Annotated in this window: 56 protein-coding genes and 2 pseudogenes (1 of these 58 running past the window's edge); 34 read left to right on the top strand and 24 right to left on the bottom strand. The window is 70.8% G+C overall.

Translation table 11 applies throughout. The features are described from left to right. A protein-coding gene (locus ACFHWU_RS06490; RefSeq protein WP_416590070.1) for a hypothetical protein crosses the window boundary here: on the top strand, positions 1–12 show its end. It extends 123 nt beyond the left edge of the window; only the last 12 of its 135 coding nucleotides appear in the window; the start codon falls outside the window, past its left edge; its stop codon occupies positions 10–12. 85 nt (positions 13–97) lie between these two features. On the opposite strand, the pseudogene ACFHWU_RS06485 reads toward ACFHWU_RS06490, so the two are convergent. Both ACFHWU_RS06485 and ACFHWU_RS06480 read right to left on the bottom strand, forming a co-directional pair. Then, a pseudogene (locus ACFHWU_RS06485) lies at positions 98–262 on the bottom strand (DUF397 domain-containing protein); the annotation flags it as partial. A gap of 4 nt (positions 263–266) precedes the next feature. Next, a complete protein-coding gene (locus tag ACFHWU_RS06480) occupies positions 267–962 on the bottom strand; it encodes a DUF5753 domain-containing protein (RefSeq protein WP_416590069.1) in 696 nt (231 codons plus the stop codon). Between the two features lie 368 nt (positions 963–1,330). Between ACFHWU_RS06480 and ACFHWU_RS06475 the strand changes: the two genes are divergently transcribed. From ACFHWU_RS06475 to ACFHWU_RS06425, 11 genes are all read left to right on the top strand, one after another. After that, the gene (locus ACFHWU_RS06475) at positions 1,331–1,615 is read left to right on the top strand and encodes a hypothetical protein (protein WP_416569176.1); all 285 of its coding nucleotides are present in this window, start codon (positions 1,331–1,333) and stop codon (positions 1,613–1,615) included. Further along, a complete protein-coding gene (locus ACFHWU_RS06470) occupies positions 1,608–1,880 on the top strand; it encodes a hypothetical protein (RefSeq protein WP_416569177.1) in 273 nt (90 codons plus the stop codon). The genes ACFHWU_RS06475 and ACFHWU_RS06470 overlap by 8 nt, the downstream gene beginning before the upstream one ends. A 249-nt stretch (positions 1,881–2,129) precedes the next feature. Beyond that, positions 2,130–2,702 (top strand): DUF4352 domain-containing protein, encoded by a 573-nt coding sequence (locus ACFHWU_RS06465; protein WP_416556797.1) that lies wholly within the window; start codon positions 2,130–2,132, stop codon positions 2,700–2,702. 115 nt (positions 2,703–2,817) lie between these two features. Further along, positions 2,818–3,345 (top strand): crossover junction endodeoxyribonuclease RuvC, encoded by a 528-nt coding sequence (ruvC, locus tag ACFHWU_RS06460; RefSeq protein ID WP_416556796.1) that lies wholly within the window; start codon positions 2,818–2,820, stop codon positions 3,343–3,345. After that, a complete protein-coding gene (ruvA, locus tag ACFHWU_RS06455) occupies positions 3,342–3,944 on the top strand; it encodes a Holliday junction branch migration protein RuvA (RefSeq protein ID WP_416590068.1) in 603 nt (200 codons plus the stop codon). The genes ruvC and ruvA overlap by 4 nt, the downstream gene beginning before the upstream one ends. Further along, positions 3,941–5,047: a Holliday junction branch migration DNA helicase RuvB gene (ruvB, locus tag ACFHWU_RS06450; RefSeq protein ID WP_416590067.1), complete on the top strand. Its 1,107-nt coding sequence runs from the start codon at positions 3,941–3,943 to the stop codon at positions 5,045–5,047. Before ruvA ends, ruvB begins: the two co-directional genes overlap by 4 nt. 145 nt (positions 5,048–5,192) lie before the next feature. Further along, entirely contained in the window at positions 5,193–5,537 is a 345-nt protein-coding gene (gene yajC, locus ACFHWU_RS06445) for a preprotein translocase subunit YajC (protein WP_416556794.1), read from the top strand. A 184-nt stretch (positions 5,538–5,721) separates the two neighbouring features. Beyond that, positions 5,722–7,635 (top strand): protein translocase subunit SecD, encoded by a 1,914-nt coding sequence (gene secD, locus ACFHWU_RS06440; RefSeq protein WP_416556793.1) that lies wholly within the window; start codon positions 5,722–5,724, stop codon positions 7,633–7,635. Position 7,636: 1 nt separating this feature from the next. Then, positions 7,637–8,845: a protein translocase subunit SecF gene (gene secF, locus ACFHWU_RS06435; RefSeq protein WP_416556792.1), complete on the top strand. Its 1,209-nt coding sequence runs from the start codon at positions 7,637–7,639 to the stop codon at positions 8,843–8,845. A 79-nt stretch (positions 8,846–8,924) separates the two neighbouring features. Next, positions 8,925–9,488, top strand: a complete 564-nt coding sequence (locus ACFHWU_RS06430) for an adenine phosphoribosyltransferase (RefSeq protein ID WP_416556791.1) — start codon at positions 8,925–8,927, stop codon at positions 9,486–9,488. A 181-nt stretch (positions 9,489–9,669) separates the two neighbouring features. Beyond that, a complete protein-coding gene (locus ACFHWU_RS06425; RefSeq protein WP_416556814.1) occupies positions 9,670–12,141 on the top strand; it encodes a RelA/SpoT family protein in 2,472 nt (823 codons plus the stop codon). An 82-nt stretch (positions 12,142–12,223) separates the two neighbouring features. Here ACFHWU_RS06425 and ACFHWU_RS06420 read toward each other — a convergent pair whose 3' ends face one another. Continuing rightward, positions 12,224–13,054, bottom strand: a complete 831-nt coding sequence (locus ACFHWU_RS06420; protein ID WP_416556790.1) for a peptidylprolyl isomerase — start codon at positions 13,052–13,054, stop codon at positions 12,224–12,226. Between the two features lie 35 nt (positions 13,055–13,089). After that, entirely contained in the window at positions 13,090–14,043 is a 954-nt protein-coding gene (locus ACFHWU_RS06415) for a peptidylprolyl isomerase (protein WP_416556789.1), read from the bottom strand. A gap of 305 nt (positions 14,044–14,348) precedes the next feature. Here ACFHWU_RS06415 and ACFHWU_RS06410 point away from each other — a divergent pair, with 305 nt between their 5' ends. The 8 genes from ACFHWU_RS06410 (at position 14,349) to urtE (ending at position 22,576) form a co-directional block, all read left to right on the top strand. Further along, complete coding sequence (locus ACFHWU_RS06410; protein WP_416556788.1) at positions 14,349–15,098, top strand: MBL fold metallo-hydrolase; 750 nt, start codon at positions 14,349–14,351, stop codon at positions 15,096–15,098. A 13-nt stretch (positions 15,099–15,111) separates the two neighbouring features. After that, the gene (gene hisS, locus ACFHWU_RS06405) at positions 15,112–16,452 is read left to right on the top strand and encodes a histidine--tRNA ligase (RefSeq protein WP_416556787.1); all 1,341 of its coding nucleotides are present in this window, start codon (positions 15,112–15,114) and stop codon (positions 16,450–16,452) included. A gap of 140 nt (positions 16,453–16,592) precedes the next feature. Then, entirely contained in the window at positions 16,593–17,510 is a 918-nt protein-coding gene (locus tag ACFHWU_RS06400) for an acyl-ACP desaturase (protein ID WP_416556812.1), read from the top strand. Between the two features lie 230 nt (positions 17,511–17,740). After that, positions 17,741–18,967: an urea ABC transporter substrate-binding protein gene (gene urtA / locus ACFHWU_RS06395; protein ID WP_123601119.1), complete on the top strand. Its 1,227-nt coding sequence runs from the start codon at positions 17,741–17,743 to the stop codon at positions 18,965–18,967. A 33-nt stretch (positions 18,968–19,000) separates the two neighbouring features. After that, the gene (gene urtB / locus ACFHWU_RS06390; protein ID WP_416590066.1) at positions 19,001–19,876 is read left to right on the top strand and encodes an urea ABC transporter permease subunit UrtB; all 876 of its coding nucleotides are present in this window, start codon (positions 19,001–19,003) and stop codon (positions 19,874–19,876) included. Beyond that, entirely contained in the window at positions 19,873–21,075 is a 1,203-nt protein-coding gene (gene urtC, locus ACFHWU_RS06385) for an urea ABC transporter permease subunit UrtC (protein WP_416590065.1), read from the top strand. The genes urtB and urtC overlap by 4 nt, the downstream gene beginning before the upstream one ends. After that, on the top strand, positions 21,072–21,878 hold the full coding sequence (urtD, locus tag ACFHWU_RS06380; protein WP_416590064.1) for an urea ABC transporter ATP-binding protein UrtD: 807 nt from the start codon (positions 21,072–21,074) through the stop codon (positions 21,876–21,878). Before urtC ends, urtD begins: the two co-directional genes overlap by 4 nt. A gap of 5 nt (positions 21,879–21,883) precedes the next feature. After that, positions 21,884–22,576 carry an urea ABC transporter ATP-binding subunit UrtE gene (gene urtE, locus ACFHWU_RS06375; RefSeq protein WP_416590095.1) on the top strand — a complete coding sequence of 231 codons (693 nt, stop codon included), beginning with the start codon at positions 21,884–21,886 and terminating at the stop codon, positions 22,574–22,576. Positions 22,577–22,585: 9 nt separating this feature from the next. Here urtE and ACFHWU_RS06370 read toward each other — a convergent pair whose 3' ends face one another. Both ACFHWU_RS06370 and ACFHWU_RS06365 read right to left on the bottom strand, forming a co-directional pair. Beyond that, on the bottom strand, positions 22,586–23,845 hold the full coding sequence (locus ACFHWU_RS06370) for an MFS transporter (RefSeq protein WP_416590063.1): 1,260 nt from the start codon (positions 23,843–23,845) through the stop codon (positions 22,586–22,588). Between the two features lie 22 nt (positions 23,846–23,867). After that, on the bottom strand, positions 23,868–24,401 hold the full coding sequence (locus ACFHWU_RS06365; RefSeq protein ID WP_416590062.1) for a PaaI family thioesterase: 534 nt from the start codon (positions 24,399–24,401) through the stop codon (positions 23,868–23,870). A gap of 56 nt (positions 24,402–24,457) precedes the next feature. On the opposite strand from ACFHWU_RS06365, the gene ACFHWU_RS06360 reads away from it, so the two are divergent. Together ACFHWU_RS06360 and ACFHWU_RS06355 are read left to right on the top strand one after the other, a co-directional pair. Beyond that, positions 24,458–24,940, top strand: coding sequence for a winged helix-turn-helix transcriptional regulator (locus ACFHWU_RS06360; RefSeq protein ID WP_416590061.1), 483 nt, complete (start codon positions 24,458–24,460; stop codon positions 24,938–24,940). Between the two features lie 17 nt (positions 24,941–24,957). Continuing rightward, a complete protein-coding gene (locus tag ACFHWU_RS06355; RefSeq protein ID WP_416590060.1) occupies positions 24,958–25,350 on the top strand; it encodes a VOC family protein in 393 nt (130 codons plus the stop codon). Positions 25,351–25,393: 43 nt separating this feature from the next. On the opposite strand, the gene ACFHWU_RS06350 is transcribed toward ACFHWU_RS06355, so the two are convergent. From ACFHWU_RS06350 to ACFHWU_RS06335, 4 genes are all read right to left on the bottom strand, one after another. After that, the gene (locus ACFHWU_RS06350) at positions 25,394–27,022 is read right to left on the bottom strand and encodes an ATP-binding cassette domain-containing protein (RefSeq protein WP_416590059.1); all 1,629 of its coding nucleotides are present in this window, start codon (positions 27,020–27,022) and stop codon (positions 25,394–25,396) included. After that, complete coding sequence (locus ACFHWU_RS06345) at positions 27,019–27,735, bottom strand: aliphatic sulfonate ABC transporter substrate-binding protein (RefSeq protein ID WP_416590094.1); 717 nt, start codon at positions 27,733–27,735, stop codon at positions 27,019–27,021. Before ACFHWU_RS06345 ends, ACFHWU_RS06350 begins: the two co-directional genes overlap by 4 nt. A 16-nt stretch (positions 27,736–27,751) precedes the next feature. Further along, positions 27,752–28,918 carry an agmatinase family protein gene (locus ACFHWU_RS06340; protein ID WP_416590058.1) on the bottom strand — a complete coding sequence of 389 codons (1,167 nt, stop codon included), beginning with the start codon at positions 28,916–28,918 and terminating at the stop codon, positions 27,752–27,754. Positions 28,919–29,148: 230 nt separating this feature from the next. After that, positions 29,149–30,096, bottom strand: a complete 948-nt coding sequence (locus ACFHWU_RS06335; protein ID WP_416590057.1) for a helix-turn-helix domain-containing protein — start codon at positions 30,094–30,096, stop codon at positions 29,149–29,151. Between the two features lie 67 nt (positions 30,097–30,163). Between ACFHWU_RS06335 and ACFHWU_RS06330 the strand changes: the two genes are divergently transcribed. From ACFHWU_RS06330 to ACFHWU_RS06315, 4 genes are all read left to right on the top strand, one after another. Beyond that, positions 30,164–30,361, top strand: coding sequence for a hypothetical protein (locus ACFHWU_RS06330; RefSeq protein WP_289212711.1), 198 nt, complete (start codon positions 30,164–30,166; stop codon positions 30,359–30,361). 83 nt (positions 30,362–30,444) lie between these two features. Next, complete coding sequence (locus tag ACFHWU_RS06325) at positions 30,445–31,245, top strand: class I SAM-dependent methyltransferase (protein WP_416590056.1); 801 nt, start codon at positions 30,445–30,447, stop codon at positions 31,243–31,245. Positions 31,246–31,304: 59 nt separating this feature from the next. Beyond that, complete coding sequence (locus tag ACFHWU_RS06320) at positions 31,305–32,390, top strand: mandelate racemase/muconate lactonizing enzyme family protein (RefSeq protein ID WP_416590055.1); 1,086 nt, start codon at positions 31,305–31,307, stop codon at positions 32,388–32,390. Continuing rightward, the gene (locus ACFHWU_RS06315; protein ID WP_416556775.1) at positions 32,390–33,619 is read left to right on the top strand and encodes an MFS transporter; all 1,230 of its coding nucleotides are present in this window, start codon (positions 32,390–32,392) and stop codon (positions 33,617–33,619) included. The genes ACFHWU_RS06320 and ACFHWU_RS06315 overlap by 1 nt, the downstream gene beginning before the upstream one ends. A gap of 6 nt (positions 33,620–33,625) precedes the next feature. Here the strand turns inward: ACFHWU_RS06315 and ACFHWU_RS06310 are convergent, their stop codons facing one another. Then, positions 33,626–34,747: a pyridoxal-phosphate dependent enzyme gene (locus tag ACFHWU_RS06310; RefSeq protein ID WP_416556774.1), complete on the bottom strand. Its 1,122-nt coding sequence runs from the start codon at positions 34,745–34,747 to the stop codon at positions 33,626–33,628. Between the two features lie 254 nt (positions 34,748–35,001). On the opposite strand from ACFHWU_RS06310, the gene ACFHWU_RS06305 reads away from it, so the two are divergent. Genes ACFHWU_RS06305 through ACFHWU_RS06295 form a run of 3 tightly spaced genes read left to right on the top strand, consistent with a single transcriptional unit; the run spans position 35,002 to position 37,779 of the window. After that, on the top strand, positions 35,002–35,781 hold the full coding sequence (locus ACFHWU_RS06305; RefSeq protein WP_416556773.1) for a class I SAM-dependent methyltransferase: 780 nt from the start codon (positions 35,002–35,004) through the stop codon (positions 35,779–35,781). Next, positions 35,778–37,001: an ATP-grasp domain-containing protein gene (locus ACFHWU_RS06300; RefSeq protein ID WP_416567717.1), complete on the top strand. Its 1,224-nt coding sequence runs from the start codon at positions 35,778–35,780 to the stop codon at positions 36,999–37,001. The genes ACFHWU_RS06305 and ACFHWU_RS06300 overlap by 4 nt, the downstream gene beginning before the upstream one ends. Positions 37,002–37,020: 19 nt before the next feature. After that, positions 37,021–37,779, top strand: coding sequence for a class I SAM-dependent DNA methyltransferase (locus ACFHWU_RS06295; RefSeq protein WP_416556771.1), 759 nt, complete (start codon positions 37,021–37,023; stop codon positions 37,777–37,779). Between the two features lie 2 nt (positions 37,780–37,781). Here the strand turns inward: ACFHWU_RS06295 and ACFHWU_RS06290 are convergent, their stop codons facing one another. From ACFHWU_RS06290 to ACFHWU_RS06270, 5 genes and pseudogenes are all read right to left on the bottom strand, one after another. Then, positions 37,782–38,567 (bottom strand): ATP-binding cassette domain-containing protein, encoded by a 786-nt coding sequence (locus tag ACFHWU_RS06290; protein ID WP_416567718.1) that lies wholly within the window; start codon positions 38,565–38,567, stop codon positions 37,782–37,784. 3 nt (positions 38,568–38,570) lie between these two features. Next, positions 38,571–40,550: a dipeptide/oligopeptide/nickel ABC transporter permease/ATP-binding protein gene (locus ACFHWU_RS06285; protein ID WP_416590054.1), complete on the bottom strand. Its 1,980-nt coding sequence runs from the start codon at positions 40,548–40,550 to the stop codon at positions 38,571–38,573. Continuing rightward, entirely contained in the window at positions 40,547–41,587 is a 1,041-nt protein-coding gene (locus tag ACFHWU_RS06280) for an ABC transporter permease (protein ID WP_416556811.1), read from the bottom strand. Before ACFHWU_RS06280 ends, ACFHWU_RS06285 begins: the two co-directional genes overlap by 4 nt. Beyond that, positions 41,584–43,140, bottom strand: coding sequence for an ABC transporter substrate-binding protein (locus ACFHWU_RS06275; protein WP_416556768.1), 1,557 nt, complete (start codon positions 43,138–43,140; stop codon positions 41,584–41,586). Before ACFHWU_RS06275 ends, ACFHWU_RS06280 begins: the two co-directional genes overlap by 4 nt. 163 nt (positions 43,141–43,303) lie before the next feature. Continuing rightward, positions 43,304–43,516 (bottom strand): annotated as a pseudogene (locus ACFHWU_RS06270) (hypothetical protein); the annotation flags it as partial. Positions 43,517–43,880: 364 nt separating this feature from the next. On the opposite strand from ACFHWU_RS06270, the gene ACFHWU_RS06265 reads away from it, so the two are divergent. The 4 genes from ACFHWU_RS06265 (at position 43,881) to ACFHWU_RS06250 (ending at position 48,077) form a co-directional block, all read left to right on the top strand. Next, positions 43,881–44,759 carry a maleylpyruvate isomerase N-terminal domain-containing protein gene (locus ACFHWU_RS06265; protein WP_416590053.1) on the top strand — a complete coding sequence of 293 codons (879 nt, stop codon included), beginning with the start codon at positions 43,881–43,883 and terminating at the stop codon, positions 44,757–44,759. Positions 44,760–44,823: 64 nt separating this feature from the next. Further along, positions 44,824–45,261 carry a helix-turn-helix transcriptional regulator gene (locus ACFHWU_RS06260; RefSeq protein ID WP_416556810.1) on the top strand — a complete coding sequence of 146 codons (438 nt, stop codon included), beginning with the start codon at positions 44,824–44,826 and terminating at the stop codon, positions 45,259–45,261. A 5-nt stretch (positions 45,262–45,266) separates the two neighbouring features. Beyond that, positions 45,267–45,677, top strand: a complete 411-nt coding sequence (locus ACFHWU_RS06255; RefSeq protein ID WP_416556766.1) for a VOC family protein — start codon at positions 45,267–45,269, stop codon at positions 45,675–45,677. Between the two features lie 12 nt (positions 45,678–45,689). Continuing rightward, positions 45,690–48,077 (top strand): ATP-binding cassette domain-containing protein, encoded by a 2,388-nt coding sequence (locus ACFHWU_RS06250; RefSeq protein ID WP_416590052.1) that lies wholly within the window; start codon positions 45,690–45,692, stop codon positions 48,075–48,077. Here the strand turns inward: ACFHWU_RS06250 and ACFHWU_RS06245 are convergent. The 7 genes from ACFHWU_RS06245 to ACFHWU_RS06215 form a co-directional block, all read right to left on the bottom strand. Beyond that, the gene (locus ACFHWU_RS06245) at positions 48,062–48,841 is read right to left on the bottom strand and encodes an urease accessory protein UreD (protein ID WP_416590051.1); all 780 of its coding nucleotides are present in this window, start codon (positions 48,839–48,841) and stop codon (positions 48,062–48,064) included. The genes ACFHWU_RS06250 and ACFHWU_RS06245 overlap by 16 nt on opposite strands. Beyond that, positions 48,841–49,599: an urease accessory protein UreG gene (ureG, locus tag ACFHWU_RS06240; RefSeq protein ID WP_416590050.1), complete on the bottom strand. Its 759-nt coding sequence runs from the start codon at positions 49,597–49,599 to the stop codon at positions 48,841–48,843. The genes ACFHWU_RS06245 and ureG overlap by 1 nt, the downstream gene beginning before the upstream one ends. Beyond that, positions 49,589–50,275, bottom strand: coding sequence for an urease accessory protein UreF (locus tag ACFHWU_RS06235; protein WP_416590049.1), 687 nt, complete (start codon positions 50,273–50,275; stop codon positions 49,589–49,591). The genes ureG and ACFHWU_RS06235 overlap by 11 nt, the downstream gene beginning before the upstream one ends. Positions 50,276–50,314: 39 nt before the next feature. After that, on the bottom strand, positions 50,315–52,051 hold the full coding sequence (locus tag ACFHWU_RS06230; protein ID WP_416590048.1) for an urease subunit alpha: 1,737 nt from the start codon (positions 52,049–52,051) through the stop codon (positions 50,315–50,317). Beyond that, a complete protein-coding gene (locus ACFHWU_RS06225) occupies positions 52,048–52,479 on the bottom strand; it encodes an urease subunit beta (RefSeq protein WP_416556760.1) in 432 nt (143 codons plus the stop codon). The genes ACFHWU_RS06230 and ACFHWU_RS06225 overlap by 4 nt, the downstream gene beginning before the upstream one ends. An 8-nt stretch (positions 52,480–52,487) precedes the next feature. Then, positions 52,488–52,790, bottom strand: a complete 303-nt coding sequence (locus ACFHWU_RS06220) for an urease subunit gamma (RefSeq protein WP_123601150.1) — start codon at positions 52,788–52,790, stop codon at positions 52,488–52,490. 130 nt (positions 52,791–52,920) lie between these two features. Further along, a complete protein-coding gene (locus ACFHWU_RS06215; RefSeq protein ID WP_416590047.1) occupies positions 52,921–53,604 on the bottom strand; it encodes a hypothetical protein in 684 nt (227 codons plus the stop codon). A 254-nt stretch (positions 53,605–53,858) separates the two neighbouring features. On the opposite strand from ACFHWU_RS06215, the gene ACFHWU_RS06210 reads away from it, so the two are divergent. Beyond that, the gene (locus tag ACFHWU_RS06210; protein ID WP_416590046.1) at positions 53,859–54,554 is read left to right on the top strand and encodes a hypothetical protein; all 696 of its coding nucleotides are present in this window, start codon (positions 53,859–53,861) and stop codon (positions 54,552–54,554) included. A 31-nt stretch (positions 54,555–54,585) separates the two neighbouring features. On the opposite strand, the gene ACFHWU_RS06205 is transcribed toward ACFHWU_RS06210, so the two are convergent. Further along, positions 54,586–55,839 (bottom strand): cation:proton antiporter, encoded by a 1,254-nt coding sequence (locus ACFHWU_RS06205; RefSeq protein WP_416590045.1) that lies wholly within the window; start codon positions 55,837–55,839, stop codon positions 54,586–54,588. Positions 55,840–55,961 lie beyond the last annotated feature (122 nt).

The following is a 55,961-nucleotide window of genomic DNA, read 5'->3' as shown; positions in this document are numbered from 1 at the left end:
TTGCTCCGCTGAGAGACGCCGGGAAAGACGGAGCCCTGATCCCGCCTCACGGTAAGGATCAGGGCTCCGGGCCGGCCTGCGGCCTTCGAGTGCAGGCTCAGCCGCGCACCTTCGTCACGAACGCCGACCAAGCGGCCGGGTGGAAGGTCAGGGTGCCGCCGTCACGGTCCTTGGTGTCCCGGACGTGGACGCGGCCGGGAAGCTTGTCGGCGACCTCGACGCATTCGTCGGTGCCGGTGCTGCGGGTGCTCGTCCGCCAGCGCGGCTCACTTGTGCTCGTGAAGCATCCTCAGGATCACGTCTCGGGTCTGGACCACGGGTAGGGCCAGCGCGTCAATCTCCTCCCAGGCTAGTTCCAGGTGCCTGAGGTCGCCACGCGCGGCCGCCACGTGGCCGCTCAGCTGATCGTCCATGTAGGCCGACCGGCGGCCGTCCGGCATGCTGGCGATGACGAACGCCTTGGACAGCCCGACGTGTATTCCCTCCGACTCGGCGGGGATCATCCGGATCCGCACGTGTGGTCGGTGACCTACCTCCACGAGGTGACCGAGCTGCTCCTTCAGGACGTCACGCGGCCCAGGCCGCAGGGTCACCTCGCCGATGATCGCGGAGAGCGCGACCGGGTCGTCCCGGTCGATCGTGGCCGCCTGGCGCTCGCGCCGCTTGGCGACCAGTCCGTCGACCTTCCCGGCGTTCGCCGGCACGGCGGAGAAGACCTCGCGCATGTACGACTCGCACTGCAACAGCCCCGGCACCAACATCGGCCCCCACGAGCGCAGTAGGGCCGCACGCCGCTCCAGGTCGAACCATGACCGTAGCCACGGCTGCCGGTCCTCCCGTTCCTCCTTGGCCGCTCGTTGGATCTCATCGCCGGTGCCGAAGAACTCGTCCATGCGCCCCGCTGTGCCCTCCTGCGGCACCAGCTTTCCCGACTCGAAGGACTGCACCAGGGACTTCGACACGCCGTCGCCGCCGCGAGCCGGTCCTGAGCCATCTTGCGGCTGGTCCGCAGCTCGCGCAGACGAGCTGGAAGGGAAGGTAGATCATTCACGATTATCACCCCGAATGGTCGGTCGACAGGTGTGCCATCGTCGCGTAGTGGCCGAAACCATCTTCCGCTTACTGCCGGGAACAGTCCAGGGTGGAAATCGACGGAAGTGCAACCCGGTTGACTCCACCCGAGGGGGTACGGATTATCAGGAACGACGGATTCGGTGGTGAACCACGCCTCGCGCGATATCGATCTTTCCAACACGACCCGAACGACACGTCGAGCGCGGAGCGCGCGGATGCTTGCCCGCCTGCTCCGCCCAGGTCTGCAGAGTCCTCGGTGGCCGCCCGGTCCCCGGAGCTGTCCCGGGCGGTCCACGACGCGAACTCGACCGCCCGCACCCACATCCCGAACCGGACCACCGGAGAATGCCACCGGTGCGGCGGCGTACCCGGACCCTGCCGGCCGTTCCTGCGGGCGATCGCCATCCTGGACCGCTGGGACCCCAGTAGTGCCCGGCGGATCCGCGCCGTACTGCATCTTTCCGGGTTGATGCCCGCCGGCTACCCGCACGACGGCCGTGACGAGTCCGCCGAGTCGTACGGAGCGTCGGAGGATGCCTGACGACGAAGCTCTGGTGTGCCCGGGGGATCTCGTGGCGCTGCGGCAGTGTGACCACGTCGCGGCCGACCGGCCGGTGCGACTCCGGGTGATCGAGGTCTGGCCGACGCCGGCGCTCTGCTCGTGGGTGATGATCACCGGCCACGAGATCAACGGCGACGACCCTGACCGCGACGGCATGGCGGTCACGGTCCGGCCGTACCGGGACGCGCTCACCCGGCCGGGCACGGCCATCCGGAGCGACCGGCCATCGGTCGACCCACAGTAGGCCTCGGGTCAGGCTAGGGGGACCTGGTGGTGCTGCCAGGGAGGGCCGCCAGCAGGTCCCCCGTCCATCCCTCGGCGCCCCGGCCAGGCCGCGAGGGTCGCCGCTCACCTCGCAAGGACGTGACGCCCAGGTTTGACAACCACCTCTAGCGTCACGGGAGCGCCGAAGATCACCTGAACCGGCGGTCTTTCCGCTGGCGTGATGCGGGTGCGCAGACCCAGTCGAAACGTAGCCGCGAATGAGGACACGATGGCCAACAGGAAACTCGCTGCCGCAGTTGCCCAGATCGCCGTGCTCGGCGTTCTCGGGCTCCTCGCCACAGGCTGTTCATCGACGGAGGGGACGCCGTCGTCGAGCGTCGACGAGACAGCGGCGCCGTCGCAGGCCGACGAACCGGCCGACGGCGCCGATGCCGGCGGTGACACCAGCACCGCGGCGGAGCCACTCCCGTACACCGAGGAACTCAACGGGCGCAGGCTCACCGTCGAATCGTTCGGCACCTCCGCCGCAGGCTCCCCACTGTGGGAGGTCGGCGAGGGCAACGAAGTGCTGTACCTCCAGGTGAAGATCGAGAACGTCGACGCCGAACCCTGGGAGTCGAACGTCGTGCAGTTCTTCCTCCTCGACGAGTCGGACGAAACCTACGCACCGTCCTTCTACGACGCCGAGGTCGGGGAAGCCCCGGAGGCGGTCACCCTCGCCCCCGGTGACTCGGTCGAGGGGTACGTCCCGTTCGAGGTCCCGGCCGGCACCACCGGCCTGCGTCTGGAGTACGCGGTCGATCTGAGCCAGGACGCGGTCATCGTCGTGCAGCTGAACTGACGTACCGGCCGGCTGGCTCCGGTACGCGTGTCGGCTGTCCCGGCCCGCTGCCGGTTGGCTAGGGTGTCGAACACACGTACGTGTGGCGGTGGTGTCGGCTGGGGGAGGATCGGCGGTGCGGGTGCTCGGTGTCGACCCCGGCCTGACGAGGTGCGGGGTCGGCGTGGTGGAGGGTGTGCCGGGTCGGCCGTGCCGGCTGGTCGCGTACCACGTGGTGCAGACCGACCCGGCTGACGACCTGCCGGACCGACTGCTGTACCTCGACGAGCGGCTGACCGCCCTGGTCGCCGAACACCAGCCGCGCAGCGTGGCGGTCGAGCGGGTGTTCAGCCAGCACAACGTGCGTACCGTGATGGGCACCGCGCAGGCCAGCGCGGTGGCCGTGCTGACCGGCGCGCGGGCCGGGCTGCCGGTGCGGACCTACACCCCGAGCGAGGTGAAGGCGGCGGTGACCGGTTCCGGCCAGGCCGACAAGGCCCAGGTGACGGCGATGGTGACCCGGCTGCTGCGGCTGGACCGCCCGCCCCGCCCGGCGGACGCCGCCGACGCGCTCGCCCTGGCGATCTGCCACATCTGGCGAGGTGGTACGCATGACCGGCTGGCCGCCGCACAGCGGGCGGCCCGGAGCGGAGGGGCCCGATGATCGCGAGTCTGCGCGGGGTGGTGCTGGCGGTCGCGCCGGACAGTGCGGTGATCGAGATCGGCGGGGTCGGCCTGGCGGTGCACTGCGCCCCGGGCACCCTGGCCAACCTGCGGCCCGGCAGCCCGGCCCGGCTGGCCACCAGCCTGGTGGTCCGCGAGGACTCGCTCACCCTGTACGGCTTCGCCGACGACGACGAGAAGCAGCTGTTCGAGCTGCTGCAGACGGCCAGCGGGGTCGGGCCCCGGTTGGCCCAGGCGGTGCTGTCGGTGCTCACCCCGGACGCGGTGCGTAAGGCGATCGCGAACGCCGACACGGCGGCGCTGACCCGGGTGCCGGGGATCGGCAAGAAGGGCGCCGAGCGGCTGGTGCTGGAGTTGCGGGACCGGGTCGGGCCGGTGCCGGTGGGTGCCGACGGCGCGGCCGGGGTGACCGCCGGGGCCTGGCCGGAGCAGGTCCGGCAGGCGTTGGTCGGGCTCGGCTGGACCGCCGGGCAGGCCGACCAGGCGGTGGCCGCCGTGGCGGAGAGCCTGGACGGTCCGCCGCCGCCGGTCCCGGTGCTGCTCAAGCAGGCGATCAGATTGTTGGGTAAGAGCCGGTGAGTGACGACGTCGAGGGCCTGGTGTCGGCGTACGCCAGCGACGCCGAACGCGACGCGGAGGTCAGCGTCCGGCCGCGTCGGCTGGCCGAGTTCATCGCCCAGCACCGGGTCCGGGACCAGCTGGACCTGCTGCTGCGGGGTGCGATGGGCCGGGGGGCGCCGCCGGACCACATTCTGCTCAGCGGCCCGCCGGGGCTGGGCAAGACGACGTTGGCCAACATCGTCGCCGCCGAGTTGGGTTCGGGTATCCGGGTGACCAGCGGGCCGGCCATCGAACGCTCCGGTGACCTGGCGGCGATCCTGACCAGCCTGGCCGAGGGCGACGTGCTGTTCATCGACGAGATCCACCGGATCGCCCGGCCGGCCGAGGAGCTGCTCTACAGCGCGATGGAGGACTTCCGGGTCGACGTGGTGGTCGGCAAGGGGCCGGGGGCGACGGCGATTCCGCTGGACGTGGAGCCGTTCACCCTGGTCGGTGCGACCACCCGGGCCGGTCTGCTGACCGGGCCGATGCGGGACCGGTTCGGCTTCGTCGCACATCTGGACTTCTACGAGTCGACCGAGCTTGAGGTGCTGCTGACCCGGTCGGCGGGGATTCTCACGGTGCCGATCACGCCGGACGGGGCGGCGGAGATCGCCGGCCGGTCCCGGGGGACTCCGCGGATCGCCAACCGGCTGCTGCGCCGGGTCCGTGACTACGCCGAGGTGCGGGCGGCCGGGGTGGTCGACCGGGAGACCGCCCGGGCGGCGTTGGCCGTGTACGACGTCGACGAGCTGGGTCTGGACCGGCTGGACCGGGCGGTGCTGACCGCGTTGATCGGTTCGTTCGGTGGCGGCCCGGTCGGGTTGTCCACCCTGGCGGTGGCGGTGGGGGAGCAGCCGGACACGGTCGAGGAGGTCTGTGAGCCGTTCCTGGTGCGGGCGGGGCTGTTGGCCCGTACCCCCCGGGGGCGGGTGGCGACCGAGGCGACCTGGCGGCATTTCGGCCGGGTGCCGCCGCCGGGGACGCTCGGCGGTCCGGCCGTGCCGGGTGTTCAGTCCCGGGCTGGTACGGCAGGCGGCATGGCGTCCAATATGCCAGATTTATTCTCAGATGAGGCTTAGATTATCTCGTGATCTGAACGTGATCCGTGCCGATCCCAGAGTTCACAGTCACAGCGACTAGACTCGCCGCGGTCTGTACGGCACGTGAGATCTCGCCTCCGCAGAGCGCAACGGCGTCGCGAGTGGCTGACGAAAGGTTGTTGTTGTGTTCTTGGCGCAAGAGGGCGCGGGCGGCGCCAGCTTCATGCCCATCCTGATGATCGGCCTGCTCTTCGTCGTCATGTACTTCATGATGATCCGGCCGCAGCAGAAGCGGCGCCGCGAAGCCGAGCAGATGCAGTCGTCGATCAGCGCCGGCGACGAGGTCGTCACCATCGGCGGCCTGTACGGCACCGTGTCCAGCATGGACGACGAGACGGTGATGCTGGAGGTCTCGCCCGGCGTGCACGAGCGCTACGCCCGACCGGCGATCGCCCGGGTGGTGCCGAAGACCGACGCCAGCGCGACGACCGAGTCCGCCCCGGCGGACGAGGTGCCGACCAAGGACTGAGCCACCCCGGGTCGCCAGACCCGAGTTACATCGACGATACTGATCGTTGTGTTGCCGGTCACGACCGCTCGACCTGACGGTCGCGGCTGGTACGACGACCACCCCACCGCCGCTCGCACCAGTGGCACCAACCGCTGCCGCCCGGGGCACCAGCGGCCGAACCGCGCAGGGAGACAGGACCGCCGTGGCACCACCTCAGGGACAGATGCGCCCCGGGCGGCAACTCGCCGCACTCGGGCTCATCTTCGCCGTCCTCTACCTCATGGTGTTCTTCGCCGGAGCCAGCGGCAGCTGGCAGGACCGGCTGGAGCCCAAACTCGGCCTGGACCTGATCGGTGGCACCCGGGTCACCCTGGAGGCGACCACCGAGGACGGCAGCGCGCCGCCGGCCGCTTCGCTGGAGCGGGCCCGCGACATCATCGAGAACCGGGTGAACAGCCTCGGCGTCTCCGAGGCCGAGGTGGTCACCGAGGGCGACCGCAACATCGTCGTCTCGCTGCCCGGCCAGAACCGCGACCTGACCGAGATCGGTAACGCGGCCGAGCTGCGGTTCCGCAAGGTGCTCAAGGCCACCGACGGCGGTGAGCCGATCCAGCCGCAGCCGTCCCCGACGCCGAGCGAGGGCGCCGGCGAGGAGGGCGCCGACGCGTCGCCGTCGCCCGGTGCCTCGCCCGACGCGGAGGCGTCGCCGGAGGCGGAGGCGGAGCAGAGCCCAGCCGCCGGCGGCGAGGGCGGCATGGCCCAGCCGGATCCGACCGGCTCTGCCAGTCCTGAGGCCAGCCCCAGCCCCGAAGCGAGCCCGAGCGCGTCCCCGACGCCCGCCGCCGGCGCGGACGCCGACGGGCCGGCCGACCTCGCCGAGGTCCAGGCGAAGGTCGGCGAGGCGGCCTGGGCGGCGGCGACCGGCCTGCAGGCGCCGGCCGACTTCAGCGCCGACCCGACGCTGGCCGAGACCCTGGCCCCGTTCGGCGAGTTGACCCCGGCGGAGATCCGGGTGCTGCCGGCCGGCGTGCAGTTCAACGTGCCGTACGTGACCTGCGACAAGCTCCTGCTGCGCCAGGCCGGCTCGATCCGCGACGAGTCCCAGCAGGTCGTCGCCTGCGAGGGCCTGGTCAAGTACCTGCTGGACGAGGCGAAGGTGGTCGGCACCGACGTCAGCGACGCCAGCGGCGTACTCGACCAGACCACCAGCCAGTGGGTGGTCAGCCTCAACTTCACCGGCTCCGGCCAGCGCGCCTGGACCGAGCTGACCCGTGAGGCGTTCAACAACACCGACCAGGAGTGCGACGCGAGCGCGCTCGGCCAGGACGGCAAGTGCCGGGTCGCGGTGGTCCTCGACAACGAGGTGATCTCCTCACCGGAGATCCAGGGCGTACTCACCGGCGACTCGCAGATCACCGGCGACTTCACCAGCGCCACCGCCAACGAGCTGGCCAGCAACCTGCGATACGGTGCCCTGCCGCTGACCTTCGAGCCGCAGGAGGCGCAGAGCATCTCCGCGACGCTCGGCACCGAGCACCTGCGCGCCGGCCTGCTCGCCGCCGGCATCGGCATGCTGCTGGTTGCGGTCTACTCGTTCTTCTACTACCGGCTGCTCGGCATCGTGATCTTCCTCAGCCTGATCCTTTCGGCGCTGCTGGTCTTCGGCGCGATGGTGGTGCTCGGCCGGCAGATCGGTTTCACCCTCACCCTCGCCGGGATCGCCGGTCTGATCGTCTCGCTGGGTGTGGCGGCCGACTCGTTCGTGCTCTACTTCGAACGCCTCAAGGACGAGATACGTGAGGGTCGAAGTCCGCGCAGCGCGGTACCCCGGGCCTGGCTGCGGGCCCGGCGGACGATCATCTCGGCGAACGCCATCACCCTGATGGCGGCGGTCGTGCTCTACATCGTCTCGGTGGGCACGGTGAAGGGCTTCGCCTTCGCCCTCGGCCTGGCGACCGTGCTTGACCTGGTCGTGGTGTTCCTGTTCCGGCACCCGATCATGTCGATGCTGGCCCGGACCAAGGCGTTCCTGTCTCCCCGGGTCAGCGGCCTCGGCCGTGCGGTGAAGACCGAGGACGAGACCCCGATCCGCAACCCGCGCGTCAAGGAGGCCTGACATGAGCGGTTTCGCCGGACGCCTCTACCGGGGTGAGGCCAACCTTCCGATCGTCAGACGGCGCAACACCTGGTTCGTGATCGCCGCGGTGGTCGTGGTCCTCGCGATCGCGAGCGTCGCGATCCGCGGCTTCAACCTCGGCATCGACTTCCGCGGTGGCAACGAGTTCCAGGTGCCGGCGAGCGTCGGCACCCTGCTGCAGGCCGAGGACGCCCTCGACGCCGAGCTCGCCGAGCTGGACACCGAGGAGCCGCTCGAGGTGGTCTCCGGCCAGGAGGTCGGCGGTACCACCTACCTGTTCCGGACCGCAGAGCTCACCTCGGAGCAGACCGAAGCGTTCAAGCAGGGTCTCGCCGAGCGGCTCGGGATCGAGCAGGCGGCGATCAGCGACAGTCGGGTCAGCGGTGCCTGGGGTAGCCAGGTCACCCAGCGGGCGTTGCTCGGTCTGCTGGTCTTCATGGTGCTGGTCACCATCTACCTGGTGCTGCGGTTCGAGTACCGGATGGCGATCGCGGCCGTCGCCGGCCTGGTGCTCGACCTGCTGCTGACCGCCGGCATCTACTCGGCCTCCGGCTTCGAGGTCACCCCGTCGACGATCATCGGCTTCCTGACCATCCTCGGCTTCGCCCTCTACGACGTCGTGGTGGTCTTCGACAAGATCCAGGAGAACACCCGGGGCGTCACCGGCGGCAGCAGCCAGACGTACGGTGAGGCCGCCAACCTCGCGGTCAACCAGACCCTGATGCGGTCGATCAACACGTCGATCGTCGCGTTGCTGCCGGTCGGCGGGCTGCTGTTCATCGGCGCCGGGCTGCTCGGCGCCGGCACGCTCAAGGACCTCGGCCTGGTGCTGTTCGTCGGCATGGGCGCGGCCTTCTTCGTGTCGATCTTCGTTTCCTCGCCGCTGGTGACGGTGCTCAAGGAGCAGGAGCCGAAGTACAAGCTGCACACCCAGCGGGTGCAGGCCAAGCGGTCCTCGCTGGCGGAGCGGGACAGGGCGCCGAAGCGGTCGCGTACCAGCGCCGGTGCCTCGACCACGACGGCGGGCGACGAGCCGGCCGAGGTCGAGCCCGCCGCCGACGCCGCCCTGGCCGGCACCGCGCCGAAGGCCGGTGCCCGGCCGGCCGGCAAGCGCCAGTCCGGCGGCGGTCGCGGCGGCCGACCCGGCGGCGGGGGCCGTAAGCGCCCCAGCGGCGCGAAGCGTCGCTGACGATTCCCTCGGTGGTGTTCCGGAGGCACTGTCGCCGCCGGAACACCACCGGTCCCATCCGGCACGGAAAGGGCGCAAGGTGACGGAGACCGAGGCAGTGATCGTCGGGGACAGTGGGGCCGAGACGGCCGCGCTGGTGGCCAGTCGGGTGATCGACGTACCGGACTTCCCCAAACCTGGCATCGTCTTCAAGGACCTGATGCCGCTGTTCGCCGACGGGCCGGCGTTCCGGGAGATCACCGACCGGATCATCGCCCACCACGGAGCGGACTCCTTCGACGTGGTCGCCGGCATCGAGGCGCGGGGTTTCGTGCTGGCAGCGGCGATCGCGTACGCCACCGGCACCGGGGTGGTTCCGGTCCGCAAGGCCGGCAAGCTGCCCCGGGCATCGTTCTCCGCCTCGTACGCGTTGGAGTACGGCGAGGCGGTCCTGGAGGTGCATCAGGACGCCTTCACCGCCGGTCAGCGGGTCCTGGTGGTCGACGACGTGCTGGCCACCGGCGGAACCGCCGCCGCTACCCTGGACTTGGTCGACCGGGCCGGTGGCACGGTGGTGGGCTTCACCGTCCTGCTGGAGCTGGGTTTCCTCGCCGGGCGGGACCGGCTCTCGCCCCGGTCGGTGCACGCCGTGTGGCGGGTGTGAGCCGGCCGACCGAGCCGCTCGGCCGCCGGGCACAGCACCGTCTGGACGGGTAGTATTGCGGTCCCTGTCAGTCAGGGGCGCTGTCTCCTGGCTAGCGCGGTAGCAGCTCAGCCCGATACGGTCGGCTGAGTTCCGGCAGAGGTGAGGGAGGCCGGTGTCCCCCGACGTCGTCGCTCCTTCCATGGAGGGCACTGTGCATCCGACTGGCGAGGTCAACCCCACTGCGGGCGTGACCAACGACGAGGCGCCCAGCTCTGCCGTCAATTCGGGCGGCCCCGACGTCGCTGGCGAGCGCGGCGCCGCACCTGCGGCGGCGAACGGCGCGGGGTCTCCGGCGGCGAATGGTGCGGTCGACCACCCCGGCGCGGCAGCGGCCGGCAACGGTTTCGGCTTCAACGGTGCGCCGACCGGGCGTCGGGTACGGGCCCGGCTGGCCCGGTTCAACTCCCCCTGGCAGGCGCCGCACATCCCCGAGGTGCTGGAACCGCTGATCGCCACCCATCAGCAGAGCCATCCGAAGGCCGATCCGCGGGTGCTGCAGCGTGCCTTCGAGATGGCCTCCAAGTGGCACTCCGGGCAGTACCGCAAATCCGGCGATCCGTACATCACGCATCCGTTGGCGGTCGCCACCATCCTCGCCAATCTCGGCATGGACACCACGACGCTGGTCGCCGCGCTGCTGCACGACACGATCGAGGACACCGACTACACCCTCGACGAGATGCGCGCCGACTTCGGCGGTGAGGTGGCACTGCTGGTCGACGGGGTCACCAAGCTCGACCGGGTCAAGCTGGGCGACGCGGCCAAGGCCGAGACCATCCGCAAGATGGTGGTGGCGATGGCAAAGGACCCCCGGGTCTTGGTGATCAAACTCGCCGACCGGCTGCACAACATGCGGACGCTGACCTTCCTGCCCAAGGCGAAGCAGGAGCAGAAGGCCAAGGAGACCCTGGAGATCCTGGCGCCGCTGGCCCACCGGCTCGGTATGAACACCGTGAAGTGGGAGTTGGAGGATCTGGCCTTCGGCACGCTGTTCCCGAAACGGTACGAGGAGATCAACCGGCTGATCGGGGAGCACCAGCCGCAGCGCGACACCCAGCTGCGCAAGGTGACCCAGAAGGTGCAGGTCGACCTGCGCGCCGCGAAGATCAGGGCGGAGGTCACCGGCCGGCCGAAGCACCTCTACTCGATCTACCAGAAGATGATCGTCCGGGGGCGGGACTTCAACGACATCTACGACCTGGTCGGCGTACGCATCCTGGTCGACACGGTCCGCGACTGCTATGCGGCGCTCGGCGTGATCCACGCGAACTGGCAGCCGGTCCCCGGCCGGTTCAAGGACTACATCGCGATGCCGAAGTTCAACATGTACCAGTCGCTGCACACCACGGTGATCGGGCCCACCGGCAAGCCGGTGGAGATGCAGATCCGCACGTACGCGATGCACCGCACCGCCGAGTTCGGCATCGCCGCGCACTGGAAGTACAAGGAGCAGAAGGGCGCCACTGTCGTCGGCCCGCCGGCGCACATCGACGAGATGACCTGGCTGCGGCAACTGCTCGACTGGCAGCGGGAGGCGAGCGACCCGAGCGAGTTCCTCGACGCGCTGCGATTCGACCTGTCCAGCCAGGAGGTTTACGTCTTCACCCCCAAGGGCGACGTGATCCCGCTGCCCACCAGTTCCACGCCGGTCGACTTCGCCTACGCCGTGCACACCGAGGTGGGGCACAAGTGCATCGGGGCGCGGGTCAACGGCAAGCTGGTGCCGTTGGAGTCGACGCTGTCCAACGGCGACGTCATCGAGATTTTCACCTCCAAGTCGGCGACCGCCGGCCCGACCCAGGACTGGCTGGGCTTCGTCAAGAGCCCACGGGCCCGCACCAAGATTCGGCAGTACTTCAACAAGGAACGCCGCGAGGAGGCGATCGAGACCGGCAAGGACGCGATCGCCAAGGCGATGCGCAAGCAGGGCATGCCGTTGCAGCGGATGCTCACTACCGACTCGTTGATGGCGATCGCCCGTGACCTGCACCTGGCCGACGTCGCCGCGCTGTACGCGGCGGTTGGCGACAGCCAGGTGTCCGCGCAGTCGGTGGTGCAGCGGCTGATGGTCAGCCTCGGTGGTGAGGAAGGGGCCGCCGAGGACCTGGCCGAGTCGGCCGTCGCGACCCGCCCGCCCCGGGCGCGGCACAACGGCGCCGACCCCGGCGTGGTGGTACGCGGTGTCACCGACGTCTGGATCAAACTAGCCCGCTGCTGCACCCCGGTCCCGCCGGATACGGTGTTCGGCTTCGTCACCCGGTCCGGCGGCGTCAGTGTGCACCGCGACGACTGCTTCAACGCGGCCGAACTCAAGGCGCAGCAGGAGCGACTGGTCGAGGTCACCTGGAAGTTGACTTCGGCGTCGACGTTCCTCGTCGCCATTCAGGTCGAGGCGCTCGACCGACACAAGCTGCTGGCCGACGTGACCAGGATGCTCTCTGAGGAACGAGTGAACATCCTGTCGGCCACTGTGACCACCACCCGGGACCGGGTGGCGGTCAGCCGTTTCTCGTTCGAGATGGCCGACCCGAAGCACCTCGGTCATCTGCTCAACGCGGTCCGCAAGGTCGACGGCGTCTTCGACGCCTACCGGGTCACCTCCGGCACCTGACAGCAATGCGCCAGGGCATCGGGTGATGCCCTGGCGCACTGGTACCGGCTCGGCGGCGCTGCCGGTCGCCGAACCCGGTGGACTACTGCGGCTCGCTCACCGTCAACGAGTTGATCAGGATGTCGTTGTTGGGGTGGCCGCCGCCGGGCGACGGCTCGAACGCGCCGTCGTGACCGGCCTCGGTGGCCTCCTGGATGACGTCGAGGCCCTCGGTGACCCGGCCGAGCACGGTGTAGTCCGGGCTGAGCTCGACGTCCTGATAGATGAAGAAGAACTGGCTGCCATTGGTGTCCGGGCCGCTGTTGGCCATCGCCACCACCCCGGCCGGGTAGGCGGGCCGGTCGTCGACCGGCAGGTTCTCGTTGGCGAACTGGTAGCCGGGCCCGCCGGTGCCGTCGGTGTCCCGGTAGCCTTCGCCGCTGGCACTCGGGTCACCGCACTGCAGCATGCCGGGGAACATCCGGTGGCACTTGGTGTTGTCCCAGAACCCCTGGCTGGCCAGGTGGCTGAAGCTGGCCGCCGTGCACGGCACCTCGGCCAGGTCCATCTCCACCTGGATCTCACCGAAGTTGGTGTCCAGGGTCATCACCTGGGTGCCGGTGTCCGGCGGCGTGGTGGTCGGCGGCACGCCGACGTCCACGGTCGTCTCACGGCGCTGCTCGGTGGGGATCTCGTTCCACACGCAGGTCACGCCGGCGTCGCCGCCGTCGGCCTGGGGCGTGGTTTCGGTCTCGTCGTCCCCGAGGCTGGCGACCAGCCACACCGTGCCCGCGGCCACGAGCAGCAGGGCGACGCCGGCACCGATGCCGGCCTGCAACTGGCGGCGCTTGCGGGCCGCCTCGGCGCGCTGGGCCATCTCCTTTTCGAGGCGGGCCCGAGCCGCGGCACGCTGCCGCTCCCTGGTCGACGTCACGGTGGATCCTCCTGGATTCGGGTTGTCTGGTCTGGTCAGGACTGGCCGGCGGTGCCGTCGGCGCCCTCCGCGTCCGGCTCGGTGGCCGACGGGTCGGTGGTGGTCGCCGGTGCCGACGCGCTCGGGTCGGTCGACGGGGTCGCCTCGGTCTCGTCGGCCCCGATCGGCTCGCCGACGGTCAGGCTCTGGATGACCACGTCGGTCTCCGGCTTCACCTGGGCGCCGGCGGCGTTGTTGACCAGTGGGAGCGCACCGATCGCCTCGACCGTGTCCATCCCCGAGGTCACCTTGCCGATGATCGGGTACGAGGGGAACTCGGTGGTGTAGTCCTCAAAAAAGATCTTGAACTGGCTGCCGTTGGTGCCCTGCGGCACACCGACCGCGACGACCGTGCCGGCCGGGTAGAGCGGCGGATGGTCGGCCAGCTCCTCCGTCGGGTCGGCCGACGGGTCCAGCTGCGGCGAGACTGGCACGTTCTCGCTGTAGTACGAGTACGTCGGCCCGCCCTGCCCGGTGCCGCTCGGGTCGCCGCACAGGATCGCGCCCTCGTCGGTGATCTCGTGGCAGGTCGTGTCGTCAAAGAAGTTGCGGCTGGCCAGGTGGGTGAAGTTGGCGGCGGCGCACGGTGCGGCGGCCAGGTCGAGCTCGACGGTGATCGGCTCACCCTGGTTGGTGGTGATCGTCATCGGCTGGACCCCGCGGTGCGGCGGGTCGGTGGTCTCCGGCGTGCCGACGTCGGTGAGGTTGCTGTTGGCGGCCGTGTCCTGCGGGGTCCAGGTGCAGATGCCGGCGGCCTCCGGAGTTTCCGGCTCGCCCTCGAAGGCACCGAGCGCCCAGGCCGAGCCGCCGGCGATGAGCAGCAGCGCGAGGCCGGCGCCCACGCCGGCGCGGATCCGCCGCTTGCGCCGGGCCGCGGCGGCACGCCGGGCCATCTGCCGGTCGAGCTTCGCCCGCGCCAATTTGCGCTGCCGGTCCCTGCTGGAGGCCACCCGCGCTCCCCTTTCCTGATCAATCCCTGCGCCGTGCGGCGGGTCGGTACGTGTCCTGCGGAGGGCGTGCCGGACCCGGGCGCCATTGCGGTGCGCCACGCCACACGCCCGCAAGAGTGTACGGGTATCGGCTGGGAAATTGTTGTACGAGGTCCGCTCTGTATCCAATCGGAGATCATCGCTGCCGTCACGGCCTGGGCAGGGCCGGCGGGTGTGCCCTGGCGGCCCGGCGTGTCCTGGCGGCTAGGCTCGACGAGGAGACGATTCCGGCGGCCCGCGCGGGCCGGCCTACCGAGAGGAGAGGCGTGCTCATCACCGGCTTCCCGGCGCAGGCGTTCGGCACCAACTGCTACGTGGTGGCCGCCGGGCCGGGCGAGCAGTGCGTCGTCGTCGATCCCGGCATCGGGGTGCTCGACCAGCTGGACCAGGTGCTGGCCGAGCACCGGCTGCATCCGGCGGCGGTGCTGCTCACCCACGGCCATGTTGACCACACCTTCTCGGTCGCGCCGGTCTGTGGGGCGCGTGGCATCACCGCGTACGTGCATCCGGGCGACCGGGAGTTGCTGGCCGACCCGGCCAAGGGCCTGTCGGCGGACCTGGCGGCGATGTTCGGCGGCCGGCTGCCGTACAGCGAACCGGACGACGTGGCCGAGTTGACCGACGGTGCCACGCTGGTGCTCGCCGGGTTGGAGATCACTGTCGACCACGCCCCCGGCCACACCGGAGGCTCGGTGCTGCTCCGGCTGCCCGGCGCCGGCTCGGCCTGGGAGGCCGAGCAGGTCTGCCTCTCCGGTGACGTGCTGTTCGCCGGCTCGATCGGCCGTACCGATCTGCCCGGCGGCAGTATGCCGACGATGTTGACCAGCTTGCGCGACAAGGTTCTGCCGTTGGCCGACGACACCGTGGTGCTGCCCGGCCACGGCCCGGCCACCACCATCGGCCGGGAGCGCATGAGCAACCCGTATCTCCAGGAGGTCGCCCGCGCGGCCGCGCCCCACCCGCACGAGGCTGCCGGCGGCTGCACCGCCGCCTCGGCCCGACGTACCGGACTGTGACAAGGACACCTTGATGAGCAAGCCCAGGCCGATCTCCGGCTTCCCGGAGTGGTCGCCCCCGCAGCGGATGATCGAGCAGTACGTCATCGACCGGCTGCGGCACACCTTCGAGCTGTACGGGTTCGCGCCGCTGGAGACCCGCGCGGTGGAGCCGCTGGACCAGCTGCTGCGCAAGGGGGAAACCTCGAAGGAGGTCTACCTGCTGCGCCGGCTGCAGGCCGATCCGGGTGCCGAGGCCGGTGACGACGCCCTCGGGCTGCACTTTGACCTGACCGTGCCGTTCGCCCGCTACGTGCTGGAGAACGCCGGCAAACTGCAGTTCCCGTTCCGCCGCTACCAGATTCAGAAGGTGTGGCGCGGCGAACGGCCGCAGGAGGGCCGCTACCGCGAGTTCCTGCAGGCCGACATCGACATCGTCGACCGCGACGAGCTGGCCCCGCACCACGAGGCCGAGCTGCCGCTGGTCATCGGCGACGCGCTGGCCAGCCTGCCGATCCCGCCGGTGCGGATCCAGGTGAACAACCGCAAGGTCTGCGAGGGCTTCTACCGGGGGATCGGGCTGACCGACCCGGATGCGGCGCTGCGGGCGATCGACAAACTGGACAAGGTCGGCCCGCAGCGGGTGGCCGAGCTACTGGCCGAGACGGCCGGTGCGAACGACAGCCAGGCGAAGGCCTGCCTGTCGCTGGCGGAGATCTCCGCGCCGGACGTCTCGGTCGCCGACGCGGTACGTGGCCTCGGCGTCGAGCACCCGTTGCTCGATGAAGGGCTCACCGAGCTGGTCGCGGTGCTGGAGACGGCGGCCGCGCACGCGCCCGGCCTGTGCGTCGCCGACCTGCGCATCGCCCGGGGTCTGGACTACTACACCGGTACGGTCTACGAGACCCAGCTGCAGGGGTACGAGCGGTTCGGCTCGATCTGCTCGGGTGGCCGCTACGACGATCTCGCCTCGGCCGGGGCGGACCGCTTTCCCGGCGTCGGCATCTCGATCGGGGTGTCCCGGCTGCTGGGGCTGCTGTTCGGCGCCGACGCGTTGGCGATCTCCCGGCTGGTGCCGACCTGTGTGCTGGTGGCGTTGCCGGCCGAGTCCGACCGGCCGACCGGCAACCGGGTGGCCGACGCGCTGCGTCGGCGGGGAATCGCCACCGAGGTGTCACCGTCGGCGGCCAAGTTCGGCAAGCAGATCCGGTACGCCCAGCGCCGCGACATCCCGTACGTCTGGTTCCTCGGGGTCGACGGTGAGCCGGACAGCGTCAAGGACATCCGCTCGGGGGATCAGGTGCCGGCAGCTGCGGACGCCTGGTCACCGCCGTCGGTGGACCTCCGGCCAGCGGTGTCCGGCAAGTCGGCATAGCGGACATACGGCGGCGATAGCCGCAAGATCGTCGGGGAAAGTGGCGGCTCGGCGTGACATAACCTACGGTTGCGTAAGTTACGCTGTCGTAGGTTGCCCCGGTAGGGAGAACGTCATTGACCGTCGCCGCCACCACCCCGATGTCCCAGACCGCGCTGCTCGTCGAGCTCGAACCGGTGGTCGCCGAGAACCTCGACCGGCACCTCGGCCTGGCGAAAGAGTGGTTCCCGCACGAGTACGTGCCGTGGAGCGACGGACGGACCTTCGACGGCCCGCTCGGCGGTGAACCCTGGTCGCCGGAGGACTCGCAGATCCCAGACGTCGCCCGTACCGCGTTGATCGTCAACCTGCTCACCGAGGACAACCTGCCCTCGTACCACCACGAGATCGCCACCCTGTTCGGTCGCGACGGTGCCTGGGGCACCTGGGTGCACCGGTGGACCGCCGAGGAGGGCCGGCACGGCACCGCCATCCGGGACTACCTCACCGTCACCCGGGCGGTCGACCCGGTCGAGCTGGAGCGGGCCCGGATGGTGCACATGTCCAACGGGTACGTTAACCAGCACGACGACGAGGTGCTGCACTCGCTGGCGTACGTGTCGTTCCAGGAGCTGGCCACCCGGATCTCACACCGCAACACCGGCCGAGCCACCGGTGACCCGCTCTGCGAGCGGCTGCTGGCCCGGGTCGCCGCCGACGAGAACCTGCACATGATGTTCTACCGCAACCTGCTCGGCGCGGCGTTCGAGCTGGCGCCGAGCCAGGCGATGCGGGCGGTGGCGGACGTGGTCGCCAACTTCCAGATGCCGGGCGTGGGCATCGAGGGCTTCGCCCGAAAGTCGGTGGCGATCGCCATGGCCGGCATCTACGACCTGCGTCAGCACCGCGACGAGGTGCTCGCGCCGGTGCTGCGCCAGTGGGACATCTGGAACGTCACCGGGCTGGACGCCGACGGCGAGGCGGCCCGGGACCAGATCGCCGCGCAGATGACCCAACTGGACACCGCCGCGTCCCGGTTCGAGACCCGGCGGGAGGAACGGCGCGCCCGCGGCCGGTAAGTGCCGTCGCGGCGCTTCAGGAACGGTGAGTACGGGTCCCGTGGCTGGTCGGCCACGGGACCTTCGTCGTGTGTAGCCCGTCCACCGTGTCTGTCCTAGTTGCTGACCGCACAGCCGTTCAGGTTCGTTGTGAGACGGGCTTAACGCGTTGGAAATCGATGGGTCGAGATTCATGAAACCCAGCGTCCCTACGTTTCGTGGCACCACGATTTCGGCTGAAGGGGAGTTGGATGCCACGACGCTTCCGGGGCGGCCTCGCCGCACTCTGTATATTGTCGACATTGGTTGCCGCGACCGCCTGTGCGGAGGACCCCACGTCCTCGGCCGGTGGCGGCGGTGACTCCGACACCATCAAGGTCGGTATCCTGCACTCGCTGAGCGGCACCATGGCGATCAGCGAGGTCACCGTACGCGACGCAGAGTTGCTCGCGATCGAGGAGATCAACGCCGCCGGTGGCGTGCTGGGCAAGCAGATCGAACCCGTCGTCGAGGACGGCGCGTCGGACTGGCCCACCTTCGCCGAGAAGGCGCAGAAGCTCATATCCCAGGACAAGGTCGCCACCGTCTTCGGTGGCTGGACGTCGGCCAGCCGCAAGGCGATGCTGCCGGTCTTCGAACGCAACAAGGCGCTGCTGTGGTACCCGGTGCAGTACGAAGGGCTGGAGAGCTCCGAGTACATCTTCTACACCGGGGCCACCACCAACCAGCAGATCGTCCCGGCCCTGGACTACCTCGCCGAGCAGGGCCATCAGACGATCTTCCTGGTCGGCAGCGACTACGTCTTCCCACGTACCGCCAACAAGATCATCACCGCGTACGCCGAGGCCAACGGCATGCAGATCGTCGGCGAGGAGTACACCCCGCTGGGCCACACCGAGTACAGCACCGTGGTCAACAAGCTGCAGCAGGCCCAGCCCGACGCGGTGTTCAACACCCTCAACGGCGACAGCAACGTCGCCTTCTTCAAGCAACTGACCAGCGTCGGCGTCACCGCCGAGACGATGCCGACCGTGTCGGTCAGCGTCGCCGAGGAGGAGGTCGTCGGCATCGGCCCGGACAACGTCGCCGGCCATTTGGTGGCCTGGAACTACTACCAGACCACCGAAGGCGAGCGGAACACCGCCTTCGTCGAGGCATTCAAGGCCAAGTACGGGGCGGAGAAGGTCACCTCCGACCCGATGGAGGCCGGCTACAACGCGGTCTACCTGTGGGCGGCGGCGGTCGAGGCGGCCGGCAGCACCGACGTCGAGGCGGTCAAGGAGGCCGCCGGCGGGATCAGCATCGAGGCCCCGGAAGGCACCGTCACCATCGACGGCGACAACCAGCACGTCTACAAGACGGCCCGGATCGGCGTGGTGCAGCCCGACGGCCAGATCCAGGAGGTGTGGAACTCCGGTGAACCGATCAAGCCGGACCCGTACCTGACCGGCTACGACTGGGCCGAAGGCCTGTCCTGACCGGTCGGTAGCAAGCGGAGGGAGGTGCCCGCCATGGCGGTACTCAACCAACTGGTCATCGGCGCGAGCATCGGAGCGGTGCTGCTCCTGATCGCGCTGGGACTGACGTTCACCTTCGGACAGATGGGCGTCATCAACATGGCCCACGGGGAGTTCATCCTGGCGGGCGCCTACACCGCGTACATGATGCAGGGGCTGGTCGGGGCGCAGGCCGTCCCGGCCGCCTTGCCGGTCGCGTTCCTCATCGCCGGCACCATGGGCCTGATCCTGGAACGACTGGTGATCCGGCGGTTCTACGGTAGGCCGCTGGACACCCTGCTGCTCACCTTCGGCGTCAGCCTGATCCTGCAGCAACTGGCCCGGGACATCTTCGGTGCGCCGAACGTGCAGGTCACCGCGCCCGGCTGGCTCACCGGCGGGATCGACGTGGCCGGCGTACAGCTGCCGTACAACCGGATCTTCATCATGGCCCTCGCGGTCGGCTGCGTGGTGGCGATCTCGCTCTACCTGAGCAAACTGTCCTACGGCCGCCGGATGCGGGCGGTGATGCAGAACCGCGAACTCGCCGCGGTGACCGGGGTGGCCACCCAGCGGGTCGACCAGCTCACCTTCTTCATCGGCTCCGGCCTGGCCGGCGTCGCCGGGGTGGCGCTGACCCTGATCGGCCCGGTCGGGCCGTCGCTGGGCACCTACTACATCGTGGACGCGTTCCTCGTCGTCGTCGCCGGAGGGCTCGGACAACTGCGCGGGGCGGTGATCGCGGCGGTCGCCCTCGGCGTGATCAACAGCTTCGTCGAATTCTGGACCGATGCGAGTCTGGCCAAGGTGGTGGTCTTCGCGGTGACCGTGGCCTTCCTCCAGTTCCGTCCGCAGGGCATGTTCGTCCTCCGTTCCCGGGCGCTGACATGAGCGCCGCCCGGACGACCGACCCCGCCGCACGGCCGGCAACCCGCTTCGCCGCCCGCTGGCCCGGACCGGTCGGCTTCGTCGCCGTCGGCGTGCTGCTGCTGGTCGTGGCACCGCTGGTGCTCAGCCCGTTCCGGCTCGACCTACTGGCCAAGTACCTCTGCTACGCGATCGTCGCGGTCGGCATCTACCTCGCCTGGGGGCGCGGCGGCATGCTGACCCTCGGGCAGGGCGTGTTCTTCGGCCTCGGCGGCTACGCGATGGGCATGCACCTCAAACTCACCGACGCCGGTGAGGGCAACCTGCCCGACTTCATGGTGTGGAGCGGCGTGGAGACCCTACCGGCCATCTGGGGGCCGTTCCGCAACCCGGCGTTCGCCCTGGTCATGGTGGTCGTGCTGCCCACCGTGGTGGCGCTGATCCTGGGCACCCTGGTGTTCCGCCAGCGGGTACGCGGCGCCTACTTCGCCGTACTGTCCCAGGCCCTGGCCGCCGCCTTCGTGATCCTGCTGGTCGGGCAGCAGGGCCTGACCGGCGGCACCAACGGCCTGACCAACATGCAGTTCTTCTTCGGCCTCGACCTGTACGACCCGACGCAGAAGCGGATCGTCTACTCCCTCGCCGTCGGCGCGCTCGGCCTGGTGTTCCTCGCCGCCTGGCAGCTCACCCACTCCCGGTTCGGCAAGCTGCTGGTCGCCATCCGCGACGGCGAGGACCGGGTCCGGTTCCTCGGCTACGACCCGGCCGTGGTGAAGACCATCGTGTACGCGCTGTCGGCGGCCATGGCCGGCATCGCCGGCGCGCTGTTCGTGCCGGTGGTCGGCATCCTCGGCCCGGCCGACCTCGGCGTCGTGCCGTCGATCGAGATGCTGGTCGCGGTCGCCATCGGCGGGCGGTTCTCGCTGGTCGGTGCGGTCGGCGGGGCGATCCTGTTCAACTACGGCAGTACGGTGCTCAGCGAACAGTGGCCGTCCGGCTGGCTCTACCTGCTCGGTGGCCTGTTCATCGCGGTGATGATGTGGGCGCCGCGCGGCCTCGCCGGGCTGCTCGCCGACGGCTGGGCGGCGGTACGGCACCGCTGGCCCGGCCGTGCCGGACCAGCCGCACCGGTCTCCCCGGCGGCCGGCGCGGACGGCGCGGCCACCGACGCCGCCGGGCGACCGGCGGAGACCACCGTCGGGGTCGGAGGTGCGAAACCGTGAGCGGCAAACTGGAGGTACGCGGCCTCGACGTCGTCTTCGACGGCTTCCGGGCGATCAGCGACCTCGACCTGACCGTCGAGCCGGGGGAACTGCGCTTCCTGATCGGCCCCAACGGTGCCGGCAAGACCACCCTGATCGATGTGGTGACCGGCAGGACCAAGCCGGCGTCCGGGTCGGTGCGGTTCAACGGCCAGGAACTCGTCGGCCAGCGGGAACACCGGATCGTCCGGCTCGGCATCGGCCGGACCTTCCAGACTTCGGTGGTGTTCGAGCAGCTCACCGTGTTGGACAATCTCGATCTGGCGGCCAGCTTCCGCCGGCGGATGGTCGGCCTGCTGCGTCGCCGCCGGGGTGTCTCCGACCAGGTGTCGCGGGCGCTGGACACCACTGGCCTGTCCGACCTGGCGTACCGGCCGGCCGGGGTGCTCTCCCACGGGCAGCGCCAGTGGCTGGAGATCGGCATGCTGATCGTGCAGGAGCCAAGCCTGCTGCTGCTCGACGAGCCGGTGGCCGGGATGAGCCGCAGCGAACGCGACCGTACCGGTGAGCTGCTGCGCGAGGTCGCCAAGGACCACACGGTGATGGTCATCGAGCACGACATGGAGTTCCTGCGCCGGTTCGCCAGCACCGTCACGGTGCTGCACGAGGGCCGACTGCTCTGCGAGGGCACCGTCGCTCAGGTGCAGGCCGACCCCCGGGTGCAGCAGGTCTACCTCGGGCGCAGCCGGGACGAGACCGACGAACCCGCCGGGTCGCCGGCCGCCGCGCAGGGATCCCCGATCGTCCAGGAGGCGTCGTCGTGAGTGCCATGTTGACCGTCGAGTCACTCGACGTCGCGTACGGCCGGGCCCAGGTGCTCTTCGAGGTCGACCTGCAGGCCCCGGCCGGTGCGTTGGTCTGTGTGATGGGGCGCAACGGGGTCGGCAAGACCACGCTGCTGAAGGCGATCACCGGGGTGCTGCCGGTGCGAGCCGGCCGGGTCACCTTCGAGGGGCGCGACATCACCAAACTACGCACGCACGAGCGGGTTCGCCTCGGGCTGGGCTACGTGCCGCAGGGCCACGAGACCTTTCCACAGTTGACCGTCGCGGAGAACCTGCAGGTCGCGGTCGAGGCGGCGCGGACCGACAAGTCCAGCGTCGACGAGGCCCTCGACCTGTTCCCGGCGCTGCGGGGCCTGCTGCGACGCCGGGCCGGGTTCCTCTCCGGCGGTCAGCAGCAGCAGTTGGCGATCGCCCGCGCACTGGTCACCCGGCCGAAGATGCTGCTGCTCGACGAGCCGACCGAAGGCATCCAGCCGTCGATCATCGTCGAGATCGAGGAGGCGATCGAACGGCTGCACTCCGAGGCCGGGCTGGCGATCCTGCTGGTCGAGCAGTACCTCGAACTGGCGCTGCGGCTGGCCGACCAGTTCGTCATCCTCGACGCTGGCGAGGTGGTCCGGGCCGGCGACAAGGAGGACCTGCGCGACGAGTCGGTCCGCCAACTGCTCTCGGTCTGACCTACGTTTTCAGGTCGCCGCGTCGCGTTCGGCGGCGTCGATAGCGGCGTCGGTGACCCAGAACATGCCGACCAGCAGGCTGAGCGCCAACCCGCCCATGATCGCGAACACCGCGCGGAGACCGAACACCTCGGCCAGCAGCCCGCCGGTGCCGGCACCCAGCGGCATGCTGCCCCAGGCGAGCATCCGGTACCCGCTGTTGACCCGGCCCAGCAGCCGGTCCGGGGTGATCCGCTGGCGCAGCGACACCGTGATCACGTTCCAGGTGGCGACCAGGATGCCGCCGCCGAAGAAGACCGCGCCGAGCACGACCGCGTTGGTGCTCAGCGCCGGCGCGCCGACCAGACCGGCACACGCGACCACTGACACCCAGAGAGCCCGAGCCCGGCCGAGTCGGCGCTCGATCCGAGCGGCGACCAACGAGCCGAGCACGATACCGGCGGCGACCGTGGTCAGCAGCAAACCGTAGGTGGGCTCGGTCAGCCCCATCGCCGACCCGGGGCCGACCGCGTAGAGCACCAGCACCCCGAAGACGGCGTTGGTGGTGAAGTTGCTGACGCCGACCATCACCGCGAGGGTGCGTAGCAGCCGGTGCCTCCAGAGGAAGCCCAGCCCTTCGGCGATCTCGGCGCGCATCGTAGTGGATGCGGCCCGTTCGACCCGGAAGTGACCACCCACCAGCAGCAGCGTCGCGACGGCAGCGGCCCACAGCCCGGCCGGCCCGGCCACGGCGACGGCCGCGCTGGCGGCGACCAGGAACCCAGCCAGTGGCGGGCCGATGAACTGGTTGGCGGTCATCTCGGCGGCGTGCAGCCGCCCGTTCGCGCGGGGCAGCAGGACGCGCGGCACCAACTGCGGCAGGATCGACTGGGCCGAGGTGTCGTAGATGGTCTCGGCGACGCCGACGCTGAACGCAATGGCGTAGAGCAGCCAGATCGAGCCGAGGTCGAGCACCATGGTCAGGGCCAGCGCGCCGGCTACCCCGGCGCGGAAGGTGTTGGCGGCGAGCATCACCCGGCGCCGGTCGAGCCGGTCGACGAGCGCGCCGGCCGGCAGCGCGAAGAGCAGCCAGGGCAGGGAGAACGCCACCGCGACCCCGGCCACCAGCGCGGGCGAGCTGGTGTAGCCGATCGCGACTAGCGGCAGCCCGATCTTCACGATCCCGTCGGCGAGGTTGGAGACCACCGATGCCGACCACAGCCGCCAGAAGCGGCCGCCAAGGCGCTGCGGGTCGACACTCACCCGCGCGATGATGTCAGCGGCGGGCAAGGAACCGGCCGGCCGGGCGGTCTCAGCTGGCTGGCGGTAGCTCGAACAGTAGACAGGACGAGGTGGCGTGGGCGGCCAGCCGGCCGGCGGCGTCGGTCAGCTTCGCCTCGGCGTACGCGGTGCGCCGCCCACGCTGCACGACGGTGCCCTCGCAGCGCAGCGTGCCCGAGGCGAGCGTCACCGGGCGCAGGAACTTCACGTTCAGGTCGATCGAGGTGTAGCTCGTCCCGGCCGGCAGCACGGAGTGCACCGCGCAGCCGGCTGCGGTGTCCAGCAGGGTCGAGAGGATGCCACCGTGCACCGTGCCCAGGGCGTTGTAGTGGAACTCCTGCGGGGTCAGCACGGTGACCACCCGGCCGTGCTCGGGCTCCAACCCTTCGAGGCCCAGCATCACCATCACCGGCGGGGCGGGGATCGCACCGGAGGCCATCGCCCGCAGCTGGCCCAGCCCGTCGAGGCCGTTCAACGCCGCCAGCCGCACCGTGGCGGGGTCGGTCCACGAGAAGGTACGGCTGCGCTGCGCCGTGTCCGGCGCCGGCTGCTGAGTCTGTGTCATGGACGCAGCCTGGCAGCCAGTTGCTAGGTCTGTCAACGAGACCTAGCCTGGTCGGGGTGAGACCTACCGCACTCGACTGGTCCATCGACAACTGCACCATCGCCCGCACCATGGAGGTCATCGGCGAGCGGTGGACCGTCGTCGTGCTCCGCGAGGTCTTCAACGGCGTACGGCGCTTCGACCAGATGCGCGAGCGCACCGGTGTACCCCGCCAGGTGCTGACCAACCGGCTCACCATGCTGGTCGACCAGGGCCTGCTGCGCCGCCACCCGTACCAGGAGCCGGGGGAGCGGCACCGCTACGAGTACCGGCTCACCGGCAAAGGGCTCGACCTGTGGCCGGTGCTGGTCGCGCTGCTGCAGTGGGGCGACCGGTACTGCGCCGACCCGGACGGCCCGCCGCTGGCCGTGGCCCACCGTGACTGCGGCGCCGAGGTCGGCGTCACGATGCGCTGCGCCGCCGGCCATGACGTCGCCGACCCCCGCGACGTCCTGCCCCGCCCCGGCCCCGGCGCCCGCCGCCGTGAACCGACCGGCTGAAGCCCTAAGCTGCGGGCGTGTATGTCTCGCTCATCGCCATCGTCGTCGACGACTACGACCCGGCCATCGACTTCTTCACCACCGTCCTCGGCTTCGAGCTGGTCGAGGACTCCCCGTCGACCACCAACGACGGCCGCCCCAAGCGGTGGGTGGTGGTGCGGCCACCCGGTGCCGAGACCGGCATCCTGCTGGCCCGCGCCGACGGCGACGCCCAGCGGGCGGCAATCGGCAACCAGACGGCCGGCCGGGTCGGCTTCTTCCTGCGGGTGGACGACTTCGAGGCCGCGTACGAGCGGATGGTGGACCACGACGTGCGGTTCGTGACCGCGCCGCGCACCGAACCGTACGGCCGGGTGGCGGTCTTCGTCGACATCGCCGGCAACCGGTGGGACCTGATCGGCCCCGCCTGAGCCCGAGCCGTCGAACCCGGCCGACGTCAGCCGGCGGTCGCCGTCAGCCGCCGGACCCGGCGGCGGCGTGCCGCTGGTGGTTGGCGCGGACCTGGTCCTCCACCTCGGCGCGCAGCGTCAGGAACTCCGGCAGCCGTTTGACGGCCAGGTCCCGTGGCCCGCCGTCCCGGTCCGGCGGCAGCTCCACCGGCAGGTCGGCGGCGACCCGGCCCGGGTCGCTGGCCAGCACCACCACCCGCTGACCGAGGAAGACCGCCTCCTCGACGTCGTGGGTCACGGTCACCACCGTGGTGCCGGTGTCCGCCCACACCCGGCGGACGAACAGCTGCATGTCCTCCTTGATCTGCACGTCGAGGGCACCGAACGGCTCGTCGAGCAGCAGCACCCGCGGTTCGCAGGCCAGCGCCCGGGCGATCGCCACCCGCTGGCGCTGCCCGCCGGAGAGCTGCTTCGGCAGCGCGTGCCGTAGCCCGGTCAGCCCGGTCTCGGTCAGGTACCAGGCGACCCGCCGGGCCCGTTCGGCCCGACTGACCGGCAGCAGCTCCAGCCCGAACGCGACGTTGCGTTCCACCGTCCGCCGCGGATACACGGCACCGCTCTGCAGCACCAGCCCCCGGTCCGGACCCGGCCCGGTGACCGGCGCACCGTCGAGCAGCACGGTGCCCCGGCTCGGCGTGGACAGCCCGGCGATCAGCGACAGCAGGGTGGACTTGCCCGACCCGGATGCGCCGACCAGGCAGACGAACTCGCCCCGGCGTACCGCCAGATCCACGCCGTCGAGCGCGCGCAGCGAGCCGCCGGCGATGGTCCGGAAGTCCTTGCCGACGCCGTCGAGGCGCACCAGCGACGGGCCTGGGCCCGAAGTGGCAACCGCACCTTCGGTCACGGTCACGATGCCCACCTCCCGACCCGGTCGCGGGTCGTCCGCAGCGCCAGGTCGATCGCCACCCCGATCAGGGCGATCACGATCGACCACCACGAAGTTCCACGCCGCCGCCGCGTTGACCCGGATCGAGTCGATCATGCCGGGCAGCGAGTGCGGCACGATCACTTTGCGCAACACCTCGGATCGGCGGGCGCCGAGGGTGTACGAGACGTCGATCAGCCCGGCCGGCACGGTGCGGACCAGGTTGGCGGTCATCAGGGTGTTGAAGAAGACCGTCGCGATGAAGATCAACGCCACCTTGGACGGCTCGCCGAGCCCCAGCCAGATGATCAGCAACGGGATGAACGCGCTGGCCGGCAGGTACCGCAGCAGGCCGATCATCGGCTCCAGCGCCGCCCGACCGGCCTGGAAACTGCCCATCAGCAGGCCGAGCGGCACCGACACCGCCACCGCCAGGCCGAAGCCGCGCAGCACCCGACCGACCGTCGCGGCGGTGTCGCTCCACAGCTGACCCGTCCGGGCCATCTCCACCCCGGCCGCCACCGACTCCAGCGGCGACGGCAGGAAGTCCGGCTGCCCGTCGACCAGCATGCTGCCGATCTGCCAGGCGGCCAGTGGTACCACGACCGAGGCGACGGTCAGCGTCCACCGGCCGGTCGTCGGGATCGGCGTCCGGATGGCCAGTAGCGCCGGGACCCGGCGGGCCGGACGCCGCCGGGGCAGCGGCCCCCACGACGCCCGGTCCGCACCGTCGGTGGCCGCCGACGGTTCCCGGGTGACGGTCACGGCGACACCGCCGCGACGAACTGCCCGTCGAGCAGCCCGTCCAGCGGTGGTGCCTCGTCGACCAGGCCGGTCGCCACCAGAAACTCGGCGATCGACCGGGCCTGGAAGTCCAGGTTGGCCGGGGTGTCGCCCGGCTCGAACGCCGCCTGGTTGTCGGCCAGGTCGAAAATCGTCGTCCCGGCGTCGTACGTGCGGTAGTCCTCGACGCTGACTCCGGCCTGCGCCGCCATGATCTCCACCGCCTCGTCCGGGTGGTCGGCGATCCAGCCCAGCGTGTCGAACCAGGTGTCCACCACCGCCTGCACCTGCTCCGGATGCGCGGCCACGAACGCCGAGTCGAACACCAGATGGTCCGGGATCGCGCCGGGGAAATCGGCCGAGGTGGCTATCGCCCGGCTGCCCTCGCGGCCGAGCGCGGTCGTGGTGAACGGGGCGAACGCGCCCACCGCGTCGACCTGCCCGGCCAGGAACGCGGCGGCGGCCGCGTCGGTCAGCAGCGGGCTGATCTCGACGTCGTCGGCGCTCAGCCCGGCCTCGGCCAGCGCCAGCAGCAGCAGGTAGTGGTCGACCGTGCCCTCCTCGATCGCCACCCGCTTACCGGCCAGGTCGGCCACCGAGTCGATCCCCGGCGCGGCGATGATCTGGTCGTTGCCGGTCGAGTTGTCGTTGACCAGCACCACGGTCTGCGTCGCGCCGCCGCTGACCGACGACAGGGTGTCGTTGAGTGGCTCAGCGGCGCGGCAGATGCCCGGCGCGGACCAGACAGCCGAGGGTGTCGCAGATGACCCGGGTGGCGATCAGCGAGGTGATCTCGGCGTTGTCGTACGGCGGCGAGCATTCGACCACCTCGATGCCCGCCAACGGCCGTTCGGCGATCAGCTGGATGAACTTGAGGACCTCGCGGGGCAGGAAACCGCCCGGTTCGGGCCAGCCGGTGCCGGGCACGAACGCGGCGTCCAGACAGTCCACGTCGAACGACAGCCAGACCGCCTCGGCCCCGTCCCAGGCGACTTCGAGGGCTTTTTCGGCGGCGGCCTCGATGCCCATCTCGACGCAGTCGGTGACCGTCATGATCGTGGTGCCGCGTTCCCGGCCGACCTTGACTCCGGGGCGGGGTGCCTGCCAGCCGCCGATGCCGATCTGCACCAGGTTCTTCGGCGGCACGTTCGGGATGTCGGTGGCGTGGAACCACGGGGTGGTGTGCATCCGCTCGTCGAGGTCGGTCTCCTGGGTGTCGACGTGCCGGTCGAAGTGGATGATGCCCAGGTTGCCGTCGAGGTGTTCGGCGACCCCGCGCACCGTCGGGTAGCCGATCGAGTGGTCCCCGCCGAGCACCACCGGGAAGGCCCCGGAGGAGTAGACGTGGCTGACCGCCTTGGAGATCTGGTCGAAGGTCTTCTCGATGTTCGCCGGGATGGTGAAGACGTCACCGAGGTCGGCGATCGTGATCGACTCGCGCAGGTCGACGCCGAGTTCGAACGAGTACGGCCCGTACAGCGCGGAGATCTTGCGGATACCCTGCGGCCCGAACCGGGTTCCCGAGCGGTACGTCGTGCCACCGTCGAACGGTGCGCCGAGCACCGCCACGTCGTACTCGCCGCAGCGGCGCACGTCCTCGACGTACGGTGCCTTCAGGAAGGTGTTGATCCCGGCGAAGTGCGGCAGCTCGCCACGGGAGAACGTCGGGATCCGCTTGTCGACGATCGAATCGGCACCGGGCAGGCCGTACTCCAGGCCCCGGGCGATCTCCTCTTCCCACTTGGTGGTGGGCAGTTCGGCCTCGCGGGCGACCGCGTACGCTGCCTCCGGGCCGTAGTTGCCGTGCAGCTCGGGTTGGTCGCTGGGCTGCTGGTCGCGGTGCTGGTGATTGTGGTGATGATGGTGGTGCAAGCCCACGGGGCACCTCCGAATGAGGGCCTGGCTGAGGCACAGCCAGACATCCGGCTGCCTCCCGGGCTTTTGTCCCGCCGTGGAACGCCGCCCGCCACGCTGGCGGCCCGACGCCTGCACCTCTCGGACCTGTCCCGTCCCCGGCTGCCCGTGCCTGGCTGCCCGGCGGCGGCGGAACCCTAGGTGCGCCTCACCGTTGGTGAGTCACCCCGGAGTAGACGCCGCTGTGGTTTCGGTCACTTTGCCGACCCGTTGCCGTCGGGTATCGGCTGCGCCCGGGCGGCCAGGTCGGACCAGACCCGCTCGTACCCAACGACGTGCGCCGGCTGGTCGAGGTGCATCGTCCCGGTCAGGGTGTCGAGCCGGACCAGCCCCGACCCGGCCGGCCGCCGTCCGGGGACCGTCGTGGCGGCGGCGAAGCGCAGCAGGGTGAACGGGTTGGTCATGCCGGCGTGCGCGCCGCCGGCCAGCGGCAGCACCCGTACCGAGATCCCCGGCCTGATCGCGAGCGCCCGCAGGTGGTCGAGTTGCGCCCGCGCCGTCGCGTCGTTGCCGACGGTACGCCGCAGCGCCCCCTCGCCGACGATCGCCTGCACCGCCGGCGGATGCGGGTGGGTCAGCAGGTGCCGCTGCCGCGCCGCCAGCTGGTCGAGGCGGGCGGCGATGTCGTCGTCGCTGCGCAGACCGGCCGGGCAGCGCAGCAGCGCCTCGGCGTACCCCGGGGTCTGCAGCAGGTCCGGCAGCGTCGCCTGGCCGTAGCAGCGGATGAGCGTCGCGGACTGTTCGAACACCGGGTACGGGTCGGCGTCGATCGGCAGTCCGGCCAGCCCGTCGTGCCACCAGCGCCCGCCGCTGGGGCGGTCGATCTCCGCCGCGAGGGCGAGCAGCCGTTCCCGGGTCTCGTCGTCGGCCCGGTACAGCCGGCACATCGCTGACATGTCCGCTTCGGTCCAGCGCACCCGCGGGTCGCCGGCCTCGATTCGCCAGAGCGTGCTGTTGCCGCGTCGCAGCTTGTCGGCGGCGACGTCCTGGGACAGCCCGGCCTCGTACCGCAACGCCGCCAGGCACCGTCCCACCTGCCGCCGCAGCAGGGCCGTCCCGCCGGCCTGCGCGTTGATGCCCGCCGTCCGGGCGGCTCTCCCGTTGTACGCCCCGGCCCGCCGGCCGTCACCCGTACCAGTCATACCCGATAGCGTGAAGCATTAGTTGCTCAAAGGCAATGCCTTAGGGCAACTCCTTAGCGTCTGTTGAGTGGACCTGGTTGGCACCTCGGAGTTGCGCGCGATGCTGGGTACGCCCGAGAAGCCGGTGAGCAAGCAGCGGGCGTACGTGGTCAGCCGGTCCAAGGGATTTCCCGATCCGGTAGCGCGGCTGGCGCAAGGCCCGGTGTGGTTGAAGGCCGATGTCGAGCGGTGGATTCAGGAGAACCGGCCGCCCCGGGTCAGCTGAGCCGCGTACCGTCGTGATCCCGCAGTGGCCATAATGTGGGAAGCTGCTCCCGAATTGCGAGACGGCCGGTCTATCGTCGGAGCATGTCAGCTGTATACACGCACGGTCATCACGAGTCGGTGCTGCGCTCCCACCGCTGGCGTACCGCCGAGAACTCGGCCGCGTACCTGCTGCCGCACCTGCGGCCCGGCCAGGCGTTGCTCGACATCGGCGCCGGTCCCGGCACCATCACCATGGACCTCGCCGCGCTCGTCGCTCCCGGCCGGGTCACCGCCACCGAGGTTACCGCCGAAGCGCTCTCCCTGTCCCGCGCCGAGGCGCAGGCCCGGGGCGTCACGACTGTCGACTTCACCACGGCCGACGTACACGATCTGCCCTTCCCCGACGACGCGTTCGACGTGGTCCACGCCCACCAGGTCCTCCAGCACGTCGGCGACCCGGTCCGCGCGCTCGCCGAGATGCGCCGCGTCTGCCGGCCCGGGGGAGTGGTCGCGGCACGCGACAGTGACTACGACCGCTTCGCCTGGCACCCCGCCGTACCCGAGCTCGACGAATGGCTCGCGCTCTACCGGGCGACCGCCCGCGCCAACGGCGGCGAACCGGATGCCGGTCGCCGCCTGCTCTCCTGGGCGCGGGCCGCGGGGTTCGGTGACGTCACGCCCGGCGCCTCCGCCTGGTGCTACGCCACCGACGAGGACCGCCGCTGGTGGGGGACCATGTGGTCGGAGCGCATCGTCGCCTCCGAGATGGCCCGGCAGATCCTCGCCGCCGGCACCGCCACCCCCGCCGACCTGCAACGCCTCTCCGCTGGCTGGCTCCGCTGGGCCGACACACCCGACGGCTGGTTCGCCATCCTGCACGGCGAGATCCTCTGCCGTCCCTGACTTGGACGGCGGATCGATTAACATGGATTATCGACGTGGGGCGTGACAAGCTGATTCGCATGGAGCTCGACGTCCGTCGGATGACCCTGCGCCTGTTGACGGTGTTCCGGAGTTCACAGCACTCCTACGACTCGACGGACACCTGCCTCGTCGCCGTCGTCCACGACGGCGTCACCGGCCTGGGTGAGGGCACACCGGCCTGGGCGCACGGCGAAACCGTCGAGCAGGTCGTCGCGGCGGTCGCCGAACACGGCAGAGACGTCCTCGGCCCGGACCTGTCCGATCCGGACTGGGTCCTGGACCGGGTGGCCGACTGGGACGGACCGGTCGGCGCGCGGATGGCACTCGACGGCGCGGTGCACGACTGGGTGGGCCGGTCCGCCGGCGTGCCGACATGGCAGTTGTACGGCGTACCGCGCACCATGCCCGAGCCGACCGGGTACACGATCGGGCTCGGCAGCGTCGCGCAGACCCTGGAGCTGGTCGCGAACGCGCCGCCGGTCGGCGCGTTCAAGATCAAGGTGCGCGGCGCCGAGGACCTCGACCGGCTGGCCGCCGTCCGCGCGGTCACCGACCTGCCGGTGCGGATCGACCCCAACGAGGCGTGGGACCTGCGGACCGCGCAGGAACTGACCCCGGCCCTGCGTGCCCTCGACATCCAGCTCGTCGAGCAGCCGTTCCCGAGAGACGCGGTCGAGGCGTACCGCCGCTACCGTGAGCTGCCCGACCGGCTGCCGGTCTTCCTGGACGAGGGCTGTACCGACGTGGACAGTGCCCGGGCAGCCGCCGGCCTGGCCGACGGGGTGGTGGTCAAGCTGGCCAAGTCCGGTGGGGTCCGGGCCACCCGACGGGTGATGGAGGCCGCCCGCCAGGCGGGTCTGTCGGTGATGCTCAGCTGCAACTGCGAGTCGGAACTCGCGTTGAGTCAGGCCGCCCTGCTGGCGCCGCTGGCCGACCGCATCGACATCGACAGCCAGTTCCTGCTGCGTGATCCCCCGTTCCGGGGCCTGGGCCTCGACCAGGGGCGGATCGTCCTCGGCGACGCCCCAGGGCTGGGTGTGCTGCCGTCCGACCAGCACGCCGTCGGCGTCGTCGACCCGTCGACCGGAGTCGGCGTCCGGTCCGGCGGCGGGTCGGCCGACTGATGACAGCACCGGCCACCCCCCGCGCGGCCGCAGACACCCGTCGCTGGCCGGCACCGGGCGGGCGCGCCTTCACCCGCGCCCAGTGGGCCGTGCTGATCGGCGGATTCCTGGTCAACGTCGGCTCGTTCTCGATCTATCCGTACCTGGCTGTGCTGCTGCGGGAACGCCTGGACGTGGGCATGGCGCAGGTCGGGGTGGTGCTCGGGTCGGCGACCCTGGTGCAGTTCGCCAGTGCTCCGGCGACCGCCGCGGTGGCCGAGCGGATCGGCCTGAAACGGTCCCTGGTCGCCGCGCTGCTGCTGTACAGCCTCGGTGGGGCGGCGTTCCTCGCGGGACAGCAGGTCCCGATGCTCACTGTCGTGGGCCTGCTGCTCATCTCCGGCGGCGGATCACTGTACTCGCCGGCGTACCGCAGCTATCTGCTGCACGACGTGGGCGACGAGCACCGACCCCGGCTGGTGTCGGCGGGCAACGCTGCAGGCAACCTCGGCATCGCGGTGGGGCCGGTGGTGGGGGCGTTGTTCGTGCACCGTCCGGCCGTGATGTTCGCTGCCGTGACGACGGTGTACGCCGGTGTGGCGCTCGGTCACGTCTTTCTCCGCCGGGAGCGGCGGGTCGCCGACGCACCACCGGTGGAGCCGTTCCGGCGGATGCTGCACGGGGTGGCGGTGCTGCCGTTCGTCGTCACCGCCGTGTCGTTCTACGTGCACATGCAGTTCTACCAGTACCTCTCCAGCTACGCCCAGGGCCGGATGGCGACCCTGTTGTTCGGGGCGGCGATGATGGGCTACTCGCTCGGCCTGGTGGTGGTACAGCCCATGGTCGCCGAGCGGGTGGGGAGGATGAGCTACCCGGCGGCGATGGCTATCGGATTCGGTGCCCTGGCGACCGGGATGGCCGCGTTCGCAGGTGGAAACGGTCCGGCGGTCGTCGGCGGGGTCGCCGCGATCAGCGTCGGCAGCGCCGTGTTGTTCCTCAAAAACGACCTCGAAGCGTTGGCGGGGTCGAGAAGGTCGGCGACGGTGGCCTTCGGTCAGCAACGGCTCGCGGTCGGGGTCGGTTCGTTCCTCAGCGGCGTCGCCGGGGGCAGTGTGTACGGGGCGTTCGAACGCGGCGGGTTCCTGCCCGGCTTCTGGCTGTTCGTCGCGGCCCAGTGCGTCGTCCTTCCGGTGCTGGTGCTCACTGTCGGGCGATGGCTGGGACGCCGCGTACCGCCGCAGGGTTCCTAGCCGCGCTCATCCGGCCGACGCGGTCCGGTCGGTTGCGGTCCGGTCAGTTCCTGGGCCGGCGGTGACGGCGGCGGGGCGCAGGTCCTGGCTGGCTGACGGCGGATGGGCACGTCGCGCCCACGGCATGGTCGACCAGGGCGGGGCCAGCTCGTCGAGAGAGGCGATCTCCACCGGCTCCAACGTCTCCATGTCGAGGGCTTCGCGGTGGCGGGCGAAGACCTTGTCGACGTACCGATGGCCGGTGTCGGCTCCGATCAGCAGATGCACCCGTTCCGGGTGGCGTCGGGCCTCCCACCGCGCTGCGAGGTACGCCGCGCCGGTGGAGAGGCCGGCGAAGACCGCATGAGACCGCATCAGCGCGATGGTGCCGGCCATGGCATGGCGGAAGCCGATCCAGTGCACCTGGTCGTACAGTTCGTGGCGGATGTTGTCGAAGGGGATTGCGCTGCCGATCCCGGCGATGATCGCGTCCGGATCCGGAAACTGTTCGCTGCCGAAGCTGACGCTGCCGAACGGTTGGACCCCCACGAGTCGGGTCGACGGCTCGTGGGAGCGAATCGGCTGGATCAGCCCGGCGCTGGACGCGCCGGTGCCGACGCTGGCGACGACGGTCAGCGGGACCTGGGGTACGGCGGCCCGGACGAGGGCCGCCAGTTCGGCGTAGCCGAGTCGGTGTAGCGGGTCGTGGTACTGGCGCATCCAGTGCATGCCGGGGTTGGCACCCAGCAACTCCTTTACCAGCGCCACCCGTCGGTGCTGGTCCAGTCGCAGATCGCTCTCGACGGGCATCTGGTGCACGGTGGCGCCGAGGATCTCCAGCTGCGACCGGATGGTCGGGGTCACCGTGGTCGAGGCGACGATGTGGCAGTGCAGTCCGTACCGGTGACAGGCCATGGCCAACGCGAGGGCGTAGATGCCGCTGGAGCTGTCGACGAGAGTGTCGCCGGGGCGGACGGTCCCCGCCGCCAGCAGCGCCCGTACCGCGCCGAGGGCGGCGTAGACCTTCAGAGTTTCGAACCGGGCCAGGACCATGGTGTCCGACAGGCGGATGAGGCTCGGTGCCTTGATGGCGTCGGTGACGTGCGAGTGCACCGGTGGCGGGGTCGTCGACGGGCCCGTGGACGGCATGGGCTGATCGCTCCTCTGACGTTTGTCGCATTGTCCCTGGTGGATGTGCGTGTCTTGGTGGAAGGCTCCTGTCGCTCCGGTGTGGAGGCGTGTCGAGTTGTTCTGCTGACAGGTTGGTCGCGCCGGAAGGCGGATTGGTTCCTGTGCTCTACCCCGTTGCGTGAGTGGTCAGTTTTCTTCGATCAACGGGGAACTTCCGTACATCGTCGAGCGACCTGTAAGGCGTCAGTCGTCGCGCGAGTTCGGAGCTGCCGATGGAGTGGTTTGCAGACGACGGGTTCTGGGTGGACTTCGCTGGCGCGTTGTTCGCCCCGCACCGTCAGCAGGAGGCCCGGAGCTGGGTGGCGACCTCTCCGCTGTTGGAGGTCACGGCTGGGACCAGCGTGCTCGACCTCGGCTGCGGTCCGGGCACCTACGCCGTCCCGCTCGCCGCACGCGGTGCCCGGGTCACCGGGGTGGACCTCAGCGCGGCGATGCTGGACCGTGCCGACCGGGCCAGTGCCCAGGCCGGCGTGCCGGTACGTCTGGTCCGTGCCGACATGCGGGAGTTCGTGGAACGGGACCGCTACGACCTGATCATCAGTATGTACACCTCGTTCGGGTACTTCACCGATCCGGCGCAGAATCAGCTCGTGCTGCGCAATGCCTGGCAGAGCCTGGTGCCGGGCGGTCGCCTGCTGCTGGACCTGTTCAGCAAGGAGATCTTCGCCCGGTGGGCGGGAACCCCGAAAATCGTCGAGGTGGACGGCGGATACCTGGTCATGCGGGATACCGTCCTGGACGACTGGACCCGGTTCCGCAGCGACTGGACCCTGATCCGGGGCGACACCGCCCGGCACGCGTACTTCGAACAGTTCGTCTACAGCGCCGCCGAGATCCGCGCCATGCTGGATACCGCCGGATTCACCGGCATCACCTGCTTTGGCGGCTTCGCCGGTGAACCGTACGACAATCACGCGCAGCGGCTGATCGTGCAGGCGAGCCGTCCCGTGCAGGCGACGCGTCCCCGGCGGGCCGAGGAGGCGGGGACGTGACCATCGTGTCGCTGGAGTCGCTGACGTTCGGCCTCACCCGGCTGCGTGACGCCGCCGCCGAGGGCGGACACCGGCTGTGCCTGCTCACCGGTGACCGGTCGGTCTACGCGTACGAACTCGACCGGCTCGGACCCGACGACGTGACGGTGATCGACGTCGACACCACCGATGTGGCCGCCTGTGCCGCCGCCCTTGACCGACTGCCCGACCTCGCCGGCCTGGTCAACTCGACCGATACGTGGATGTTGCCCGGGGCGACGTTGGCGGCCCGGTACGGCCTGGCCACGCTCGGGCCACAGATGGCGCGGAGATTACGGGACAAGGCGCAGGTCCGTACTTTGCTGCACCGGGCCGGGCTCAGCCGCGCCGACGCGCTCCGCGTGGAGCCCGCCGGAGAGGCGGTTGTCGGAGCGGTCGCGGCGACCGGCTACCCGGTGATCGTCAAGGACTCGGCGGGTACCTCGTCCCGGTCGGTGTGGCTGGTCCGCGACGACGCCGAACGCGACCGGACCGCCCGCCAGGTCGCCGACGCCGCCCTGATTGGTCGACACCTGGTGGTCGAACCGTACTTCCCGGGCCCGGTGTACAGCGCCGAGACCGTCAGCTGGCGCGGGCACACCAGACTGCTCGGGATCGCCGTGCACATCCACACCCCCGAGCCGGTCCGTCGGGAGGAGGCCGTCGCTTTTCCAGTCGCGCTCCCGCCGGCCGAGTCGGACCGGCTGGCGACCTGGATCGGCGAGGTCCTCGCCGCGGTCGGATTCACCGACGGCGTGGCACACACCGAGTTCGCCCACACTCCGGCCGGCCCGGAGGTCGTGGAGATCAACGGCCGGATCGCCGGCGCGGTCATCGGGGAGATGATGTGCCGGTCGCTCGGAGTGAACGTGTACGCCGCGGTGACCGACATCGCGCTCGGCCGCCGGCCCCGGCTGCTCGACGCCCCACTGGGCGCCGACCGTGGCTACGGCATGACGTTCCTGCACCCACCAGCGCCGGGCCGACTCGCCGGCTGGCGCGGACCCGAGCGGCTACCGCTGTTCCCCGGGGGCCCGGAGTTTTTTCCGACCGCCCAGGTCGGTGACCGGATCGTCCACCTCGCCGACCAACGCGGCTGCACCGCCCTGGTGATGGCCGAGGGGTCCACCGCCGAGATCGGCCTCTACCACTCGCTGGCCGCCGCCGGCACCGTCACCCACGAGATGCGACCGCTGGACTGAAGACCCGGACAGGAGCCCCATGAGCACGTACGGACCGGAGACCTACGGCGACCGCAACGCCGACGTCTACGACGAGTGGCACGCCGACCTTGACCCGACCGACGTCGTCGACTGCCTGGCCGACCTGATCGGGCACGGTCCGGTCGGCCCGGTCCTCGAACTGGCCGTCGGCACCGGCCGGGTCACGATCCCGTTGGCGGGTCGAGGAATCGATCTGCGGGGCATCGACGCTTCTGAGGCGATGGTGGCCCGCATGCGGGCCAAACCGGGCGGTGACCGGATTCCTGTCACCATCGGCGACATGGCCGACGTCGATCCCGGCACCGACGATCAGTTCGCCATGGTGTTCGTCGTCTTCACCACCTTCTTCTTCCTGATGACCCAGGAGGACCAGGTACGGTGCTTCGCCAACGTCGCCCGGCGGCTGCTGCCCGGCGGGCTGTTCGTGCTGGAGTGTCTGGTGCCCGACCTCGCCCGCTACCAGCGGCAGCAGAGCGTCGACGCCCACCGCGTCGACCACGACCACGTCCGCCTGGTCGCGGTCCGCCACGACCCCGTCGACCAGCGTTTCGACGGACAGCACATCCTGATCAGCAACGACGGCATGCGGCTTGCCCCGGTGTCGATGCGCTACGCCTGGCCCTCCGAACTCGACCTGATGGCCCGCCTCGCCGGCCTGCGCCGTCGACACCGGTGGGGTGGCTGGCGTCGGCAGCCCTACCTCGGCACCGGCACCCACGTCACCGTCTACGACAAGCCGGCCGGGCCGGACGCGTGACGTCAAGACCGGTCGGTGCCGCCGAGGTCGATGGCGGGGGTCGCCGCGAGCAACGCCCGGGTGTACGGGTGGCGCGGGTCGCCGGTGACCTGCCCGGTCGGTCCCTGTTCGACGATGCGGCCGTGCCGCATGACCGCGACGCGGTTGGCGAGTTGCCGGACGACGGCGAGGTCGTGGGAGATGAACAGGCAGGCCAGACCGAGCCGGTCGCGCAGATCGCACAGCAGATTGAGGATCTTCGCCTGCACCGATACGTCGAGCGCGGTGACGGGTTCGTCGCACACCAGCAAGCGTGGTCCCAGCGCCAGCGCGCGGGCGATCGCCACCCGTTGCTGCTGACCGCCGGACAGCTGCCGGGGCCGGCGTCCGCCGACCGCAGGACCGAGCCCGACGAGGTCGAGCAGCTCGTCCACCCGTGCGGCGCGGGACCGGCCGTTGCCGATCCGGTGGATGTGCAGTGGCTCGGCGAGGGCCTGGCGCACCGTCTGAGCGGGGCTGAGGGTCAGGTACGGGTCCTGGAACACCATCTGGACCTGTCGCCGGTGTGCCCGCAGCGCGCGACCGCGCAGGGCGTGGACGTCGGCGCCGTCGAACCGCACCGATCCGGCCCGGGGCCGGTGCAGTCCGGTGACCACGCGGGCGAGGGTCGTCTTGCCGCAGCCCGATTCGCCGACGAGCCCGACGATCTCGCTGGCGGCGACCCGGAGCGTGACGTCCTCGACCACACTCTGCCGGCCCCGGCCGTACCGCCGGGGGTGGTCGGCGGTGAGCTGTTCGATCTGCAGCATCGGTCAGCCTCCGTCCAGATCGCCGAGTGCCAGAAGGGGCGGCGACGCTCCGGCCGCACGGGTACGGGGGCACGCCGACCGGTGCGCCGGGCCGGGTTCCACCGGCAGCAGAGTCGGCTGCTCGTGCCCACATCCGGCTACGGCGATCGGACACCGGGGAGCGAACGCGCAACCTGACGCGTCGTCCGGCCCGGCACCGGAGCGTCCCGGCATGGTGCGGAACCGGGTGCCCGGTGCCACACCGGGACGCGGCACGGCGTCGAGCAGACCCCGGGTGTACGGATGGTCGGGGTGACGGACCACGGAGTCGAGCGGCCCGTACTCCACGATCCGGCCGGCGTACATCACGGCCACGGCGTCGGCCAGCCGGGTGACCACCGCCAGGTCGTGGCTGACGACGACCATGGCCATGCGCAACTCGTCGTGGAGCTGCCCGAGCAGGTCGAGCAGCCGTGCCTGGACGGTGACGTCGAGCGCGGAGGTCGGTTCGTCGGCGACGAGCAGCTCCGGCTCACCCGCGATCGCGACGGCGATCTGGACCCGTTGCCGCATTCCGCCGGAGAGCTGGTGGGGATACTGGCCGGCGACCGTCGCCGGGTCGGGCAGACCGGCCAGGCGCAGCAGCTCCTCGCTGATCCGGCGGACCGCGGATCGCCGACCCCGGCCGCCCGCGTTGCGGACCGCCTCGTCGACGTGCGCACCGATGCTGCGCAGCGGATCGAATACGGCGAGACTGTCCTGGAAGACCACCCCGACCCGGCGGCCGTTGACGTGGCGGCGTTGCTGAACAGTGAGTCCGACGAGTTCACGTGCCTCGGATCCGGTCCGCAGCAGCGCGGAACCGGTGACGAACGCGTCCGGGTCCAGCAGACCGAACGGCGCCAACGCCGAGGTGGTCTTGCCGCTGCCGGACTCGCCGACGATCGCCAGCGTCTCGCCGCGGCGTACCGCGTAGGAGACGTCGGCGACGGCGCGTCGGATGCCGCCGTCGCGTGGATAGGCGACGGACAGGTGGCGCACCCGCAGCAGCATGTCGTCGTCGACCGTGGTCCTCGACTCGGCTGATCTCCTCGACTCGGCTGTGGCCGGCGTTCCGGGTGCCGGTCGCCGGGGGCGCGGCAAGCGCAGCCGGGACGGAAGGACCCAGCGCAGCACCGACGGCCGTTCGTCGCCGACCGCCAGCCGTTCGCCGAGCAGGTTGCTCGCGAACACGACGGCGGTGATCGCAATGCCGGGCGGGTAGGCCAGCCACCAGGCCGAGGCCAGGTAGGGCCGGCCTTCGATGAGCATCTGGCCCCACTCCGCCTGCGGTGGTGGGATGCCGAGGCCGAGAAAACTCAGCGTGGCGACGCCGAGCACGATGGAGCCGACGTCGGTGCTGGCGTAGACCAGGCACGGGGCGAGGGCGGGCGGCAGCAGATGACGGCCGATGACGCGCACCGGGCCGGCGCCGAGCAGCCGTAGCGCGTCCAGGTGCGGGCTGGCCCGTAGACCCGCGACGCGGGCGCGGGCGATCCGGGCATAGGGGGCCCACGCCCACAGCGACATCGCGACGACGAGATTCTCCACACCGGGGCCACGTATGCCGATGACCGCCAGCGCCACCAGCATTCCCGGCAACGAGACCGCCATGTCGACGATCCGGGCGACGATCCGGTCGACCCAGCCCCCAAGGTATCCGGCGACGGTGCCGGCGAGCACCCCGACGGTCATCGAGACCGCCAGGACCGCCGCCGTGACGGCGAGTGAGATTCGTGCGCCGTGCAGGAGTCGGCTGAGCTGGTCGCGGCCGAGCTGGTCAGTGCCGAGCGGATGGTCCGCCGATGGTGGCAGCAGGCTGGCCGCCAGATCGTTGGCCGCCGGGTCGGCCGGTGCCAGCGCCGGTGCCAGCAGCCCCACGACCGCGAACCCGGCCAACGGCAGGCCGACCAGCGCCGTCCGGACCGGCGCGGGGATCTTCCGCCTACCGCGTACGACCGTCATCCGGTCTCCGACTTGGCCCGGTGCGGGTGCCCGCCGCCCCGACTCCACGAGGACGCCGTGACGTCGGTGTTGACACCGGAGGTCCGACGGGACCGGGGATCAACGAGGACCTGCGCGACGTCGGCGAGCCGGTTGGCCAGGATGAAGCCTCCGCCGAGCACGAGCGCGCTGGCCTGCAGAGCTGGGACGTCCCGGGTGGCGGCCGCGTGGACGAAGTACGCCCCGAGACCGGGCCAGCCGAAGATCTGTTCCACCACGACCGTGCCGACCAGCAGGCCGCCGACGATCATCCCGGCGACGGACAGGATCGGCCCGGCCGCGTTCGGCAGCCCGTCGCGAAGCACGATCGACAGTGGCCCGCTGCCCCGGGCCATCGCCGCCAGTACGTACGGCCGGTCGATCGCTTCTCGTAACGTGACCGCCACCACCCGGCTGAGCACTCCGGCCGCCGGCAGCCCGAGCACCGCCATCGGCATCACCCAGGTCGAGGGACCGGCCATGCCTGACGTCGGCACCAGTTGCCACCGTAGGGCCAGCAGCAGAACCAGGAGGTAGCTCAGCCAGAACGCCGGAACCGACGTCGCCAGCAGCGCCCCGACCCGCAGGACCCCGCGCAGCGGCCCCCGCCCGGCCACCGCCCCGGCGACTCCGACGGTCATCCCGACCACGACGGCCACCACGACCGATCCCGCCACCAGGCCCGCCGTCACGGTCAGCCGGTCGGCGATCTCGGGGCCGATCGGCAGATTCGTCCGCAGCGACAGTCCGAAGTCGCCGGTGCTCGCGTCAGCCAGCCAGCGCAGGTACCGTACCGGGGCGGGAGCGTCCAGCCCCAGTTCGGAGCGGACGGCCTCGACCTGCTCTGGCGTCGCCGGCCGGCCGGCCCGGGTGGCCGCCAGCACTGCGGCGGGATCGCCACGGGCCAGCAGCACCAGCGCGAACGTTCCGGCCGACAGCGCGAGCAGCACACCGACGGTGTCGACGGTCCACCGTAAGAGGTGGCCGTCGACGGACCGTGGCCGCAGGGACGCGCTCACCCGACGGTGACCCCGGTCAGTTCGAGATCCACGTCGGTGGGCGGCACCGCGAAGCCGTTCACCTCGTCGCGCACCGCCCAGAGCCGGGGCCGGTACACCAACGGGACGAACCCGGTGTCGGCGGCCACCGCCTCGTAGAGGTCCTGATAGGCCTCGGTGCGAGCGGCTGGGTCGGCGGCGAACAGCGCCTTGTCGACCAGGTCCTCGATGGTCGGCGTCACCCACAGTGGCGCCCGCGCCCCGTTGGTGAACAGGGACACGACCGAGCTGGACGGGTCGTACGGTGCGCCGAGGGTCTCGAAGAAGGTCAGATCGTACCTGCCTTCGGCGCGTTCGTCGTAGTAGACGGCGGCATCGACCGGGACCAGTTCCACGCCGATCCCCACCTCCTGCAGGGCGTCGGCGATCGCGGCGGCCATGGTGCGCGGATCGAGCTGCCCCTCTGCCGGTGCGGCGGGAATGAGCAGCCGCAACGACAGCGGCTCCCCGTCGCGGGTCCGGATCTCCCCTTCGCGGAGGTAGCCGGCGGCGTCGAGTACCTCCTCTGCGGCAGCCCGGTCGAAGGCGACCGGCAGATCCGTCCCGGAGTCCGGCACGTTCGGCGGGAACACCCGGCGGGCCGGTTCCGCATGGCCCAGGAACAACGCGGTCGCCAGGGCCTCGGTGTCGATCGCCCGGCTGACGGCTTCCCGCACCGCCCGGTCGCCGGCGGGGCCTTCGGGGTTGAACCCGAGCAGGATCGAGACGTCGGCCGCGCCGGTGAGCAGTCGTACGCCGGCCCGCTCGCGCAAGGACTGCGCCTCTACCGGCGTGATCGGGGCCAGGTAGGCACCGCCGATCAGATCGATCTCCCCGTTGGTGAGCGCGTCGACGCGGGCCTGCGAATCTGGGATCACCTTGAACTCGAGCCGCTCCAGACTCGGCTTCGGCCCCCAGTAGTCGTCGTTGCGCTCCAGCACTGTGCCGGTGGCGCCGTTGGACACCAGTATCCACGCTCCGGTACCTACCGGGTCCTGAAAGGTGCCGTCGGTGCCGGCGGACTGCGGGCTGAGTAGCCGGACGGGACGGACGATCGACATCTCCTGCAGCAGCGGCTCGTACGGTTCGGACAGGGTGAGTACGACGGTGTCCGGGTCCGGGGCGTCCACAGCGGAGACGATCTGCGAGGCCCGGAAGAACGAGAAGCGTTCGTTGCCCACCCACCGGTCGAAGTTCCACTTGACGGCCGCGGCGTCGACCGGCGTTCCGTCGGTGAAGTGCACGTCGTCGCGTAGGTCGAAGCTCACCTGCCGGCCGTCCGGTGTCACCGTCCAGGACTCGGCCAGGCCCGGCTCCAGCTGCCCGTCCTCGCCGTAGCTGACCAGCGGCTCGTAGATGGCGTCGAGGAGCAAGAAGTTGCCGGTGAACGCGTGCGGGTCCAGTGCACCCGACTCGGTGCCCAACCCGATCCGCAACGTCGTCGAGGTGGTGCCACCACCGGAGTCCGCGCTGCAGGCTGTGGTGAGTCCGATCGACGCGGCGAGGACGGCGGCAAGCATGCGGGGTCGCGGCACGAGGACTCCAGATAGATGTAGGTCGATAATACGTCCTGGCGTTCGATAGGAGTAGTCGGCGCGATGGCCTCGCTGGTTCCCGGCACACTCGTGCCGATGTTGCGGGCCGGTGGACAGTCGGTGCCGGATCGTCGTAAGCCCGGGCGACGGCGAGGACGACGGCGAGCAGTTCGGCGGGCGGGAGCGTGTCGTCGACCCGGCCGGCGGCCTGGGCCTCGGCCAGGGCGGCCAGCTTGCGTCGCGTCGTCTGGTGGTTCTGCTCCATCCGGGCGAGCTCGCCGGGACGTTCGAGGGTGTGCCACTGCAGCAGTCGGAGCAGGTCCGGGTGCGCGACGCCGAAGTCGAAACCGAGTGGCCCGCCATCGCCGGCCAGCATCTCCTCGCCACCTCGGGGCACGGCCCGTACGCCGATCAGGTCGCACTCGGCGCGGTCATCCTCGCGGTCGAGGACGGCGGCCCGGCATCGCCGCCGTCGGTGGTCGCCGCCGCCGTCGCCAGAGCGGTCCGTGCTCGCCGGCCACGGACCCGCTACCCCGTCGGCCGTGGCGCGAAGGTGATCCTGGCGGCCCGGCGAATTTTGCCCGACCGTGGCTTCGACTGCTTCATCCGTACCATGCTGCGCACCCTCGCCCGGGTCGTCGCCAGGCGCGACACCGGCCAGGGCCGGCTCGTCGGAAATCGCGCCTGAATCGCGCAACTTCAAGGAACACTGTCGATGCTGCCGGTGCCACGATCACCGGATGAGCTTCGTCGTGCCCGTCGACCGCTGGACCCTCGCCCGGACGGCGCTGAGTGTCTCCTCCGACCGATTCCGATCACTGCTGACAGTCGACAGTGAGCCGGAGGCGATGGCGACCCGCGACTGGACGGTGTCGGACACCGCCGCGCATGTGGTGAGTATCGCGATGCTGTACGTCACCCTCGTCGAGGGTGACGAGCCGCCGCTGCAGATCCCCGACATCCGTGCGGCCCTGTCCGCCGCGAACGTCGACACCGTCGCCGACGTCAACGATTACGTGCTGCGGCACTTCACCGAACGCGACCCGGCTCGCCTCGCCGAGCTGCTCGGCGAGGCGACCGACGCGGTCCTCGCGGCGACCACCCGGCTGCCGCCGGAGAAGACCGTCCAGTGGCTGGGTGACGCGCGGGTGCCGATCGCCGGCATGGTGGCGCACCTGGTCAACGAACTGCTGGTGCACGGCTGGGACATCGCCCGGGTGTTGCGCCGCCCCTGGTCGATGCCCGACGACTACGCGTCGCTGTACTTCGACCAGTTCTTTCTCGGCATGCTGCACCACGACTACGGCGTCCTGCTGGACACCTCGCGGGCAATGCCGAAACGGCCGATCGCGGTGCAGTTCCGTTCCGCGTACACCCCGACCGCGACCGTCGTGCTCGGTGACGGACGGATCCGGCTCACCCCACCGGACGATCCGGTCGACGTTCGGCTGCGGTTCCGTCCGGCCCGGTTCAACCTGATGCTGTTCGGTCGGACCGGTCCCGCCGTCGCCGCGATGCGTCGCGACGTCGTCGTCGGCGGGCCGCGACCGTGGCGCCTGCCCGCCTTCCTGCGTGTCGTTCACATGCCGAACGCGCGCTACGCTCCCGCCGCACCGTAGGTTGGGCCGCACCGGGCGGCATCTGTCGGCGGGGTGTGGCAGCATCGCGCGGGTGACCGGCAGCATGAGACAGGAGCAGCACCTGGGCGACCTGGCGCTGCTGCGCCGGGTGCGCGACCGGATCGACCGGGAGTACGCCCGGCCACTCGACGTCGAGGCCCTGGCCCGTGGCGTGCACATGTCGGCCGGGCACCTCAGCCGCGAGTTCCGGCGCGCGTACGGCGAGTCGCCGTACGCGTACCTGATGACCCGGCGCATCGAACGCGCGATGGCGCTGCTGCGCCGGGGCGACCTGAGCGTCACCGACGTCTGTTTCGCGGTCGGCTGTTCCTCGTTGGGCACCTTCAGCACCCGGTTCACCGAGCTGGTCGGCGTCCCGCCCAGCGTCTACCGGCGCCGGGCCGGCTCCGCCCGCCCGGAGATGCCCGCCTGCCTGGCAAAACAGGTCACCAGACCGATCAGGAATCGAGAAGCACGGGCCCCGGCGGCGCGACTAGCGTGACCGCCATGGACATCACGATTCACTCCAGCTTCCTGCCGCACGCCGACGCCGCCGCCGCGTTGGCCTTCTGGCGCGACCTGCTCGGCTTCGAGCTGCGCCTCGACGTCGGCTACGACGGAATGCGCTGGCTCACTGTCGGCCCGGTTGACCAGCCCGGCACCGCGATCGTGCTGCACCCGCCGGGTGTCGACCCCGGCATCACCGACGACGAGCGCCGTACCATCACCGAGATGATGGCCAAGGGCACCTATGCCGGCATCCTGTTGGCCACCAGCGACCTCGACGGGGTCTTCGATCGGCTGCAGGCCGGCGACGCGGACATCGTCCAGGAGCCAACCGAGCAGCCGTACGGGGTCCGCGACTGCGCCGTGCGGGACCCCGCCGGCAACCTGATCCGCATCCAGCAGACTCGATAGATTGGGAATCCGATGAGCAGGGCCACCGCGTCGGGGGAGCGGCCGTCCACCCCGCACCCCGCCGACAGTCACGACCTGATCCGGGTGCACGGCGCGCGGGTGAACAACCTCAAGGACGTCAGCGTCGAGATCCCGAAACGCCGGCTGACGGTGTTCACCGGGGTCTCCGGTTCGGGCAAGAGTTCGCTGGTGTTCGGCACGGTCGCCGCCGAGTCGCAGCGCCTGATCAACGAGACGTACAGCGCCTTCGTGCAGGGGTTCATGCCGACGCTGGCCCGGCCCGAGGTCGACGTGCTCGACGGGCTGACCACGGCGATCATCGTCGACCAGGAGCGGATGGGCGGTGATCCGCGGTCCACGGTCGGCACCGCCACCGACGCCAACGCGATGCTGCGGATCCTGTTCAGCCGGCTCGGGCAGCCGTACGTCGGCCCGCCCAACGCGTTCTCCTTCAACCTCGCCTCGGTGCGGGCCAGCGGGGCGATCACCGTCGAACGCGGCGCCAGCAAGTCCACCAAGCAGACCTTCACCCGGCTGGGCGGCATGTGCCCGCGCTGCGAGGGCCGGGGGTCGGTCACCGACTTCGACCTGACCGCGCTGTACGACGACAGCAAATCGCTCAACGAGGGCGCGCTGACCATCCCCGGCTACAGCGTCGACGGCTGGTACGGGCGAATCTTCAGCGGCTGCGGCTTTTTCGACCCGGACAAACCAATCCGTAACTTCACCAAGTCGCAGCTGCACGACCTGCTCTACAAGGAGCCGACCCGGATCAAGGTCGACAACATCAACGTGACGTACGAGGGCCTGATCCCGCGGATTCAGAAGTCGTTCCTGGCCAAGGACGTCGACGCGATGCAGCCGCACATCCGGTCCTTCGTGCAACGGGCAATCACCTTCACCACCTGCCCGGACTGCGCCGGCACCCGGCTGAACGAGGCGGCCCGGTCGTCGAAGATCAACGGGATCAACATCGCCGACGCCTGCGCGATGCAGATCAGCGACCTCGCCGAGTGGGTCCAGGATCTGGCCGAGCCGTCGGTCGCCCCGCTGCTGGCCGCGCTGCGGCACACCCTCGACTCGTTCGTCGAGATCGGCCTCGGCTACCTCTCCCTGGACCGCCCAGCGGGCACCCTGTCCGGCGGCGAGGCGCAGCGCACCAAGATGATCCGGCATCTCGGGTCGTCGTTGACCGACGTCACCTACGTCTTCGACGAGCCGACCATCGGGCTGCACCCGCACGACATCACCCGGATGAACAACCTGCTGCTGCGGCTGCGGGACAAGGGCAACACGGTGCTGGTCGTCGAGCACAAGCCGGAGACGATTGCGATCGCCGACCACGTCGTCGACCTCGGTCCCGGTGCGGGCACCGCCGGCGGCGAGGTGATGTTCGAAGGCACCGTGGACGGGCTGCGGGCCAGCGTCACCGTCACCGGCCGCCACCTTGACGACCGGGCCAGCCTGAAGAAGTCGGTCCGCGAGCCCACCGGCACGCTGAAGATCCGTGGCGCGAACGCCAACAATCTGCGCGACGTCGACGTCGACATCCCGCTCGGTGTGCTGGTCGTGGTGACCGGGGTCGCCGGCTCCGGCAAGAGCTCGCTGCTGCACGGGTCGACCCCGGCCGACGCGGGGGTGGTGTCGATCGACCAGACCGGCATCCGTGGCTCACGGCGCAGCAACCCGGCGACGTACACCGGGCTGCTCGACCCGATCCGCAAGGCGTTCGCGAAGGCCAACGGGGTCAAGCCGGCGCTGTTCAGCGCCAACTCCGAAGGCGCCTGCCCGACCTGCAACGGTGCCGGGGTCATCTACACCGACCTGGCGATGATGGCCGGTGTCGCCACCGTCTGCGAGGACTGCGAGGGCCGGCGGTTCCAGGCGGCGGTGCTGAAGTACCACCTCGGGGGCCGGGACATCAGCGAGGTGCTGGCGATGTCGGTGACCGAGGCCGAGGAGTTCTTCGCGGCCGGCGACGCCCGCACCCCGGCCGCGCACGCCGTACTGCGGCGGCTCGCCGACGTCGGGCTCGGCTACCTCACCCTCGGCCAGCCGCTGACCGCTCTGTCCGGTGGTGAGCGGCAGCGGCTCAAGCTGGCCACCCACATGGCGGAGAAGGGCGGCGTCTACGTCCTCGACGAGCCGACCACCGGTCTGCACCTGGCCGACGTCGAGCAGCTGCTCGGCCTGCTCGACCGGCTGGTCGACGCCGGCAAGTCGGTGATCGTCATCGAGCACCACCAGGCGGTCATGGCGCACGCCGACTGGATCATCGATCTGGGGCCGGGTGCCGGTCACGACGGTGGTCGGATCGTCTTCGAGGGCACCCCGGCCGACCTGGTCGCGGCCCGTTCGACGCTGACCGGCGAGCACCTCGCCGCCTACGTCGGTGGCTGAGCCCCGGCGTGGTCCGGTTCAACTCGGTCGAGTTCGGCGCGGACGCCGCGGGCGGTCGGGCCGGTCGCGGTGACCAGCATCGCCGGCCCGCCGGCCAGCGGCAGCCGGGCCGCGCCGGGGCCGAGCGGGGCGGCCGCCGCCGGCCCGCCGGCCGCCCACTCCGGCCGGACCACCAGCACCGAACCGGTCGCCTTCGCCCCGGCGAGCACCGCCGGCCCGGCCCAGCCGTCGGCGCGCGGCCCCACCGCCAGGTCGGTACGCAGCACCGTGCGGCCCGCGTACCGGACGGTGGTGTCGATCCGGGCGTCGCCGGACGGCTCGCCGTCGCGCCCGCAGACCAGCTCCTCCCGCCATACCAGGGCCGCGCCGTCGGCCAGCTCCACCACCGACCGGGACAGGTGGTGGCAGCCGGCGGCGGCGATCAGCGGCTCCGGCAGCCAGCGCAGCTCGCCGCCGGTCGCAACCCGGACCAGCATCTCCAGCGTCGACTGCCGGCCGCCGGGTCCGGGCAACGCCAGCGACGCCGCGACAGTACGCAGACGCACCCGCGCCCCCGGCCCGACCTCGATGTCCAGCCGCAGGTCGTCGCCGCCGAGCGGGCCGGCCGCCGCGCCGACCAGATGCACCTGGACCTCGCCGTTGTCGGCGGCGGCCGCTGCCGGGCCGGTGCGGCGCAGTACCAGCGGCGGCTCGCCGCGCAGGCAGACCAGCCGGGTACGCCCGGCGGCGTCGACCTCGGCGACCAGCCGGGCGTGGGCCCGCATCAGCCGGCGACCTCCGCCGGGGTCTGGGCGCGGGTCCGCAGCAGCCCCCGGATCCAGTCGGCCACCGGCGTCGCCGTGCGGTCCCGCACCAGCGACAGGAACACCGTCGGCAGCTCGCCCCGGCGGGCGGCGGCGTCGCGCTCCATCACCGACAGGTCGGCGTTGACCAGCGGCGCCAGGTCCGTCTTGTTGATCACCAGCAGGTCGGCGGTGCTCACTCCCGGCCCGCCCTTACGGGGCACCTTGTCGCCGCCGGCCACGTCCACCACGAAGATCTGCCGATCGATCAGGCCCCGACTGAACGTGGCGGTCAGGTTGTCCCCGCCGCTCTCCAGCAGCACCAGATCGAGGGCGCCCAACTGGTCGGACAGGTCCTCGATGGCGTCGAGGTTGGCGGAGATGTCGTCGCGGATCGCGGTGTGCGGGCAGCAGCCGGTCTCCACCGCCCGGACCCGCTCCGCCGGCAGTACGCCGTTGCGCAGCAGGAAGTCGGCGTCCTCGGTGGTGTAGATGTCGTTGGTGACCACGGCCAGCCGCAGTTCGTCGGCGAGCGCCCGGCACAGCGCGGCGACCAGCGCGGTCTTGCCGGAGCCGACCGGACCGCCGATGCCGATCCGCAGTGCGGGGGAGCCGTCCGGCAGCCGGGGCGGGTGCGGGTCGACCCCCGGATCAGGATGAGTGTGTGGTACCTCCCCGTCGGTGTGCGCGTGCGGTTCGGCGGACCCGCCGTGGACGTGGTTGTGTGGTTCAGGACGCAAAGAGACGCACCTCCCAGGTGGCGTGGTGTTCGGCGTCGACCTCCGGGACCGGGGCCGAGCCGGCAGGCAGGTCGTCGACCGGCCGGTCGGCCAGGGCGGCCGCCCCGGCGGCGACCGCGTCGATGTCCGGCGCGAGCCGGGCGAGCAGGCCGTGCACCGCGTACGGGTCGAGGCCGAGCAGTCGCACGGCGGCGCTGGCCGGTCCGGTGACGGTGGTGTACGCGGCCGCCAGCGCCGCCTCGGCCGGGCCGAGGCCGGCGGCGGCGGCGACCACGCCGAGCGCGACCGGCTGGTGCCGGTCCCGGGGTCCGCCCGCCGGCAGCGCCCAGATGCCGCGTCCGGCGCGCAGCAACGCCCGACCCTGGGCCCGCGACGCGCGGCGCACCGCGGGTGACGGGGTGCGGGCGTCGATGCCTTCGTCGAGCGCGTCCAGCCGGCCAGGGTCGGCCCCGGCGGCGGTCGCCCCGGCGGCGGTCGCGGCTGTTGCAGCCGCGGCGGCGAACGCGGCGGCGGTACGTCCACCGGTGGTGAGCCGGCCGGTCAGGTACGCCGCCACGCCGGCCAGGTCGCGGACCCGACCGGCGACGACGGCCGCCTCCAGCCCGCTGGAGTGGGCGTGCCCGCCGGCCGGCAGCCGGCCGTCGGCCAGCACCAGCAGCGTGGCAAGCCCACTCATCGGCGGGTCCGGACGGGACACGTCATCATCGGCCGGTCGTCAGAACAGGAAGTAGCGCTGCGCCATCGGCAGCTCCGTCGCCGGGGCCGGCTCGACCGTCTCCCCGTCGATGCGCACCGTGAACGTGTCCGCATCGATCTCGATCCGCGGGGTCGCGTCGTTCAGCGGCATGTCCGCCTTGCCCCGCCGCCGGGTGTCAGCGACCGGGGCGAGCCGGCGACGGATGCCGAGCCGGTCACCGAGCAGCGCGTCGATCGCCGCCGGCGCGACGAACGCCAGGCTGGTCGCGGCCGGCACGGCGCCGTACGCGCCGAACATCGGCCTCGGCAGCATCGGCTGCGGGGTCGGGATGGACGCGTTCGCGTCGCCCATCTGCGCCCAGGCGATCATGCCGCCCTTGATCACCAGATGCGGCCGTACGCCGAAGAACGCCGGATCCCACAGCACCAGGTCGGCCAGCTTGCCCGGCTCGACCGAGCCGATCTCGCCCTCGACGCCGTGCGCCACCGCCGGGCAGATCGTGTACTTGGCGACGTACCGCCGGGCCCGCATGTTGTCGGCCGGCCCGTCGCCGGGCAGCGACCCACGTCGGGCCTTCATCACGTGCGCGGTCTGCCAGGTCCGCATGATCACTTCGCCGATGCGGCCCATCGCCTGCGAGTCGGAGCCGATCATCGAGATGGCGCCGAGGTCGTGCAGGATGTCCTCGCCGGCCATCGTGCTGGGCCGGATCCGGCTCTCGGCGAACGCCAGGTCCTCCGGCACGCTCGGGTTCAGATGGTGGCAGACCATCAGCATGTCGAGGTGCTCGTCGAGGGTGTTGACGGTGTGCGGGCGGGTCGGGTTGGTCGACGACGGCAGCACGTTCGGCTCGGCCGCGACCCGCATGATGTCCGGCGCGTGCCCGCCGCCGGCGCCTTCGGTGTGGTACGCGTGGATCGACCGGCCGGCGATCGCGGCCAGGGTGGACTCCACGTACCCGGCTTCGTTGAGGGTGTCGGTGTGGATCGCCACCTGCACGCCGGAGGCGTCGGCGACCCGCAGGCAGGCGTCGATCGCGGCCGGGGTGGTGCCCCAGTCCTCGTGCAGCTTGAACCCGCCGGCACCGCCGCGCAGCTGTTCCCACATGGCTTCTTCGCTGACCGTGTTGCCCTTGCCGAGCAGCAGCACGTTGACCGGCCACGGGTCGAGCGCGGCGAGCATCATGCCCAGGTGCCACGGACCGGGGGTGACCGTGGTCGCCTTGCTGCCCTCGGCCGGCCCGGTGCCGCCGCCCATGATGGTGGTGATCCCGCTCGCGAGGGCGGTTTCCAGCAGCTGCGGGCAGATCAGGTGTACGTGGCTGTCGATCGCCCCGGCGGTGAGGATCTTGCCGTTGCCGGCGATGATCTCGGTGCCCGGTCCGATCACCAGGTCGGGGTGCACCCCGTCCATCGTGTCCGGGTTGCCGGCCTTGCCGATCGCCACGATCCGGCCGTCGCGGAGGCCGACGTCGGCCTTGACGACGCCCCAGTGGTCCAGCACCACCGCGCCGGTGATCACCGTGTCGGGTGCCCCTTCGGCCCGGGTGGCCCGGGACTGGCCCATCGACTCGCGGATCACCTTGCCGCCGCCGAAGACCACCTCGTCGCCGTACGCCGGGGTGCCGTCGACGCCGGGCGGCGCGCAACGGTCCTCCTCGACCTCGATCAGCAGGTTGGTGTCGGCCAGCCGGATCCGGTCACCGGTGGTCGGGCCGAGTAGGGCGGCGTACCGCCGTCGGTCCAGGGTGCTCACGCCGTGTCTCCCGTCTCGCCGGTGCCCGCCTGGTCGGCCGGGCCGCGCCCGGTGCCCGCAGCGTCGGCCGGGGCGCGTCCGTCCAGCTCGCCGGCGCATTCGCCGCGCAGCCCGGCGACGATCCGTCGGCCGCCGAACGGCACCAGGGTGACCTCCCGGTCGACGCCGGGCTCGAAGCGCACCGAGGTGCCGGCCGGCACCGCCAGCCGGTGCCCCCACGCGGCGGACCGGTCGAAGTCCAACGCCGGGTTGGCCTCGGCGAAGTGGTAGTGCGAGCCGACCTGCACCGGCCGGTCGCCGGTGTTGACCACCGGCAGGGTCAGCACCGGACGGCCTGGATGGAGGGTGACCGGCCCGTCGCCGGGGATCAGCTCACCGGGAACGACTGTGCCGCCGTCGGTGCCCGACGGCGCGGAAGGTGCAGTCAATCTCGCTCCTAGGAGATCGGCTCGTGTACGGTGACCAGCTTCGTCCCGTCAGGGAAGGTGGCTTCCACCTGCACCTCGGGGAGCATCTCCGGCACTCCGTCGAGCACGTCCTCGCGGCCGAGTACGGTGCGCCCGGCCTCCATCAGCTCCGCCACGCTGCGGCCGTCCCGGGCACCTTCCAACAGGAAGGCGGTGATCACCGCGGTCGCCTCCGGGTGGTTGAGCCGGATGCCCCTCTCACGGCGCTTCCAGGCCACGTCGGCTGCGACGTGGATGAGCAGTCGCTCCTGCTCGTGCCGGGTGAGAAACAAGCCGGACCTCCATGAGCGATCGAGACCTGGGTCGTGGCAGATGCTGGCATTCTGACATTTCAATCACGTTACGTACGCGTATCGGGCTCACTGGGTCGGCGGCGGGACCTGCGGCGGTGGGCGGCGGCGGTCATTCGTGCAGGGCAGCGTCCACCAGGATCGCTACCCCGTCCGGCAACTGGCACTGGACCTGGATTTCCAGCTCCTGCATGCCCTCGACGACCGCGCTGATCGGGCCCGGCTGCTCGGCGGTCGCCTGATACTGCCTGCCGCCGACGTCCCACACCAGGCCACCGTCACGGGCACGTTCGCCAACCAGGACCTCGACGTGCATCTGGGCCTCCGGTTGGCTGTCGAAATGTGGCCGAACAGTCGCCTGAAAGGTGTCGAATCGGCCGAGAAGTTGATAGGTGACCTTTGTGATCTTGTCATTGCTCTGGTTGCTCGGGCATTTGATCACGATTGCGCGCTCGAATCCGGCGCTCTCCCGTAGCTCCCGTGGAAGTTCCACCAAATTGGTGGTGCCAGCGTGGGCTTGGAGTGCGGAAAGATATTCGACCCTGGTCGTGCCTGGGGAGTTGCCTTGGGTGGCGTCGGGCGACGTGGCCGCCGGCACCGTCACTGGGGCGCCAGGGGACGCGGTCGGCGCAGGCGTCTCCTGCTGCCCGACCGGAAAGCGCCAGTCGAACACTGCGACGATCACCCCAAGTATGGCGACCACGAGGCCGGCCAGCGCCAGCCGTTCGGATATTTTCCGCACTGGCCGATGCGGTCGGGAGGGGCCTTCACCTGCAGATTTGCCATTGTCGGGCATGGTTCGTCCATCGGGGTAGCGGAAGATGATTGCGGCAGCATGCCACCATTACCTTACTCGATCAATCAAGTGGATCGGTGGCCCTCCAGGCGTGTCGACAACGGATCGTGTGTGCGCTCATGGGGTCCCCGAGTGATTGTCGGGAGTGCCTGGACGAGGATGTATGGAGGAATCAGATGTCGATTTCCGGAGATAATGCGCCAAAGGCTCCCGGTGCTCCCCGGCCGGGTCAAGTGGCCGGCAGGCTCCAGCGGTTGCTGGTCGCGGGGGCGGTAGCGCTCGCGGCGGCCGCGTTCGTGTTCGCCGCCACGTCGATCGTGATCGCCCTGCGGACGGCGGACCGTGTCGATGCGATGGCAACGTCGGCCGGTGGTGACGAGGAGCCGGGGCCGGGCAGCGCGCCGACGATCGAGGCGCCGGCGACTCCCGACGGGCCCGCGACGCCGGAATGGTCGGAGCCCACCACGCCGCCCGGCGGTGATCCGTCAGTTGATCCGACCGCGCAGCCGCCGCTCGACGCGCAGACTCAGTACGTGGTCCACTACTCGCAGCAGACGTTGACGCTGCGACTGTCCGGCAACAACAGGAGCATGCACGCCGATCTGGACGAGCCACTGGCCGATGCTCCGGCGGCCGTGGCGGACATCACGCTACGCGGCGGCTACAGCAACGCACCGGCGAACCTGGTGCTCGGCCAGGACGTACGTGGCAGCCAGGTAGCCGAGTCGGGACTCACCCCGCACGACTGCTCGGAACAGATCCGCATCGCGCCCCTCGGTGCCGAGGCCCAGGTGCCGGTCCGCCAGGGCGTGGTGCTCTGCCTCTGGACGAGCCGTGCGGCGGCCATCAACTCGGGCATTGCGCAGCTTGTCGTCAAGTTGGAGATCACTGGAGTGTCCGCTGACGGAGCGGTCAGCCTGCGGATGGATGCCTGGAAGATTCCGGGATGAGTCCATGATTCCATGACGGGGCCATCCGTCGTCAGTTCGGATGGCCCCCGTCCTGGTCGGTGCCGGCAGCCGCAGGCGGGTCGGGGGTGTCGGGGGTACGCCGGAAGCGGTCGTGCCAGGCCGGCGTCTCCCGTTCGTCGTCGAAGGCGTTGGCGATCACCACGTCGGTCGACGAGTGCAGCAGGATCGAGATCACGATGGTCAGGGCGACCAGATGGAACACCTCGTCGGCGGCGTCGATGCCGGACTTGAGCACGATCAGGCCGTACACCACCGAGGCGAAGCCCTTCGGCCCGAACCACATGGCCGCCGCCTGCTCCCGGGGCGCCAACCCGGAGCGGATGAATGCGATGGCCGGCGCCACCGGCCGGGCGACGAAGATGGCCAACACTGCGAAGACCCACCCCGGCCAGGAGATCTCGCCGAGGAACTCGATCGAGATCAGCGCGCCGAAGACCAGCAGGGCAGCCAGCTTCAGCAGCTCGGAGACGCTTTCGCCGAAGTGCTCGAAGGCGGCCCGTTGACGAGGGCCGAAGGTGGCGATGGTGCTGCCGGCGGCGAACGCGGCCAGGAACAGGTTGCCGTGGGTGGCCTGGCCGAGAGCCAGCACCAGCAGCCCGATCGCCACCCCGTTGAGCGGTGCGTACAGGGCCGACGCGGAGAACCACCGGGTCCGTTCCAGGGCGATCGCCAGTGCGGGAACGGCGACTCCGATGGCCAGGCCGACGGCGAGTTCGGTGGCCAGCTCGTTCAGGTGCAGGTCGCCGGAGCCGGTGGCGATCGCCAGGAACAGGATCACGAACGGCAACGCGAGGCCGTCGTTGATCCCGGACTCGACGTTGAGCAGATGCCGCAGCCGGTACGGCACCTTCTCGTTGCCGACCAGCGCGGCGGCGAACACCGGGTCGGTCGGGGCCAGCACCGCGCCGATCAGCAGCGATTCCGCCCAGCCCAGCCCGGCTACGTAGTGGGCCAGCACCGCGGTGATCAACAAGGTGAGCGGCAGCCCCCAGCCCAGCGCCCGGCCGGGCAGCCGCCAGGCGGAGCGCAGGTCCTGCCAGCCGACCCGCATCCCGTCGGTGAACAGCACGGCGAACAGCGCCAGCTCGGCGAGGGTGTTGACGATCGACGAGTCGGCCTGCACGTCCAGCACGCCGGTGGTCTGCGGCCCGAGTAGGAAGCCGGCGACCAGGAACAACGCCGCCGTGGACAGGATGGTGCGGTGGGCCAGCGCCGACACCAGCACGGCGAGTAGCAGTACGGCGGCGAAACTCAGCAGCAGCATGTGAACTCCGGGACCGGCGGCGAGCGGTGGCGATGGTGTCGGGCCCGGTGATGGTACGTGCCGGCGGGGTCGGGATCGGCGCGGACCGGTACCGGACGGGCTGACACAATGCGGAAGCAGTC

Origin of the sequence: Micromonospora sp. LOL_015, assembly GCF_048060275.1 — a bacterium.
Lineage (GTDB): Bacteria > Actinomycetota > Actinomycetes > Mycobacteriales > Micromonosporaceae > Micromonospora_E.
The sequence above is the reverse complement of the archived record's forward strand: the minus strand, read 5'-3'. Positions and strand labels throughout refer to the sequence as shown.

Excerpts from the sequence above, each read along its gene's own strand:
- ACFHWU_RS06465 (WP_416556797.1), top strand. The coding sequence starts at position 2,130 with ATGGCCAACAGGAAACTCGCTGCCGCAGTTGCCCAGATCGCCGTGCTC.
- ACFHWU_RS06335 (WP_416590057.1), bottom strand. The coding sequence starts at position 30,096 with ATGACTGGTACGGGTGACGGCCGGCGGGCCGGGGCGTACAACGGGAGA.
- ACFHWU_RS06255 (WP_416556766.1), top strand. The coding sequence starts at position 45,267 with ATGGACATCACGATTCACTCCAGCTTCCTGCCGCACGCCGACGCCGCC.
- ACFHWU_RS06290 (WP_416567718.1), bottom strand. The coding sequence starts at position 38,567 with ATGCTGCAGATCGAACAGCTCACCGCCGACCACCCCCGGCGGTACGGC.
- ACFHWU_RS06260 (WP_416556810.1), top strand. The coding sequence starts at position 44,824 with ATGAGACAGGAGCAGCACCTGGGCGACCTGGCGCTGCTGCGCCGGGTG.
- ACFHWU_RS06295 (WP_416556771.1), top strand. The coding sequence starts at position 37,021 with ATGAGCACGTACGGACCGGAGACCTACGGCGACCGCAACGCCGACGTC.
- ACFHWU_RS06305 (WP_416556773.1), top strand. The coding sequence starts at position 35,002 with ATGGAGTGGTTTGCAGACGACGGGTTCTGGGTGGACTTCGCTGGCGCG.
- urtE (WP_416590095.1), top strand. The coding sequence starts at position 21,884 with ATGTTGACCGTCGAGTCACTCGACGTCGCGTACGGCCGGGCCCAGGTG.
- ACFHWU_RS06235 (WP_416590049.1), bottom strand. The coding sequence starts at position 50,275 with ATGAGTGGGCTTGCCACGCTGCTGGTGCTGGCCGACGGCCGGCTGCCG.
- ACFHWU_RS06265 (WP_416590053.1), top strand. The coding sequence starts at position 43,881 with ATGAGCTTCGTCGTGCCCGTCGACCGCTGGACCCTCGCCCGGACGGCG.
- ACFHWU_RS06250 (WP_416590052.1), top strand. The coding sequence starts at position 45,690 with ATGAGCAGGGCCACCGCGTCGGGGGAGCGGCCGTCCACCCCGCACCCC.
- ACFHWU_RS06285 (WP_416590054.1), bottom strand. The coding sequence starts at position 40,550 with ATGACGGTCGTACGCGGTAGGCGGAAGATCCCCGCGCCGGTCCGGACG.
- urtA (WP_123601119.1), top strand. The coding sequence starts at position 17,741 with ATGCCACGACGCTTCCGGGGCGGCCTCGCCGCACTCTGTATATTGTCG.
- urtC (WP_416590065.1), top strand. The coding sequence starts at position 19,873 with ATGAGCGCCGCCCGGACGACCGACCCCGCCGCACGGCCGGCAACCCGC.
- ACFHWU_RS06315 (WP_416556775.1), top strand. The coding sequence starts at position 32,390 with ATGACAGCACCGGCCACCCCCCGCGCGGCCGCAGACACCCGTCGCTGG.
- ACFHWU_RS06400 (WP_416556812.1), top strand. The coding sequence starts at position 16,593 with ATGTCCCAGACCGCGCTGCTCGTCGAGCTCGAACCGGTGGTCGCCGAG.
- ACFHWU_RS06215 (WP_416590047.1), bottom strand. The coding sequence starts at position 53,604 with ATGCCCGACAATGGCAAATCTGCAGGTGAAGGCCCCTCCCGACCGCAT.
- ACFHWU_RS06205 (WP_416590045.1), bottom strand. The coding sequence starts at position 55,839 with ATGCTGCTGCTGAGTTTCGCCGCCGTACTGCTACTCGCCGTGCTGGTG.
- urtB (WP_416590066.1), top strand. The coding sequence starts at position 19,001 with ATGGCGGTACTCAACCAACTGGTCATCGGCGCGAGCATCGGAGCGGTG.
- ACFHWU_RS06365 (WP_416590062.1), bottom strand. The coding sequence starts at position 24,401 with ATGACACAGACTCAGCAGCCGGCGCCGGACACGGCGCAGCGCAGCCGT.
- ACFHWU_RS06470 (WP_416569177.1), top strand. The coding sequence starts at position 1,608 with ATGCCTGACGACGAAGCTCTGGTGTGCCCGGGGGATCTCGTGGCGCTG.
- secF (WP_416556792.1), top strand. The coding sequence starts at position 7,637 with ATGAGCGGTTTCGCCGGACGCCTCTACCGGGGTGAGGCCAACCTTCCG.
- hisS (WP_416556787.1), top strand. The coding sequence starts at position 15,112 with ATGAGCAAGCCCAGGCCGATCTCCGGCTTCCCGGAGTGGTCGCCCCCG.
- ACFHWU_RS06425 (WP_416556814.1), top strand. The coding sequence starts at position 9,670 with ATGGAGGGCACTGTGCATCCGACTGGCGAGGTCAACCCCACTGCGGGC.
- ACFHWU_RS06245 (WP_416590051.1), bottom strand. The coding sequence starts at position 48,841 with ATGCGGGCCCACGCCCGGCTGGTCGCCGAGGTCGACGCCGCCGGGCGT.
- ruvA (WP_416590068.1), top strand. The coding sequence starts at position 3,342 with ATGATCGCGAGTCTGCGCGGGGTGGTGCTGGCGGTCGCGCCGGACAGT.
- ACFHWU_RS06310 (WP_416556774.1), bottom strand. The coding sequence starts at position 34,747 with ATGCCGTCCACGGGCCCGTCGACGACCCCGCCACCGGTGCACTCGCAC.
- ACFHWU_RS06325 (WP_416590056.1), top strand. The coding sequence starts at position 30,445 with ATGTCAGCTGTATACACGCACGGTCATCACGAGTCGGTGCTGCGCTCC.
- ACFHWU_RS06320 (WP_416590055.1), top strand. The coding sequence starts at position 31,305 with ATGGAGCTCGACGTCCGTCGGATGACCCTGCGCCTGTTGACGGTGTTC.